General features: G+C 72.4%; 54 protein-coding genes, 1 tRNA gene and 2 pseudogenes (1 of these 57 running past the window's edge). 22 read left to right on the top strand and 35 right to left on the bottom strand.

The genetic code is table 11. The features are described from left to right. A protein-coding gene (locus tag HF519_RS08635; RefSeq protein ID WP_169411949.1) for a hypothetical protein crosses the window boundary here: on the top strand, positions 1-517 show its 3' portion. It extends 71 nt beyond the left edge of the window; the window shows 517 of its 588 coding nt (coding positions 72-588); its start codon lies beyond the left edge, outside the window; its stop codon occupies positions 515-517. On the opposite strand, the gene mobF is transcribed toward HF519_RS08635, so the two are convergent. The 7 genes from mobF to HF519_RS08600 all read right to left on the bottom strand — a co-directional run bounded on the left by mobF (position 514) and on the right by HF519_RS08600 (position 8,808). Next, a complete protein-coding gene (mobF, locus tag HF519_RS08630) occupies positions 514-4,761 on the bottom strand; it encodes a MobF family relaxase (RefSeq protein ID WP_169411947.1) in 4,248 nt (1,415 codons plus the stop codon). The two genes, HF519_RS08635 and mobF, sit on opposite strands and share 4 nt — an antisense overlap. Positions 4,762-4,846: 85 nt before the next feature. Continuing rightward, entirely contained in the window at positions 4,847-5,497 is a 651-nt protein-coding gene (locus HF519_RS08625; protein WP_169411945.1) for a hypothetical protein, read from the bottom strand. Beyond that, positions 5,494-7,323 carry a type IV secretory system conjugative DNA transfer family protein gene (locus HF519_RS08620; protein ID WP_312859992.1) on the bottom strand — a complete coding sequence of 610 codons (1,830 nt, stop codon included), beginning with the start codon at positions 7,321-7,323 and terminating at the stop codon, positions 5,494-5,496. Before HF519_RS08620 ends, HF519_RS08625 begins: the two co-directional genes overlap by 4 nt. Further along, the gene (locus HF519_RS08615; RefSeq protein ID WP_169411943.1) at positions 7,320-7,964 is read right to left on the bottom strand and encodes a DUF2637 domain-containing protein; all 645 of its coding nucleotides are present in this window, start codon (positions 7,962-7,964) and stop codon (positions 7,320-7,322) included. Before HF519_RS08615 ends, HF519_RS08620 begins: the two co-directional genes overlap by 4 nt. An 18-nt stretch (positions 7,965-7,982) precedes the next feature. Next, on the bottom strand, positions 7,983-8,210 hold the full coding sequence (locus HF519_RS08610; RefSeq protein WP_312859991.1) for a hypothetical protein: 228 nt from the start codon (positions 8,208-8,210) through the stop codon (positions 7,983-7,985). Positions 8,211-8,240: 30 nt separating this feature from the next. Then, on the bottom strand, positions 8,241-8,552 hold the full coding sequence (locus HF519_RS08605) for a WhiB family transcriptional regulator (RefSeq protein ID WP_169411941.1): 312 nt from the start codon (positions 8,550-8,552) through the stop codon (positions 8,241-8,243). Further along, positions 8,539-8,808: a helix-turn-helix domain-containing protein gene (locus HF519_RS08600; protein ID WP_312859990.1), complete on the bottom strand. Its 270-nt coding sequence runs from the start codon at positions 8,806-8,808 to the stop codon at positions 8,539-8,541. The genes HF519_RS08605 and HF519_RS08600 overlap by 14 nt, the downstream gene beginning before the upstream one ends. A 145-nt stretch (positions 8,809-8,953) precedes the next feature. Between HF519_RS08600 and HF519_RS08595 the strand changes: the two genes are divergently transcribed. Both HF519_RS08595 and HF519_RS08590 read left to right on the top strand, forming a co-directional pair. Further along, positions 8,954-9,304, top strand: a complete 351-nt coding sequence (locus HF519_RS08595; RefSeq protein WP_169411939.1) for a winged helix-turn-helix domain-containing protein — start codon at positions 8,954-8,956, stop codon at positions 9,302-9,304. Positions 9,305-9,540: 236 nt separating this feature from the next. Continuing rightward, complete coding sequence (locus tag HF519_RS08590) at positions 9,541-10,923, top strand: NsdA family TPR-like regulatory protein (protein ID WP_169411937.1); 1,383 nt, start codon at positions 9,541-9,543, stop codon at positions 10,921-10,923. Here the strand turns inward: HF519_RS08590 and HF519_RS08585 are convergent. Both HF519_RS08585 and HF519_RS08580 read right to left on the bottom strand, forming a co-directional pair. Continuing rightward, entirely contained in the window at positions 10,917-11,807 is an 891-nt protein-coding gene (locus HF519_RS08585; protein WP_169411935.1) for a phosphotransferase family protein, read from the bottom strand. The two genes, HF519_RS08590 and HF519_RS08585, sit on opposite strands and share 7 nt — an antisense overlap. A 91-nt stretch (positions 11,808-11,898) precedes the next feature. Next, on the bottom strand, positions 11,899-12,147 hold the full coding sequence (locus tag HF519_RS08580) for a hypothetical protein (RefSeq protein WP_169411933.1): 249 nt from the start codon (positions 12,145-12,147) through the stop codon (positions 11,899-11,901). An 83-nt stretch (positions 12,148-12,230) separates the two neighbouring features. Here HF519_RS08580 and HF519_RS08575 point away from each other — a divergent pair, with 83 nt between their 5' ends. Then, positions 12,231-12,434, top strand: coding sequence for a MerR family transcriptional regulator (locus tag HF519_RS08575; RefSeq protein ID WP_312859989.1), 204 nt, complete (start codon positions 12,231-12,233; stop codon positions 12,432-12,434). A gap of 16 nt (positions 12,435-12,450) precedes the next feature. Here the strand turns inward: HF519_RS08575 and HF519_RS08570 are convergent, their stop codons facing one another. After that, a complete protein-coding gene (locus HF519_RS08570) occupies positions 12,451-12,681 on the bottom strand; it encodes a hypothetical protein (RefSeq protein ID WP_169411931.1) in 231 nt (76 codons plus the stop codon). 901 nt (positions 12,682-13,582) lie between these two features. Further along, positions 13,583-14,065, bottom strand: a complete 483-nt coding sequence (locus tag HF519_RS08565; protein ID WP_211169730.1) for an Rv3235 family protein — start codon at positions 14,063-14,065, stop codon at positions 13,583-13,585. 546 nt (positions 14,066-14,611) lie between these two features. On the opposite strand from HF519_RS08565, the gene HF519_RS08560 reads away from it, so the two are divergent. Together HF519_RS08560 and HF519_RS08555 are read left to right on the top strand one after the other, a co-directional pair. After that, a complete protein-coding gene (locus tag HF519_RS08560; RefSeq protein ID WP_169411927.1) occupies positions 14,612-15,589 on the top strand; it encodes a putative endonuclease domain-containing protein in 978 nt (325 codons plus the stop codon). Positions 15,590-15,869: 280 nt separating this feature from the next. Further along, positions 15,870-16,241 (top strand): hypothetical protein, encoded by a 372-nt coding sequence (locus HF519_RS08555; RefSeq protein ID WP_169411925.1) that lies wholly within the window; start codon positions 15,870-15,872, stop codon positions 16,239-16,241. Positions 16,242-16,401: 160 nt separating this feature from the next. On the opposite strand, the gene HF519_RS08550 is transcribed toward HF519_RS08555, so the two are convergent. The 6 genes from HF519_RS08550 to HF519_RS08525 all read right to left on the bottom strand — a co-directional run bounded on the left by HF519_RS08550 (position 16,402) and on the right by HF519_RS08525 (position 20,154). Next, complete coding sequence (locus HF519_RS08550; protein ID WP_169411923.1) at positions 16,402-16,584, bottom strand: hypothetical protein; 183 nt, start codon at positions 16,582-16,584, stop codon at positions 16,402-16,404. Positions 16,585-16,652: 68 nt separating this feature from the next. Continuing rightward, positions 16,653-16,934 carry a hypothetical protein gene (locus tag HF519_RS08545; RefSeq protein WP_169411921.1) on the bottom strand — a complete coding sequence of 94 codons (282 nt, stop codon included), beginning with the start codon at positions 16,932-16,934 and terminating at the stop codon, positions 16,653-16,655. A gap of 119 nt (positions 16,935-17,053) precedes the next feature. Next, entirely contained in the window at positions 17,054-18,877 is a 1,824-nt protein-coding gene (locus HF519_RS08540; RefSeq protein WP_169411919.1) for a tyrosine-type recombinase/integrase, read from the bottom strand. 93 nt (positions 18,878-18,970) lie between these two features. Next, positions 18,971-19,042, bottom strand: a tRNA-Val gene (locus tag HF519_RS08535). Between the two features lie 37 nt (positions 19,043-19,079). Further along, positions 19,080-19,544, bottom strand: coding sequence for a peroxiredoxin (locus HF519_RS08530; protein WP_169411917.1), 465 nt, complete (start codon positions 19,542-19,544; stop codon positions 19,080-19,082). 175 nt (positions 19,545-19,719) lie between these two features. Continuing rightward, the gene (locus tag HF519_RS08525; protein ID WP_169411916.1) at positions 19,720-20,154 is read right to left on the bottom strand and encodes a DUF3052 domain-containing protein; all 435 of its coding nucleotides are present in this window, start codon (positions 20,152-20,154) and stop codon (positions 19,720-19,722) included. A 189-nt stretch (positions 20,155-20,343) separates the two neighbouring features. Here HF519_RS08525 and aceE point away from each other — a divergent pair, with 189 nt between their 5' ends. Further along, the gene (gene aceE / locus HF519_RS08520; protein ID WP_169411915.1) at positions 20,344-23,136 is read left to right on the top strand and encodes a pyruvate dehydrogenase (acetyl-transferring), homodimeric type; all 2,793 of its coding nucleotides are present in this window, start codon (positions 20,344-20,346) and stop codon (positions 23,134-23,136) included. Positions 23,137-23,423: 287 nt separating this feature from the next. Next, positions 23,424-23,630: a cold-shock protein gene (locus HF519_RS08515; RefSeq protein WP_075941971.1), complete on the top strand. Its 207-nt coding sequence runs from the start codon at positions 23,424-23,426 to the stop codon at positions 23,628-23,630. A gap of 203 nt (positions 23,631-23,833) precedes the next feature. On the opposite strand, the gene HF519_RS08510 is transcribed toward HF519_RS08515, so the two are convergent. Then, complete coding sequence (locus HF519_RS08510) at positions 23,834-24,616, bottom strand: pirin family protein (protein ID WP_169411914.1); 783 nt, start codon at positions 24,614-24,616, stop codon at positions 23,834-23,836. A 101-nt stretch (positions 24,617-24,717) separates the two neighbouring features. Here HF519_RS08510 and HF519_RS08505 point away from each other — a divergent pair, with 101 nt between their 5' ends. The 6 genes from HF519_RS08505 (at position 24,718) to HF519_RS08480 (ending at position 31,178) form a co-directional block, all read left to right on the top strand. Next, entirely contained in the window at positions 24,718-25,989 is a 1,272-nt protein-coding gene (locus HF519_RS08505; protein WP_312859988.1) for a PucR family transcriptional regulator, read from the top strand. Positions 25,990-26,172: 183 nt separating this feature from the next. After that, a complete protein-coding gene (locus HF519_RS08500) occupies positions 26,173-27,105 on the top strand; it encodes an ACP S-malonyltransferase (RefSeq protein WP_169411912.1) in 933 nt (310 codons plus the stop codon). Next, positions 27,102-28,091 carry a beta-ketoacyl-ACP synthase III gene (locus HF519_RS08495; protein WP_169411910.1) on the top strand — a complete coding sequence of 330 codons (990 nt, stop codon included), beginning with the start codon at positions 27,102-27,104 and terminating at the stop codon, positions 28,089-28,091. The genes HF519_RS08500 and HF519_RS08495 overlap by 4 nt, the downstream gene beginning before the upstream one ends. Positions 28,092-28,141: 50 nt before the next feature. Beyond that, complete coding sequence (locus HF519_RS08490) at positions 28,142-28,384, top strand: acyl carrier protein (RefSeq protein WP_169411907.1); 243 nt, start codon at positions 28,142-28,144, stop codon at positions 28,382-28,384. A 34-nt stretch (positions 28,385-28,418) separates the two neighbouring features. After that, entirely contained in the window at positions 28,419-29,657 is a 1,239-nt protein-coding gene (locus tag HF519_RS08485) for a beta-ketoacyl-[acyl-carrier-protein] synthase family protein (protein WP_169411906.1), read from the top strand. A gap of 84 nt (positions 29,658-29,741) precedes the next feature. Next, complete coding sequence (locus tag HF519_RS08480; protein ID WP_169411904.1) at positions 29,742-31,178, top strand: acyl-CoA carboxylase subunit beta; 1,437 nt, start codon at positions 29,742-29,744, stop codon at positions 31,176-31,178. A 262-nt stretch (positions 31,179-31,440) separates the two neighbouring features. Here HF519_RS08480 and HF519_RS08475 read toward each other — a convergent pair whose 3' ends face one another. Continuing rightward, on the bottom strand, positions 31,441-32,001 hold the full coding sequence (locus tag HF519_RS08475; protein ID WP_169411902.1) for a hypothetical protein: 561 nt from the start codon (positions 31,999-32,001) through the stop codon (positions 31,441-31,443). A 94-nt stretch (positions 32,002-32,095) separates the two neighbouring features. Between HF519_RS08475 and HF519_RS08470 the strand changes: the two genes are divergently transcribed. Beyond that, positions 32,096-33,634 (top strand): protoporphyrinogen/coproporphyrinogen oxidase, encoded by a 1,539-nt coding sequence (locus HF519_RS08470; RefSeq protein ID WP_169411900.1) that lies wholly within the window; start codon positions 32,096-32,098, stop codon positions 33,632-33,634. 133 nt (positions 33,635-33,767) lie between these two features. Here the strand turns inward: HF519_RS08470 and HF519_RS32755 are convergent, their stop codons facing one another. Then, the gene (locus HF519_RS32755) at positions 33,768-35,489 is read right to left on the bottom strand and encodes a lysylphosphatidylglycerol synthase domain-containing protein (protein WP_169411898.1); all 1,722 of its coding nucleotides are present in this window, start codon (positions 35,487-35,489) and stop codon (positions 33,768-33,770) included. A 53-nt stretch (positions 35,490-35,542) separates the two neighbouring features. On the opposite strand from HF519_RS32755, the gene HF519_RS08460 reads away from it, so the two are divergent. Together HF519_RS08460 and HF519_RS08455 are read left to right on the top strand one after the other, a co-directional pair. Continuing rightward, positions 35,543-36,523 carry an NAD-dependent epimerase/dehydratase family protein gene (locus HF519_RS08460; protein ID WP_169411896.1) on the top strand — a complete coding sequence of 327 codons (981 nt, stop codon included), beginning with the start codon at positions 35,543-35,545 and terminating at the stop codon, positions 36,521-36,523. Between the two features lie 4 nt (positions 36,524-36,527). Beyond that, complete coding sequence (locus HF519_RS08455) at positions 36,528-37,952, top strand: hypothetical protein (protein ID WP_169411894.1); 1,425 nt, start codon at positions 36,528-36,530, stop codon at positions 37,950-37,952. Here HF519_RS08455 and HF519_RS08450 read toward each other — a convergent pair. The 4 genes from HF519_RS08450 to HF519_RS08435 all read right to left on the bottom strand — a co-directional run bounded on the left by HF519_RS08450 (position 37,949) and on the right by HF519_RS08435 (position 41,533). Beyond that, positions 37,949-38,437, bottom strand: a complete 489-nt coding sequence (locus HF519_RS08450; protein ID WP_169411892.1) for a DUF3145 domain-containing protein — start codon at positions 38,435-38,437, stop codon at positions 37,949-37,951. The two genes, HF519_RS08455 and HF519_RS08450, sit on opposite strands and share 4 nt — an antisense overlap. Before the next feature lie 260 nt (positions 38,438-38,697). Continuing rightward, positions 38,698-39,618, bottom strand: a complete 921-nt coding sequence (locus HF519_RS08445) for a right-handed parallel beta-helix repeat-containing protein (protein WP_169411890.1) — start codon at positions 39,616-39,618, stop codon at positions 38,698-38,700. A gap of 75 nt (positions 39,619-39,693) precedes the next feature. Beyond that, positions 39,694-40,758: an MBL fold metallo-hydrolase gene (locus HF519_RS08440; protein WP_312859987.1), complete on the bottom strand. Its 1,065-nt coding sequence runs from the start codon at positions 40,756-40,758 to the stop codon at positions 39,694-39,696. A 49-nt stretch (positions 40,759-40,807) separates the two neighbouring features. Further along, a complete protein-coding gene (locus HF519_RS08435) occupies positions 40,808-41,533 on the bottom strand; it encodes a transglutaminase-like domain-containing protein (RefSeq protein ID WP_169411888.1) in 726 nt (241 codons plus the stop codon). 247 nt (positions 41,534-41,780) lie between these two features. Between HF519_RS08435 and HF519_RS08430 the strand changes: the two genes are divergently transcribed. After that, a complete protein-coding gene (locus HF519_RS08430) occupies positions 41,781-41,993 on the top strand; it encodes a helix-turn-helix domain-containing protein (protein WP_169411886.1) in 213 nt (70 codons plus the stop codon). A gap of 13 nt (positions 41,994-42,006) precedes the next feature. Here the strand turns inward: HF519_RS08430 and HF519_RS08425 are convergent, their stop codons facing one another. Then, positions 42,007-42,990: a pirin family protein gene (locus tag HF519_RS08425; RefSeq protein WP_169411885.1), complete on the bottom strand. Its 984-nt coding sequence runs from the start codon at positions 42,988-42,990 to the stop codon at positions 42,007-42,009. A gap of 161 nt (positions 42,991-43,151) precedes the next feature. Beyond that, entirely contained in the window at positions 43,152-43,607 is a 456-nt protein-coding gene (locus HF519_RS08420) for an NUDIX hydrolase (RefSeq protein ID WP_312859986.1), read from the bottom strand. A gap of 217 nt (positions 43,608-43,824) precedes the next feature. Between HF519_RS08420 and HF519_RS08415 the strand changes: the two genes are divergently transcribed. Both HF519_RS08415 and HF519_RS33235 read left to right on the top strand, forming a co-directional pair. Beyond that, positions 43,825-44,484 carry an HD domain-containing protein gene (locus tag HF519_RS08415; RefSeq protein ID WP_312859985.1) on the top strand — a complete coding sequence of 220 codons (660 nt, stop codon included), beginning with the start codon at positions 43,825-43,827 and terminating at the stop codon, positions 44,482-44,484. A gap of 91 nt (positions 44,485-44,575) precedes the next feature. Beyond that, positions 44,576-44,746: pseudogene (locus HF519_RS33235) on the top strand (PAS domain-containing protein); the annotation flags it as partial. 195 nt (positions 44,747-44,941) lie between these two features. On the opposite strand, the gene HF519_RS08405 reads toward HF519_RS33235, so the two are convergent. The 4 genes from HF519_RS08405 to HF519_RS32245 form a co-directional block, all read right to left on the bottom strand. Further along, positions 44,942-47,791: a vitamin B12-dependent ribonucleotide reductase gene (locus HF519_RS08405; RefSeq protein WP_169411881.1), complete on the bottom strand. Its 2,850-nt coding sequence runs from the start codon at positions 47,789-47,791 to the stop codon at positions 44,942-44,944. Between the two features lie 81 nt (positions 47,792-47,872). Continuing rightward, entirely contained in the window at positions 47,873-48,361 is a 489-nt protein-coding gene (gene nrdR / locus HF519_RS08400; RefSeq protein WP_169411952.1) for a transcriptional regulator NrdR, read from the bottom strand. 101 nt (positions 48,362-48,462) lie between these two features. After that, entirely contained in the window at positions 48,463-48,792 is a 330-nt protein-coding gene (locus HF519_RS08395) for a hypothetical protein (RefSeq protein WP_169411879.1), read from the bottom strand. A gap of 587 nt (positions 48,793-49,379) precedes the next feature. Next, the gene (locus tag HF519_RS32245) at positions 49,380-49,664 is read right to left on the bottom strand and encodes a LysM peptidoglycan-binding domain-containing protein (RefSeq protein ID WP_169411877.1); all 285 of its coding nucleotides are present in this window, start codon (positions 49,662-49,664) and stop codon (positions 49,380-49,382) included. A 540-nt stretch (positions 49,665-50,204) separates the two neighbouring features. Between HF519_RS32245 and lexA the strand changes: the two genes are divergently transcribed. After that, positions 50,205-50,966 (top strand): transcriptional repressor LexA, encoded by a 762-nt coding sequence (lexA, locus tag HF519_RS08385; protein ID WP_169411875.1) that lies wholly within the window; start codon positions 50,205-50,207, stop codon positions 50,964-50,966. A 59-nt stretch (positions 50,967-51,025) separates the two neighbouring features. Here lexA and HF519_RS08380 read toward each other — a convergent pair whose 3' ends face one another. The 5 genes from HF519_RS08380 to HF519_RS30335 all read right to left on the bottom strand — a co-directional run bounded on the left by HF519_RS08380 (position 51,026) and on the right by HF519_RS30335 (position 56,258). Next, positions 51,026-52,006 (bottom strand): hypothetical protein, encoded by a 981-nt coding sequence (locus tag HF519_RS08380; RefSeq protein ID WP_312859984.1) that lies wholly within the window; start codon positions 52,004-52,006, stop codon positions 51,026-51,028. 50 nt (positions 52,007-52,056) lie between these two features. Continuing rightward, positions 52,057-53,592, bottom strand: a complete 1,536-nt coding sequence (gene hflX / locus HF519_RS08375) for a GTPase HflX (RefSeq protein WP_169411871.1) — start codon at positions 53,590-53,592, stop codon at positions 52,057-52,059. A gap of 81 nt (positions 53,593-53,673) precedes the next feature. Then, the gene (dapF, locus tag HF519_RS08370) at positions 53,674-54,573 is read right to left on the bottom strand and encodes a diaminopimelate epimerase (RefSeq protein ID WP_169411869.1); all 900 of its coding nucleotides are present in this window, start codon (positions 54,571-54,573) and stop codon (positions 53,674-53,676) included. A gap of 9 nt (positions 54,574-54,582) precedes the next feature. Continuing rightward, complete coding sequence (gene miaA / locus HF519_RS30340; protein ID WP_312859983.1) at positions 54,583-55,524, bottom strand: tRNA (adenosine(37)-N6)-dimethylallyltransferase MiaA; 942 nt, start codon at positions 55,522-55,524, stop codon at positions 54,583-54,585. Further along, positions 55,506-56,258: a class III extradiol ring-cleavage dioxygenase family protein gene (locus HF519_RS30335; protein ID WP_312859982.1), complete on the bottom strand. Its 753-nt coding sequence runs from the start codon at positions 56,256-56,258 to the stop codon at positions 55,506-55,508. The genes miaA and HF519_RS30335 overlap by 19 nt, the downstream gene beginning before the upstream one ends. A 322-nt stretch (positions 56,259-56,580) precedes the next feature. On the opposite strand from HF519_RS30335, the pseudogene HF519_RS30330 reads away from it, so the two are divergent. Then, positions 56,581-56,873, top strand: a pseudogene (locus tag HF519_RS30330) (hypothetical protein); the annotation flags it as partial.

Raw genomic sequence — 56,873 nt, 5'->3', positions numbered from 1 at the left:
GGCGTACGCCGACGCCACCGAGTCGACCTCGCGAATCGCGGCCGGTGTCGTCGCAGCGGTGGCCTGGGCACGCGGCGGTCAGCAGGCTCCGGTCAGTGGTCGGACCGACCAGCCGGTCACCCGCGCTCTGGCGGAGATGGAGCTGTGGGGCGCCCGCGCGGCTACGTCGCCGGACTCCCCCATCCCGATCGACGCCCTGCGCGACGACCTCGGCGTCGACTACTGCCCGCCACGAGAACTCGATCCGCAGCGGGCTGCTGGAACTGTCGCAGCGCTGAGTTGGCTGCTGGGAAAAACCACTTCTCCCCCGATGCCCCTGCCTGCCCGACGGCCGGACGGCCAACTGCTCGAGACGCAGGAGCTGGTCGACGCGGCGATGGCGGCCGAGCCGTACAAGACCTGGGGCCCGGAGGAACGTCATGCGGCGCGGAACGACGCGAGGGCGACGGTCGAGCGGTCGCGGCGGTTGATCGCACGGATCGCGTCGGTTCAGGAGCGGGTGCGGCGCAGTGGTTAGCGCTCGGAGACGGCGTCCCATTCGAAGGTCTCCTCTCGTGTGTTCTGCCAGGTGTGGGGCTGCCGCGCTGCTTCGTCCTCGGCCTCGCGCTCGGCATCGGCTGCTTCGCGTGCGGCGATCTCGGCAAGGGCGAGCTGTGCGCGGGCCACGGCGGCGGTCGTCTCGTCGAGGGTCGGAACCCGATCGGCAGGAAGATCCACGGTCTCGCTGCGGTCGGCCTCGCTCACCTCGCGGAGGTCCGGCAGGTCGGTCTCCGGACCGTGCGCGACCTCGTCGAGAACAAGGGAGTCATCCACGACGTCGAGTTCGGTGATCTCCCGGTGCCGGTCCTCGTCGCGCTCCTCGGCGAGGTGCAGGGCGAGCCACTCCTCGGCGGTGACCTGATCCGTGGGGTGGGCGAGGTCGACACCACGAGCGCCGAGCTCGACGCGGGCCCGCTCGGCCCGGTCGCGCGTCATTGCGGTGTGGGCGTACCAGGTCGCGCGTGCCTGGTCGGCGATCTCCAGCTGAGCGGCTTGCTCGGCCAGAGACTCGGCCTCGGCGCGGGCCTGCGCAGCAGCGGCCCGAAGCTGCTCCTGCTCGGCCTCGTCGGTGACAGCGTTCGCGTGCGCGTCCCAGATCTCCGCGTCCGCCTTGGCCTTCGCGGCCTGCTGGTGGGTCTGGTCGAGTTCGTCGCCGACCCAGCGGGGCGCCCACGCGGTCTCGCGTTCGTGGGCGCGAACGCGCATGCGCAGCTGCCCGTCCGTGAGGTCTGCTTCCTCGGCTCCGGCATCGGGGAGGTCCAGCGCGTTGTGCGCGGCGCGGAACAGCACCGCGGCTTCGGCCATGCCGGCGGCGGGTGCCGGACCAAGCGGGTCGTGCTCGTCGGTCTGCCCAGCGAACTCGCGGTAGGCCGCGGCCCACCCGGCTCGGCGTTCCCACTCGGCCCGTCCGACGACGTCGTCGGGTACCGGTCCGAGGGCCGTCCTCGCCCAGGCCGGTGGTTCCTGCGCAATCTCGGCACCCAACTCGTGGCGTCGGAGATCGACGGCGTCGGCCCGGTCGCGCAGCCACGCGGCCCAGCTCCCCGTTGCGTCGCGAGGCACGAGGTCCACCGCCGACCCGATCTCGGGAGTCAGGCGGCCATGGAAGGTGGTCGTGATTCGGTGGTACAGGACCTGGGCAGGTGAGCGGGCGTCGTCGAGGCTGCGCCCGTCTATCGCGCCGGCGAGCACCGCGGCGGGGTCGTGGCCGGCGAGCTCGGCGGTGCGAAGCAGACGTTCCAGGGAACCGAGGGCTCCGTCGGCCGCGAGCCGCTCGCGAAGCTTCGGTCCGAGCATGCCCTCCGCGGCGAGCTGGTCGAGGGTGGTGGCGGTCCGACCCGCGGTCACGTGCGAGACGCCCTCGACCAGCTGCCCGGCGTGGGTCAGCGCCGACCGGGCCGTGATCTCGGCCTGCTCGCGTTCGGCGAGTGCGGTCTGGTCGCTCTCTGCTGCGGCGAGGACGTCGGCCAGCACGGCGCGGGCGGTGCGCGATTCGGTGTCGAGCGCCTCGGCCGGCATCGCGTCGGGTGCGGTCGAGCGGGTCACGGTCCAGGCGGTGTTGCGCTCCCGTCCTCGGGTCAGGGCGACGTAGAGCGAGGACGCCTTCGCGCCCGGTGCGAGCACGGCGTGGCAGGTGTCGACAGTCCGGCCCTGCGCGGCATGCACCGTGCTGGCATAGGCCAGGGCCAGATGCGAACGGACGTAGTCCGCCGGCAGATGCATCGCGTCGCCGCCGGCCACCGGCGCGACGGTGAGCCCGCCGTCCTCGCGTAGGGCCGTGACGCGGTAGGTGCTCCGGTTGATCGGCGCTTGCTTGTTGCCGGCGAAGCCGATCAGGTTCCAACCGTTGCGGCGGGCCTGCACGAGATCCCCGACTCCGGCGACGGTGCCCTGCATTTCCAGCTCGACCCCGACCGCCTCAACCCGACCGAGGTCGACCAGCTGCGCGCGCAGCGCGGCGCTCACCCGCGCCGCAGCATCGTTGCTCCCGACGATGAGGATCGAGTCCCGCCCGCCGAGGGTGTCGGCCATCCATGCCCGCGCGGCTGCGGTCTCGGCCTGGTCGACGGTGCCGGCGTCGATGAGCCGGCCGTGCCGCTGGTACGCCTCCAACGCTCCGGGATTCCGCTCACGCAGTCGAAGCGACGCACCACGTTCCCAGTCGGCCGAGAATCGGCGGACTTCGCCCAGCTGATGGGTGAGGCCGCGCTCGGCGACGTCGGACAACGCCCCGCCCGGACCGACCGCGCCGAGCTGGGCTGGGTCGCCGACGAGTAGAAGCTTGGCGCCTGCGGCATCGCAGCGCGCCACGATCTCGGCCAGGTCCCCGGTGGACGCCATCCCGGCCTCGTCGACGACTACCAGGTCCCCGTCCCGCAGCACCATGTCGCCGGGAACGTCGCGAAGCCAACGCGCGATGTTCGTCGCGCGCAGGCCCTCCTCGCTCAGAAGGTCGGCCGCGACCTGCGAGGGCGCCAGGCCGATCACCCGCCGTCCAGCTTCGGTCCAGGCCTCGGTCAAGGTGCCGACGGTGAAGGTCTTGCCCGTTCCCGCGGCGGCGGCCAGCACCTCGACCCGGGCGCCCGACGTCAGGACACCACGCAGGGCAGCCGCCTGGTCGGCGCCGAGCTCGTGCCCGGACTCTGAGAACCGAGTCACCACGGTGTCCGCCTCCTCCGTGGAGAAGGTCGGAGCGCCGCGTAGGACCGCGCTGCGCCGTAGCGTTCGCTCGGCGGCGAGCTGACCAGGCGCGCTGTAGCGGTCGGCGCCGGGCCGCTGGAACATCGACTGACCGTCGGCGCGGCGCAGCTCGGCGGGCAGCTCGTCGAGTACGGGCGGCGGCGTGATCGGGACCGCCTGCTCGAGTGCCGTGTCGGTGAGCCGCTCGAGCAGAGGCCGCACCTGATCCGGGCGCAGGCCGAGATGTCCCGGCAGCTCGTCGGACACCGCCCGCATCAGATCTGACCGCGACCAGGACGCGCGCGTGGTGCTCACGTTGGCCAGGGCCCGATCGACGACGTCCTGAACCGACCACTCCCCCGGCGCGCTCGGACGCTGGCTGCGGCCAATCACGTCGTGCGCCACCTGGTTCAGCCCACCGACCACGGCTCGGCGGGCCTCAGCCTCCCACCGGTCGAGCCGCTCTCCTAGTGACTCCCCGCCGGGCGACTTCGCCGCCCGGGTGGCGAGGGTCGCTTGCTGAGCCAGCCGGGTGCGCTCGAGCGGGGACGGGTCGCGCCCGAACCGGGCGGAGAAGGCGTCCATCAGCTCCCGGGTGTGAGCGGTGATGGCGTGCCGGCGGGAGGAGAACAGCCCCAGCAGCTCCGAATCGACGCCGACGACCTCCCGCGCCCGCCCGTCCGGACGGGTGGCCAACTCCACCCCGAGCGTCCGCGCGAGGTGAGCCTCCATCACCCGCTCAGCGATCGCGCCCGCCGCACCCCGGTGCGCATGGATGGTGCGGGAGTCCAGCGCCCGCCACTTCCCGTCGGCAGCCTGGACCCGGTTGAGGATGGCGTTGTGCACGTGCAGCTGCGGGTCGCGATCGCGGGAGTCGTGCTGCAGGAACTGGGCAACGACGAACTCGTGGGCGTCGATCCACCGTCCGCCCCCACCACCGTGGTGACCAGCGCGGGCGTACCCAGCGGAGTCCTGGAGGAAGTCCAGCCCGGCCCGGGCACCGACGAGCACCGCGTCCTCCACCGCCCGCTGATGCGCCGCCCACGCCGCAGCCGCCCGCTCGTCCCCCGCCGCCCGGGCGTCGTTGGCGGCCCGCTCGAACGCCACCCCGAGCACCGTCACGCTCTTCGGCGCGGAGAAGGTCGCGTCGATGAACGCCACGGCCTGCCGCGACGACACCTCGGCTTGCGTGCGCAGCTCGGCCCGCCGCTCCGGTCCCGCCTGCGGCTCGGCAGCCACCAGCTCGGCGTGGATCTGCTCGGGCGAGCGGAACCTCTTGTGAGGCGCGGCCAGTGGCGCCGCCTGCCCCCACGTCGACCGCGACGCTGTCGCCGGATCGCGGGGATCGAGCAGGTGCGTGTACACGGCCTCCATCAGCTCGGCGTCGACCTGCCCGGCCAGCCCGAGCCGTTCCGCGCCGGCGCCGAACCAGAGGCCGGCAGGCTCGCCCGTGGCGACCGCACCGGTGTAGTAGCCCTCCCGTCCACCGGCGACCGGTCCGGTCAGGTAGCCGACGTCGTGCCCGATCGCCAGGCTCAGCACGACCGCCCTCGCAGTCCCATCGGATCGTGATGCCTAGGTGTGTACGGGCTTTTGATCTTGAACAATTGATCTTGTTGTCGCAGGGTCATCGGTTGGCCTTCCGGTGCTGTGCGCGGTCGTGCTGCTCGGCGGCGGCGAGTTGGGGGTCGCTCGGCTCGGGCAGTAGGCGGCGGGTCGTCCAGGCGTCGGCGACGTTGGCAGCAGCGTCGGCGAGCGGGGCGAGCGACGGCGCTCCGGCCTGCTCGCCTCCCGGTGCGTGGAGGACGAGCTCGCAGCCGCCGACGGCGGCGCGCAGCCGCTTGACGACCCCGGGGCGGAAGCGGTCGTGCCAGTCCCCGATCCGCTGCCAGGAGCCGGCGCTGTCCTCGTAGGCCGCGGCGTGGGCGCCGCGCAGCCACCACAGCTCCTCGACGACCGCGGGGTGCCAGAGCCAGCAGGAGGGCAGCTCGGCGTCGGGGTAGCGCAAATAGACGGCTTCGACCCACTCGACAAGGTCGGCCATCCCTGTCAGGGCCGCCTCCCGGTCCTCGGCGAGCAGCCACCCGCCGCCCGCTGGTTCGCGACCGTCGTCTCCCGCTCCGGTCAAGGCGTCGCCCGGCGCCGGGCGCGAGCGGGAGAGGCTGGTGACGTCGGCAGCCAGCTGGCGAACCAACGTCTCCAACTCGCCCAGCCGCCGATGGCTCCGCTCCAGCGAGCGGGCGAGGGCGGTCACCACGGTGTCGCGCTCGTCGGTCATGGCCGCCTCCCCGGCAGCGGCACGACGTTGTCCGGAGCCTCGATCTCGGCCACCGGGGCGTCACGACGACCGGAGCTCGCGTCGTGCACCCGCCGCGCCAACGGCCCGAACCGATCGGGCCAGTGAACGGCCAGGGCGTCGAGCACGGCGGCCGTCGCGTTCGCGGTCCACATGCGGACGTGGGCGGTAAGTTCCTGTCGGCGTTCGGCTCGGGCGTACGCGCGGACGTCGCGCCGTCGCCAGGCCATTCGAACCTGGCCGATGACGGGCGGAATGCCGCGGCGGAAGACCACCACCTGGCCGGCCGGCAGGTTCGCGATCTGCGCCGGCGCGAGAACCGGGACCCGACGGACGGTTCGGGACGCGAGCCGGCCGTGGTCGTCGGTCGTCATCACCGGCTCGTCGCGCTCGCCGGCCAGCGTCGACCAGTACGACAGGTCGTCGCGGTCGCGCGTCCCGCCGAACACCATCACCGCGGCGGTGTTGTTCAGGATGATCGCCGCGCCGGTTTCGCCCCACCTTGCGACGACCTGGGCCCGCGACTGGAACGCCCCGATGATCGAGACACCGCGTCCGCCCATGTCCGCCGTCCACGACTGCAGCGGCACCGGCGAGATCAGAGCCGCCTCGTCGAGGGCGAGCGTGAGCGGCGGATCGAGCCGCCCGCCTGGCCGGACCGCGGCGAGCCGCCGGGCCTCACGCGCGATAAAGCCGGTCAGCGCACAGACCAGCGGCGCCGCCTGGGTCTCCTCGGCACCGAGCAGATACACAGTGGCACGGGTGTCGAGGAGATCGGCGACGTCGAACGGGTACGCGCCGCTCGCCGCGCTCGACGCCGCGGGCGAGGTCAACCACCCGAGCGCCGGCATGATCGTCGAGGTGATCGACGTCCGGGTGCGGTCGTTGGTCGTGACGAACTGGGTCGCGTCCTGCACGTACTCCGGAGCCGGCGACTTCCGCAGCAACGACGTCACCTCCCGGTGCGCGCCGTCGGGATCCGCGACCCAACCGAGGACCTCGCGCATGCTTAGCTCGCCCAGGGCGGCAGCGTGCATCAGCGCCGCCAGCACCCGACGTCCCTGCGTGTCCCAGAACTCGCGGTCGCCCCCGGCCGCCGAGCCGGCGGCAAGAAGGTCCGTTGCGCGCTCGGCCGCCGTCACCGGGTCCGCGCAGCCTGTGAGCGGGTCGAACGTGATCGTCGACGGGTGACCGCCCAGCCCGACGGCGTTGAACACGTACACCGGCCCTCGGCGTCGCCGGAGCGGCGAGGTCAGCTCGAGGAGGTCGGTGCGCGTCGACGTGACGACGGCCGCGCCGGGTGCGTCGAGAACCCGTCCGGCCAGCCAGCCGGTCTTGCCCGTCCGCGGCCCGCCGAAGATCAGCGTCACGTCCTCGATAGACGACCACACTCGCTGCAGCCCGACCCGGCACAGGGCCACGCCGACGTCGTCGGTCCGGATCCGGCCGCGCTCGGTCCTCGGCATCGCCGCCAGGACGGGGCGCACCGACGCTGCCTTGCGCCGGACCGCGGAGCCCGACGCGACCCGCGCAATGTCCAGTGACGAGGCCACACCCGACTTCCGCCGGGACCGCGCGCCCCAGCGCGTCACCTTTGCTGCCGTCCGGCTCCACCGTTGCCAGAAGAGTGCGAGCAACACGGGGCCCGCGACCGCGAGGACCCACCACGGGAGCTGCCGCCCCAGCCCCCAGCCCATCAGAAGCGCGGCGAGCGCCAACGTGGCCGCGGCCGGCCGCGAGCGCCGCGTCCACGCGACGACCGCACCAACGGCGAGGAGCACGAACAGCAGTACTGATGAGACGGTCACGACGCGTCCTCCTCGATGCGGTCGCCGCTGTCGGTGTGGCGGGAGGCCTCGAGCAACTGGCGTGCTTCGTGCTCGGTGACACCGAGCTCCTTGGCGAGCCGGCGTCGCCCGAGACCTCCGGCGATCAAGACCTGGGCGCGGTCCGTCAGGGTGGGTTCCGAGACCGGCTGCGCGGTTTCCCACCACCGGGACAACCCGTTCTCATCGAGGTCGACGACGTCGTTGTGCGACTCCTCGACCTCCGGCAGGTCCACGGGTCGGCGCCCTACCAGGACCGCGAGGTGCACGACCGCGCCCAGCACGGCCGGCGCGACCGCCGACACCACGACAACCACCCACCAGGGCGGCGCCAGCCCGTACGCCTCCAGGCCGTGGCCGAGCGCGTTGGCGGCGACCGACAGCGTCAGCAGCCCGAGCGCGAGGGCCCGGGCGAAGCGCCGGGCGGGCTCGGCGGCCCAGCCGCCGAGCCACACCAACGACCCTGCTGCCGCGCCGGCGTCGACCACGACCGGGAGCAACCAGGCCGGCCAGGCCGCGAAGCCACACACCAGCGCGAGATCGCGCAGCGCGGCGAAGGAGAGCACGGCCGCGGCGGCCGCCACGATCAGGAGCAGGGCGCAGAGCCCACTTCGCGCGGTCACCGCGAACCGCCCTCACGATCAGCGGGATGCACCGGAGCCCTCCTGGTTGAGCACCGGTGTCGCGGCGTCGTCGACGGTCGAGAAGAAGCCCGCGACGGCGTCGGGCACACCTTGGCCGACGGGCGTGGCGATGAAGAGAGCCAGCGCAACGACGGTGAAGGCCACGGCACCCGACGGCACGCGAGCCTTCGCGCAGATGAAGGCTCCTGCCAATGCGAAGAAGATCAGTACCCCGACGCCGTCCACCCCAACGGTCCTTTCGTCGTGTGTCTGTGGTCATGCCGCTCGCCTCCGGCGCCGCCAACGCGGGATCTGGAACCCGCCGTCGCGCAGAACGCGGACGAGCCGAAGCCGCTCCCGGTAGGTCATTCCGCCCCAGATCCCGTGCGCCTCCCCGGTCGCGATCGCCGTCGCGAGGCATTCGGGCTGGACGGGGCAGGACCGGCAGACCGCCTTCACCTGCCCCGCCGGCTGGCGGTCCTCCGGGAAGAAGAGATCGGCGTCGATCTCCCGGCAGGTGGCGAACACCCGCCAGTCCGGGTCGACCTCGTGGACGAAGAGGGTGGAGAAGAGCTCAGCCGCGCCCACCGGCCACCTCCTCGGCGGCGGCGAGCGTCCACTCCGCAACGTCGACCGTCCGGTGTCCCGCGACCGCGGCCTCGGTCATCGCCTCGAGCGCCTTGGCCGGCACGACAATCCGGCCGCGAATGCGCAGGGCCGGGAACTCCCCTGCCTGGATCGCGCGGTAGACCGTCATCTCCGACGCACCGAGCATCCGCGCCGTCGCAGCCACGCTGTAGAAGGCCGGCACGACCGAGTTCTCGCTGTGCTGCTGCTTCCTCACTTGTCCTCCCCAGGACGACCGAGCTCAACTATATGCACATGGTGCACTTGATGCAGTAGGTGTGGTGACACGCCTGTGGATGGGCGTGTCGTGGAAGGTGGGAGCGCCGCCCGGCAAGATGCCGGGGACGAGGCGAGGAGGGTCGGTGGCGAGGCGCCCCAAGTACCAGCAGATTGCGGACGACCTGCGCGGCAAGATCCTGGACGGGACCTACGCCGTCGGGGACCTGCTGCCCTCCACGTCGACTTTGATGGCGACCTACGAGGTCTCCGTGACCGTCGCACGCGCCGCGATCAAGCAGCTGCAGACGGACGGCCTGGCCGAGGGCCAGCCGGGCAAGGGCGTCTACGTCTCGGGCGAGCCGCAGCCGACGACCCCCTCACCGGAATTCGTCGAGATCAGTCAGCGGATCGACGAGCTCCGGGAGGCTCTCGACTCGGCGATGGCCCGGCTCGACGCTCGGGTGACCGAGCTCGAGAAGACGATCCGTCGCTGACGGCCCGCCCCAGGTCGTCGATCCGCGCGGCGAGCAGCTCCGCCCACTGCCGGACCTCGACTCCGAGCCGAGCGAGCTCCTCGCGCAGCGCAACCTTCTCCGGCGGGCTCAACGGTCCCCCGCCGATCATCTCTTGCCGTCCCTCATCCACGTGATCCACTCTGACTTTCGCGAACGGCCCACGGCAGGGCGCAGAAGGGGGCACACTCGGACGCCCGGGGCGCAGAGGGAGGTCCATGGCCGCGAACGAGCAGCTCAGCGCTCTGCTGCGCGAGGCCGGCTTCCTCAATCGCGACGGCGCAGTGGGGCGCAAGCGTTTCGCGCGTGCGGTCACGGCGATGGCGTCGCGACGAGGTCTGACCCGCGAGTACACGCACACGTACGTCAGCCGCTGGATCAACGGCACGGTCCCGCGTGACGAGGAGACGAGGGCCTGCATCCTCCAGGCGCTCGGCGAACGCCTCGGCCGCGAGGTCCACCCCGACGAGGTCGGCTTCGTCGGCGCGAGCCTCTCCCCCGACGTCGGCCTGACCTACCCGGACGAGGTCGCCGAGTCGGCGTCGACACTTGCCGCCCTGCTGCAGGCGGACCTCGACCAGACCGGGTCGGTCGTCGCCTCGCCCGTGAGCCCGGCGGCGTGGAGCGACGCCTCCCTGTCATGGCTCGTCGGGGCACGAGCCGTCACGCACGATGGGCCGAGCGCGGTCGGCGCGAGCGACGTCGAGCGCATCCGACAGACGCGGCTCACCTTCGCGATGCTCGACAACCGCTTCGGCGGCGGCCACACGCGACGGGCCCTCATCTCCTATCTCCGCGACGACCTGCCGAGGACACTCCGCGCCACTGCCTCCTCCTCCGTGCGGCAGGACCTGTTCGCGGCCAGTGCCGAGATCACGCAGCTCGCCGCGTGGAGCTCCTACGACGTCGGGCACCACGGGCTAGCCCAGCGGTACTTCATCCAGGCACTCGCCCTCGCGGACGCCGCCGACGATCGCAGCCTGGCCGCGAGCATTCTCGACGCGATGAGTCACCAGGCGACCTACCTGGGCAGGTTCCGCGAGGCGGCCAATCTCGCTCGAGCGGCGCACCTCGGAACGGCCTCGCTCGGCATCCCCGTGCTGAGCGCGCACTTCCGCGTCATGGAGGCCCGTGCACTCGCCAGGCTCGGCGACGCGACCGGATGCGACGCAGCGCTGAGCGAGGCCACGGCGCAGTTCGAGCGGCACTCCACGGGCGACGGTCCGGAGTGGATCCAGTATTTCGACGAGACCGAGTTCGCCGCGGAGCTCGGTCACTGCCACCGTGATCTCGGCCGGCCGTCGGACGCCATCCGGTGGGCGACGCGCGCCGTTGACGGTGCCACGGGCGAGTACGTGCGCAGCGACTTCTTCGCGACGATGGTCCTCGCTCAGGCACAACTCGACGCCGGCGAGGTCGAAGTCTGCTGCGAGACCGCCCTCCGCGCGCTGGACCTCGGCGAGGAGTTGCAGTCGACCCGTTGCGCGAGCTACGTCGGCGAGCTGCGACAGCGTCTTCCACGCTTCCGCGGCAGCCGGGTGCTCGCCGAGTTCGCTGAGCAGGCCCGTAGCCGCAGGCTCTGGGGGCAGACGGATCAGTAGGCCGACCAGTCCCGCCGGCTGGCTCCGGTTCGGATCGCCACGATGCGCTTGGCCGCCTCCGCGGCCGACCTCTCGGACTCTGCGGCCTGCCGGCTGAGCCACGCCGTCATCGCGATCTCGCGGATGTCGGCGAGCTGCTCATAGCCCTCCCAAAGCAGCAGATCGTAGCCGTAGACCTCGACGAAGGCCTCGTACTCCTCGCGCGTGTGCCAACCGAGCCGGTTGTAGAAGAGCGCCGTCTGAATCAGGTCCCACTCGCGCGGTCCGACGGCGAAGCTGTCCAGGTCGATCAGCACCGGCCGCCGGTCGCGGTCCAGGATGACGTTGCCGACGTTGGCGTCCCCGTGGATCACACCGCGCGGCAGGGCGAACGGGAGCTCCTCAAACGCCTCCCGCGCCCAGCGGTAGCGCTCCTGCAGGAAGGCAGCGTCGTCCTCGTCGAGTCCGGGGAAGGACGGCAGCGGAGCCTCGGGCGAACCGAAGGGCCGCAGCCTCGGTAGTTCGATGGAGGCCGGCGGATCGAGCTCGTGCAGCCGCCAGATTAGCGCAGCCACGTCAGCGAGGCCGGCGTAGGCCTCGTCGTCGGACACCGACTTCCAGAACGTCACGAGACGGTCGCCCACGACGACGGGTTGCTCGACGTCAACGACCTGCGTCGCGGGGTAGTCGAGCTCCTCGAGCCATCGCGCGACGGCGACCTGGCGCTCGACACTTCCTGCCTGGGCTCCAGGCCGGGAGACGCGGGCGATCACGCGGTTCGGCAGCCGGAAGACGGCGTTGGAGCCGTAGCGGATCAGCTCGGCAGGTTCGTCCTGGAGCTGGACCTTCTGCGCCGCAGCGTGCAACAGGGCACCCGAGTCGTCCTGATCGATCTGGTTCGTCATGCCCGCGTCGCTGATCGCGCACCTCAATCTCTCGTCGTGGAACCCGTCCGCGGCGCTGCCGATCCGAGCCTACGGCTGCTCGACGCGCGCGTCAGTCCGTCGGATACAGCCGGCGAGTGAACGAACGAGGCTGCTCATCGCCTTCGACGAACCACGCGACCGACTGTCTCGTCCCTAGCCTGCCGACGCGGAAGCTGGTCACGGACGTCGAGAGCACCCGGTCGTCGAGCGACCGCGACCGGGCATACTCACGCGCCTCGGCCTCGGACCCGAAGATGACCTCGACCGTCCCGACGTCATCCGGCCTCGTCGCGTGGACTGAGTAGACCGTGTCCGCCACACCGCCTCCCCTAACTACGTCAATCTACGACATAGTACGACGAGCAGTGCCGCCAACCTGATCAGCTACATACTCTGCGTGTCGTGGCACGGTTGGTGACGAGCGGGCAGCTCGCCGAGGAGCTGGGCCTCAGCCTGCGGACGATCCAGCGTTACATCGCCAGTGGCGCGATTACGCCCGAGCTACGCACGCTGGGCGGGCATACGCGGTGGGATCCGGAGAAGGTACGCAGTCAGCTACGCACGGGAAGCGACAATCAGGACAGCCGAACCGCCCGTCCTGATTGAGCAGATAGAGATACCATCAATTGATTGCCGCAAAAATCAGATTCGCCAGAGCGACGGGCGCAAAGATAAACAGCCACCATCTAATTGCCTTCCAGGCGGCACCTCGAATCCAGCCCTCGTCTCGCTGATATATTCCCACCGATACCGGAGCCCAGGCAACCACGAAGAAGAACGTAGCAATCCATTGCAGAACGGCCTGCGCCGCGTCATTCAGGATGATGGCGACCAGGGTGGCGACGATCGCCAAGCGAAGGTTGCAAGAGCGAACCTGGTTGCCCTGACTACGTCAGTAAGCCCCCGAGCTAACGAGTCTCGCATTTCGACGATCTCGCCGATCTCCCGCTCTCTTACCGGCGCATGCAATCGGGCAGACCGGAGACGCATGACTGCGGCTCGAACGAAGTCAGGCGCGATCTTGAGCACGTCGGAAGGGCGTCGCGCATACCCGTTCTCGTAGAGCAGAGTCCTTCCAGCAGGACGGGTCCTGACTACACCGACGCCGATGGCCGGAAGATCAACCAGCTCTCCCTTCTTGTTCACTTGCTGCCAGCGCCGAATGCGGGTGTCCACGGTATGGCCGAACTTGTAGGTTTTCTGTTCATTATGATACCGGCATCGACGCCATTCACCGGCGACCCAGTTGTCGCATGGCCTTCGCTTACTGGTCTTCGGATAAGCGCACCTAACAGGCCATACGTTCCCCCGAAGGATCCAGAGCAGGAGCGTCAGCACCGCTACGTAGATGGGAAACAGTAGGCCAAGCCATAGCGGCCACGGAATGCTCGAGACTCGCTGGAGCGAGTTCGCCAACCACTGGAACGTTGATGGCAGTAACGACAGATAGTCGTACACTCAGCCCCCTCGCGCATCGTCACCTAAGACAAGTAATGCACGTGCAGCCGCTCGACTACCGCCGATCAGGTGCTTACGCTCGTGTAGTTCGAAAAAGGTCCGGCAGGTTCAAGTAGCGCACGCACTGCACCGCTTTCCCGTCTTCGGGTGAACGACGGCTCAATGACACGCTGAGCAACTTGGAGTCAGGGTCGGCCCCTAGGAAGGGAAGTTCACCACCGTCGACAGCCCTCCAACCTCACCCTGATTCGCGCCTGTCCGGCCGGGCGAGGAGTTCTCGCCCGGCCGCTGATGGCCTAGAGGATGCGGATGGTCGAGCAAAGCAACCGGTCCAGGTCGACGAGTGTGAAGGACGCGGCGAGCGCCCGGCGCCGTCCCCGGAGCCGAATCGACCCAGCGACCTCCACCGCGCCCTCGTGCGGCTGCGAGGGGTGGAAGCTCAGCAACCGGGCCCCACCCCGCAGCCCGCTGGCCTCGACCGGCACCGCCCGCAGATAGCGCAGCACCCGCGGGGCCACCAGATCGGTGAGCTGGATGGCCGGGCGGCGCTGGTCAAGCACCTCCACTAACATCACCACGGTCCGCTGCGCCTGCCCGATCGCAGCACGGTCGAGCGGGACGTCGGTGACCGGGTCACCCGGCGGAAGCTCGGCCGGAGCGGCGACCGGGGCGCGGTGCCCGCAGGTGGGGCACGGGTCGAGGAAGTCCTCGCCGTCGAACACCACCATGCGGACCGGGCGCCGCCCGAGCACCCGCCGAAGAGTGTTCTCGCTAGGCATCTCCTGGCAATCGAGGATCTGGGACATGGCCGCCTCCCGACGAGTTCGGCAACCAGCCCGAGCAGCAGGTCGGTTCTTGTCGTTGTGGTGGGCTGGCTGCGGGGCGCGGTGCGGAGCGCCCGCCCTTGCCCTCCGCGCCCAACTCCGCCCGGCGAGGCTCGCGGGCACGGGCGACCGCCAGGTCGTCGGCGAAGCCGATGCGCAGCACCCTTGCCTGTGAGACCGGGCGGAGTAAGCGGCCCACCACCGATGTCACAGTCCGGCCAGAGGTCGGTCGACTGCAGCGCGAAGCTGCAGCCATACCGGGGTCAGGTCACGCCCGCTGGCGTGGTCGTGACGGCTGGCGCGCGATCTTCGGTTCGGTTTAGCGGTGGGGAACCAGCACGTCGGCTCGCGCCTGGTCGAGGTGCTCCCGGCGGCTGGAGAAGCTCGGCGCGGCGGCGCTCGCGCGGCGGCTGGTCGAGGGCTCGCATGCTTGAGGTGCTCCACAAGTGGATGCACGACGGGCCACCCGGGCCTGTGAAGGTCGGTCGATAGGTTCCCCTGATGCTCGAGCGCCAGCCGGAGAGTCCCCGGTCGACGGGGCTCGCAGCGAGCCGTGCTGATCTTCGCGACGCCATCGCGGAGGTACTGTGGGCGCGAGAGAGCGCCAACGACCTGGCCGCAGTCTGTGTCAACCTTCTCGGCCTCGATCCGCCCCAGGACGACAACGACAGCCCGATGGCGAGCAAGCGTCGATACGTGAGGCAGCGCCTCATGTCGAAGTCGATCCCCGAGATGATCGATGTCGCGCGCAAGGTCGTCGAGGAGTACGGCGACACCGACCTTGCGGCGGTCGTTAGCCGGTTCGGCACGAACGGCGTCGACGGCGACCTCAAGAACCTGATCTTCGCCGCAGACGGCCCGAAGCCGCGGATCGTGCTGAGAGACGCGATCAACAACGTCATCGAGGTCGTCGAGAACCGCGAGTACTGCCTCGTCTACGGCCGCCCCCTTGGTGGGAACGGCTTGACATGGCGCGACCTGGTCGACTGGTGGACCGAGACGGCGTCGCCCGCCGGCGACGAGCGCGCCCGGGGTCGCGACCTATACGACCGACTTCTGCGGTCGCTCGACAACGACGCCGAGAAGCTAATCTTCCGGACCTACTGCGAGCGCTACGGAAGAGTCGGCTTCGAAGTTCCCGCCCTGATCCCGCAGGTCTACCTGCACTACGACCCCTACACCCGCCGCCAGCTCGGCGAGCGCCCCGGTGCGCTCGTGCGGCAGCGGATGGACTTCCTACTCCTGTTCCCTAGGAACGTCCGGGTGGTCATCGAGCTCGACGGCGTGCAGCACTACGCGGACGGCGCCGGCCGGGCGGATCCCGCCCAGTACGCGCGCATGGTCCAAGAGGATCGTCGGCTCCGGCTCGCTGGCTACGAGGTCTACCGCATCGGCGGGTACGAGCTAATCGACAAGGTTGCTAGCGCCGGCATGCTCAACGAGTTCTTCGACGCGCTGCTCGAGCGGCATCGCTCCTGACGCCGCGCCATTTGTCCGTTCGGCGACCAACGAGCGGCACACCGGTTAGTGCGCCGTCCAGTCACGGCGCGTTGCGCCAGTCCGGCGGCCGATCACGGACCTGGCGAAAGGGCTCGAGCTGGCGGCCAGGCCCGCCGGGCTCACCGCCTTCGCGAACTCCCTAGCGGCCCTGCAGGCGCCCTCGCCGGCACTGAAGGTCGCGATCGAGCCGCTCGCCTTTCCGAGGCCGTCCCTCACCACGGCCTTCGTCGAGGCTCTGTCGCGCGTCGAGATCCCCGACGTGGGCAACCCGCTCACAGACGAAGAACTCAGCCGTCTCGAGGAGCTCGAGGAGTCGCTCGCGGACATCGTGCAGCACCCCGACATCCGCCAGGTCGTCGAGCGGCTCGGGGAGCTGGACGAGGACGAGCTCGTCATCGAGGACAACGAGCTTGCCGATATGCTGCGGCCACCGATGGCGCCGGGCGCCGCTGAGACCGCAGCGCAGGCGCAGCGCGACACCAACGCCGAGGCTCGGCGGCTGCTGCTGATCAGCACGCTGCTCGTCGGCCCCCTACTCGCCGCCAACGCGCCAGCCCTGCTGGGCAGCGCCGCCGACCTCATCGCGCTCATCCTCGCTGTGCAATGCATCAAGCTCCCCGGGGACGAGTAGCCGCTCAGCGAAGCATCCGGCAACACGCCTCGCCGGCCCCGACGCGCAGCGCGCGCACTCCTGGTGCTGATCTGGCGAGGGTCGGACAGCACCAGGAGACCGCCTCCCGCGTCGTGGGAGCACCCGCCCGCAGCCCAGCCCGCGGCGGAAGCAGACGGAGTTAGGATCCGCCGAAGACAATCCTTGTTCCCGGCGGGGCCGGTGTGTCGAGGTCCTCGACGACCATCCCGTCGAGCTTGATCACCTTTCGCTCGAGGTGCGCGGCGATTCGCTCTTCCGACAGCATCGCCTCGAGGCGGGTCCGGACCGTCGGGATCTCCTCAGCCTGCTCCGCGTCGCTCACGTCAGGATCAACTTTCTCCGTACAGCGGCGGATGCCGTCGGCTGACTCACCTCTTTGGGGCTCATCGCTTAGCTCCGGTACGTCTGGCCGTTGTAGCGGCGGAGCTTCAACGCCTCGGCCGGGACGAGCTGGTCCACGAGAGTCAGGCCCGACGAGGGGTTCCGCGACGCCCACATGATGGGGAACGAGACAAGCCCGTACCAGCGCGCGTCGAGCCCGCGGAACCACGAGTGGAGCTCGCCGTTCACGACGCCGGCGACGTCGAGCACCCCGGGCTTGCTGAGGTCGATGTTCCGTCGCTCCTGGGGGCCGTAGACGCACCACAGGTCGACGTAGACGGGCTTGGCCATCCTGCGCATGGGCACCGCCTCATACTCGAACGCATGTTCGAGATCGTACGGCGCCGCGTTGCACCTGTCGTCGCCAGCCGCGGCATGTCACTCTTCGGCCGCACAAGGTCGAGCGAGCCTCAGGAAGCCGTGCTCGGCGCAACAAAGGTGCGGAGGCGCTCCTTCAGCTCGGGGTCGGCGACCTCCATGGTGAAGTCGCCGAGGTCGCTCGGGTCACGGCCGTCGCGGCGAACGGCGTCGATCAGAAGCTGGCGCAATTGCGAGGCGTTGTTCGGGTCGGCCTCGGCGGAGAAGTCGGCTATTACGTAGCCGCGGCGCCTGACGACGAAGTCAAGAAGCCGCACGGCGCTCGCCAACGACGAAGCAGGAGGGGCGGGCACGCCTTCCGTCTCCGATGACGGCTTCTCGACGGAGGTCTCTGGCTGGTCGTCGATCTCCGCGGTCTCGAGGACGATCGGGCGGCCTCCGCTCTTCAGCAGGACCAGGCCCCACTCCTCGAGGAGCTGCAGCGCTCTGTACACGGTGCCGACGCCCACCCCGTGCTGCTTCGCCAGCGCGTTCACGGCAAGCAGCTGATCACCGGGTACGAGCTCACCGGTCAGGATCTGCAGGCGGATCGAGGAGGCAACCTTCTCGAACGGAAGCCGCGGCGCCGTCTTCGCCCGCTCGCTCGCCGACGCAGCCGGTCGGGGCCGGTCCGGCAGACGGGCGGCGATGCCCGCCGCCGCGCGCTGGTCGGCCTCGGCCAGCCAGGCGCTGTAGACCCGAAGCGTGGTGATGCCACCGCCACAGTGCCCGAGCCGGCCGGCGACGGTCCGGACGTCCATGCCTGCGGCGATCAGTTCGGTCGCCGAGTAGTGCCGCAGCGCGTGGAAGTGCGTCTCGATCCCGAGCCGCTTGGCCATCCGTGTGTAGCGCTGCCCCACCGACGACGGCACCAACGGCTCGCTGCTGTCCGGCGCCTGCGAGAACACGAACGCCTGCCCAGTGAGCAGCTTGCCGACCTGCGCCGCCGCCTCCTCTGCACGGGCCCGATGCTCGGTCAGGACCGCTTGTGTCTCGGCGTCGATCGTGACGCGGCGCTGCTGGTGGGTCTTCGTATCCTTCTCCACCAGGTTGCTGCGGCCGTCAGTGGCGAGAGCCCGGCGGATCTCGACCAGGCTCTGCTCGAGGTCCACGTTGCGCCACCGCAGCGCGCAGACCTCGCCTCGCCGCGCACCCGTCGTCATGGTGAACCAGACCAGCGCGCCCCAGTCCGGATCCAACGACGCCTCCTCGATCAGCTTCGCCGCCTCCGCCGGCGTCGGCGGCCGCGGATCCGGCGGCTTCGGCGGCGGCGCTTCGGCCTGCGTCACCGGACTGGTCGCGATCCAGCGCCAGCGGACGGCCTTCTTGAAGGCGGCGTTCAGGATGTGGTGGACATGTCTGATCGTCGTGTTCGACAGCGGCTTGCACACGTGCGGCCCACACCGCTCGTCGCACTCGTGCGCCTGCGGGGTGCGATGGTCGACCTGCCGACTCTTCGGCCGGCAGTGGATCCGGCAGCGGCGGAGCTCGGCGTACAGGGAGTCGAGGACGTCGGGACCGACGGCGCCGGCCTTCACGCCGCCGATGAACGGGCGAACGTGGTTCTCGAGGTACCGCGTGTACATGAGGTGCGTGCTGGCGCTGACGTCGATCATCTCGAGGTAGCGGTCGAGGAGCTGGTCGACCGTGGCCGAGGTCCGCGGGCTCCGGCGCTCGTCGACCTCGTTGAGCATCCGGGTGCGCGCCGCCTCGGCCTGGGCGCGGGCTCGAGGGCCGGGCTTGATGATCTCCGTCAGGTAGTGGCGGCGCCCCGTGACGGTGTCCCAGCCCGCGTACACGCGCACGCGGAGACCGCCGCTGGGCAGCTCGTCGATGCTCCCGCGGGCCCGCGTCCGACCGGCCTTCTTGGTCGCCATGGAAGCGACGCTAAGAGCGTTGATGTCATGTTTGATGTCACGACACGCCCGGGCTGAGCGGGTCGCGCAGGCGTCTGACCTGGTCGGAGAGGGTGGGCGCGGCAGGGATCGAACCTGCGACCGCTCGGGTGTAAGCCGAGTGCTCTCCCGCTGAGCTACGCGCCCGTGCGCCCGGGCCGGAACAGGCCCGGGCGTAGGATGATCAGGCCGCGAGCTCGGACACGGCCTTCTTCCAGCCCTCCTGCTCACGCGCCTCGCCGGGGCCGTTGACCTCGGCGAACCGCACGATGCCGTCCTTGTCGACCAGGAAGGTGCCGCGCAGCGCGAAGCCCTTCTCGGAGTTGAAGACCCCGTACTTCTCGGCGACGGAGCCGTGCGGCCAGAAGTCGGCGAGCAGCGGGAACTCGTAGCCCTGGTCCTCGGACCACGCCTTCAGCGTGAAGGGGTGGTCGACCGAGACGGCGAGGATCTGCACGTCGTCGTTCTGGTAGCTGGACAGGTCGTCCCGGACCGCGCACAGCTCGCCGGTACAGATGCCCGAGAAGGCGAACGGGTAGAACACGACCAGGACGGCACGCTCGCCCCGGAAGGACGACAGCGTGACCTCCTGGTTGTTCTGGTCCTTGAGCGTGAAGTCGGGAGCTTCGGTTCCCACCGCGGGCGCCATGGTCAGATCTCTCCTCGGCATGCCTACTCTTCCGCCGGACCCGGACGGGCGGCGGCAACATCGACGAGCCTAGGCCACCGCGGTCCGCCGCCCCACAGGTCCGGGGTGTTCACCACGGGCGGGGCGGCGAGGACACCCCGAGAGCACCCTCGGCAGCCGGATGGCGGCGCGGCCCTCAGCGCTTGGACTTGCCCGTCTTCGGCGCTGCCAGCCGGGCGCCGGCCCAGTCCTCGCTCACGCTCACGTTGGAGGTCTGCGCGAGCCCTGCGGTCGGCGCAGCCTCGGCGATCTCGCTGGGCTCGAGGTGTCCCGGGCGGCCGGTCTTGGGCGTCAGCACCCAGACCACACCGCTGTCGGCGAGCGAGCCGCGGGCATCGACCAGGGCGTCGACGAGATCGCCGTCGCCCTCCCGGAACCACAGCAGCACGACGTCGATGACGTCGACCGCATCCTCGTCGAGCAGCTCGTCCCCGCTACGTTCCTCGACGGCGTCACGCACCGCCTCGTCGACGTCGGAGTCCCAACCGAGTTCCTGGACGACCATGCCCGGCTCGATGCCGAGCTTGCCCGCGATGTCGGACGTGCGTCCGGCATCTTCCGCGGCGACCACGCGTGTACCCCTTTTCGCTCTCGAGTTCCCTCGGACCAGGCGCGCTGACCGAGTTCGGATGCGGAATCCGAACACGCCGACACAGCCCCGCGCAACCGCCGTTTCGAGATCACGCGGCAGAGGGGCACGATAGGGGGCACACCCGCAAGAACAGAACCGACCTCGAACAACGCCACGCAGGGAGATCCCTTGACCGGGCCGACCACCAACAGCGACACCCCTCGCCGGGTGCACGTCATCCGGGACGGGCTCGCAGCCCACCTCCCGGACATCGATCCCGAGGAGACGGCCGAGTGGCTGGACTCCTTCGACGCGGTCCTCGACGCCGCCGGGCAGCAGCGCGCCCGCTACCTGATGCTCCGCATGCTGCAGCGCGCCCGTGAGCGCCACGTCGGCGTCCCGTCGCTGACCAGCACGGACTATGTGAACACCATCCCCACCGACCGCGAGCCGTGGTTCCCCGGCGACGAGGAAGCCGAACGCGCGTACCGCCGCTGGATCCGGTGGAACGCGGCGATGACGGTGCACCGCGCACAACGGCCGGGCATCAGCGTCGGCGGGCACATCTCGAGCTACGCCTCGTCCGCGACGCTCTACGAGGTCGGGTTCAACCACTTCTTCCGGGGCAAAGATCACCCGAGCGGTGGAGACCAGATCTACATCCAGGGCCACGCCTCCCCCGGCGTCTACGCCCGCGCCTACCTCGAGGGCCGGCTGACCTCGGACCGCCTCGACGGGTTCCGCCAGGAGCTCAGCCACGGCGGCCCCGGCCACGGCCTGCCCTCCTACCCGCACCCGCGGCTGATGCCCGACTTCTGGGAGTTCCCCACCGTCTCGATGGGGCTCGGCCCGATGAACGCGATCATGCAGGCCCGGTTCAACCGGTACCTGGGCGCGCGCGGCTTCAGCGACACCAGCGACCAGCACGTGTGGGCATTCCTCGGCGACGGCGAGATGGACGAGCCGGAGTCCCGCGGGCTCATCCACGTCGCGGCGACCGAGGGCCTGGACAACCTCACCTTCGTGGTGAACTGCAACCTGCAGCGCCTCGACGGCCCGGTCCGCGGCAACGGCAAGATCATCCAGGAGCTGGAGTCGTTCTTCCGGGGCGCCGGCTGGAACGTGATCAAGGTGATCTGGGGTCGGGAGTGGGACGCCCTGCTGCACGCCGACCGTGACGGCGCCCTGATCAACCTCATGAACACCACGCCCGACGGCGACTACCAGACCTACAAGGCCAACGACGGCGCCTTCGTCCGCGAGCACTTCTTCGGCCGCGACCCGCGGACCAAGGAGCTGGTCAAGCCGCTCTCGGACGACCAGATCTGGGGGCTCAAGCGTGGCGGGCACGACTACCGCAAGGTCTACGCCGCCTACGCCGCCGCGCTGGAGCACCACGGCCAGCCGACGGTGATCCTGGCCAAGACGATCAAGGGGTACGGCCTGGGCTCGCACTTCGCCGGTCGCAACGCCACGCACCAGATGAAGAAGCTCTCGCTGGACGACCTCAAGCAGTTCCGCGACGAGCAGCGCATCCCGATCCCCGACTCCGAACTCGAGCGTGACCCGTACCTGCCGCCGTACTACCACCCCGGCGAGGACGCCCCGGAGATCCAGTACATGCTCGAGCGCCGCCGCGCGCTCGGCGGCCCGGTGCCGCAGCGCCGGGTCCGCTCCAAGCCGTTGGTGCTGCCCGGGGACAAGATCTACGACGTGGTCCGCCGCGGCTCGGGCAAGCAGGAGGTGGCCACCACCATGGCCTTCGTCCGGCTGCTGCGCGAGCTGGTCAAGGACCCGGAGATCGGCGGCCGGTTCGTGCCGATCATCCCGGACGAGGCGCGCACGTTCGGGATGGACTCGATGTTCCCGACCCAGAAGATCTACAACCCGCACGGGCAGCAGTACACGTCCGTGGACGCGTCGCTGATGCTGGCCTACAAGGAGTCCGAGCAGGGCCAGCTACTGCACGAGGGCATCAACGAGGCCGGCTCGGTGGGCTCGTTCACCGCGGCGGGCACGTCCTACGCCACGCACGGCGAGCCGATGATCCCGGTCTACGTCTTCTACTCGATGTTCGGCTTCCAGCGCACCGGTGACTCGATCTGGGCAGCGGCCGACCAGATGGCCCGCGGCTTCCTGGTCGGGGCCACCGCGGGGCGGACCACGCTGACCGGTGAGGGCCTGCAGCACAACGACGGGCACTCGCTGGTGCTGGCCAGCACCAACCCGGCGGTGGTCGCCTACGACCCGGCGTTCTCCTTCGAGGTGGCGCACATCGTGCGCGACGGCCTGCGCCGGATGTACGGCGAGTCGGGCCCGGACGGAGCCGGCGAGAACGTCATGTACTACCTGACGGTCTACAACGAGCCGTACGTGCAGCCCGCCGAGCCGGAGAACCTCGACGTCGAGGGCCTGCTGAAGGGCATCTACCGCTACGTGGGCACGAATCGCGAGCAGGGCCCGCAGGTCCGGCTGCTCGCCTCCGGCGTCGCCCTGCCGTGGGCGCTCCGGGCGCGCGACATGCTCGCCGAGCAGTGGGGCGTCGGTGCCGAGGTGTGGTCGGTGACGTCGTGGGGCGAGCTGCGCCGCGACGGCGTCGAGGCCGAGCACCACAACCTGGTGCACCCCGAGGCCGAGCCGAAGGTGCCCTACATCCAGCAGAAGCTGGGCGGGGGCGACAACGCGGACGCTCCTGTCGTCGCGGTGTCGGACTGGATGCGGGCGGTGCCCGACCTGGTCCGGCAATGGGTGCCGGCGCCGTTCAGCACACTCGGCACCGACGGGTTCGGGCTGTCCGACACCCGCCCGGCCGTCCGCCGGCACTTCGCCGTGGACGCCGAGTCGATCACCGTCGCGGCGCTGGGCACGCTCGCCGCGCGCGGCGAGGTGGACCGAGCCGTCGTCGCGGAGGCCGCGGCGAAGTACCGCATCGACGACCCGCAGGCCGCCGGCCCGCAGACGAGCGATTCCGGCGACGCCTGAGGTCACCGTCCGCGACCGTCCCGGAGACCGTTCGGTCCCGGGACGGTCGCGCGTGGTCGTCGTGCCGACGCGTCAACGTGCAATGACACACCGTGAGAGCGGTACAGACCCGACATAAATCCACAGGTTGATGACTCTCGGCAGAAGCGGAAACACACGGTACGCTCCGCCCGACGCCGACCTCGCGTGATCGCGGAAAGGCGTCCCGACTTGGACGCGGACCGTAGCGACCAGGCGGCGCGATGCCGGGGGCGAGTGCCCCGGCACCAGGTACGAGGAGAGCAAGAATGGCAGAGGGCACCGTCAAGTGGTTCAACAGCGAGAAGGGCTACGGCTTCCTCGCTCCCGACGGTGGCGGAGCGGATGTGTTCGTCCACTACTCCGCGATCCAGACCAACGGTTACAAGAGCCTCGATGAGGGTCAGCGCGTTTCGTTCGACATCGAGCAGGGCCAGAAGGGCCCGCAGGCCACCAAGGTCACGCCCCTCGGCTGAGCGGGCGCGTACACGGCGCGCACCCGCTCTCCGTCGCCCACCCGGCCGCCCGGCGGCGCGAGGTCGGGCGGCGACGAGTCACCCGGTCGCCCGGGCGGCCGCCCACCGGTAGCCGCTCGGGTGATCATGGGATTACTGTGCCCCTCGCCCCGGTGGCGTTACGGGGCCGAGCCCTTCTGTACCTCGGCCCGTGAGCTCCGGGGTCATGCGATCGTGGAGTGCATCTCCCAGACGAGCACCTCGGCGCCATCGGCTCCCGCGGTGATCCGCTGTCCATCGCTCACGGTCACGCGTGCGGCGTCCCCGGTGTGCAGGGAACCTGCCCCCTCGAGGTCGACCGAGCCGCGGGCCACGAACAGGTGCACGAGCGGCGCGTTCGGCAGTGCCGTGGCCCCGGCCGGGCGCAGCCTCGCGGCGTACAGGGCCGCGTGCTGCTGCCGGATCGAGATGGCCCGGTCATCGGCGTGCCTCGGCATGCCCGAGGCGACGACGACGAGATCTCCGGAGTCCAGCGGGCCGGAGATGTCGAGTTGCTCGTAACCCGGGGTGATCCCCTCGGTGTCGGGCACCACCCACATCTGCACGAAGTGCACGTCGTCGTCGTGCCGGGGCGCGGCGCCGTCGAGGCGCCAGGAGTCGTTCTTCTCCGAGTGCAGGATCCCCGAGCCGGCACTCATCCGCTGGGCCAGGCCCGGGTAGATCAGTCCGGAACGGCCGGTCGAATCCTGGTGCACGAGCGATCCTTCGAGCACCCAGGTGACGATCTCCATGTCGCGGTGCGGATGGGTCTCGAATCCGGTGCCGGCGCGGACCACGTCGTCGTTGCTGACGAGCAGCAGCCCGAAGTGGGTGTTCGCCGGGTCGTAATGGTGGCCGAAGGAGAAGCTGTGCCGCGAGTCCAGCCAGCCGATCCCGGTGTGCGCCCGGTCGCCGGCCCGCCGGATGTCCGTCGAGGGGACCAACGTGGTCGAACGTTGCTGCGTCATCGGATGACCTCCCGTACGTGAACCGCGGTCGTTGCACCCGCAACAACCTGGTCCGGCCCGTTGTTCCCCCCGGGCCCTACCCGCGTGCCATGCTGCCGGACGTGAGTCACGCAGAGGTCGGCGCAACCCCGGTCCGGCCCGTGCCGACCGGCGTGTCGACCGCGACCCTGCGCCGCCTCGAACTCGCCGCAGGCGGCCTGGCCAGCGCGTGCCTCGCGGCGATGGAGGAGCGCCAGCCGTGGTTCGAGCGGCTGCCGGCGGACCAGCGCGCCGGCGTCCTGCTCGTGACCCAGACCGGGGTGAGCAACTTCGTCGCCTGGCTGGGCGAGCCGTCGGAGACGATCCGCCTCACCGCCGAGGCGTTCCGCATCGCCCCGCGTGACCTGGCCCGGCGGCTCAGCCTGCGCCAGACCGTCGACCTGGTGCGCATCGCCACCGAGGTCTTCGAGCAGCGGCTGCCCCCGCTCGCCGCCGACGAGGCGGAGTACCGGGTGCTCGCCGAGGCGGTGCTGCGCTTCGGCCGCGAGATCGCCTTCGCCGCCGCCACGGTCTACGCGAGCGCGGCCGAGTCCAGGGGGGCCTGGGACGCCCGCCTGGAGGCCCTCGTCGTCGACGGGGTGGTGCGCGGCGATGCCGACGACGCACTGGTCTCCCGGGCCGCGGCGCTGGGCTGGGACCCGGCGGCGGCCGTCCGGGTCCTGGTCGGCAGTGCACCGGTCGACAACCCGCCGGAACGCCTCGGGGAGCTGCGCCGCCACGCCGCCCGGATCGGGCGATCGGTGCTGGTCGGCGTGCAGGGCAGCCGGCTGGTGGTGCTGCTGTCCGAGCCGCGTCCGGGCGGGGAGCGGCCGCCGGGCCGGCCCGAGGCCGCTCCGCACTCCGCGCCGCAGCCCATCGGACGGCTGGCGGAGGACTTCGGGCCCGGGCCCGTGGTGATGGGGCCGGTGACCGCGAACCTGGCCGGGGCGCACGCCAGCGCCCGGGACGCGCTCGCCGCGCTGCGGGCCGCTCCGGGCTGGCCGGAGGCGCCCCGTCCGGTCGACGCCGAGGATCTGCTGCCGGAGCGTGCGATGTCGGGCGACCCGGAGGCGCACCGTCAGCTCGTGGAGTCCGTCGTCGTCCCGCTCGAGGACGCCGGTGGCGAGCTGCTGCGCACGCTGGCCGCCTATCTGGAGGGCGGCAGTGCCCTGGAGTCGTGCGCCCGGGCGTTGTTCGTGCACCCCAACACCGTGCGTTACCGGCTGCGGCGCGTGAGTGATCTCACGGGCCGCACACCCACCGATCCGCGCGACGCGCTGGTGCTCCGGACGGCGCTCGTCGCCGGCCGGCTCCAGGCCGCGGCCCGGTCCGGCGAGCAACCGACAACGCTCTGAGCTGCGACGAAGCCGCGACTCAGCCCCACCGTCACCTGTTCGACCCTACAAAGGCACCTGCGTGTGACCCGGCTGAAGCTCAGCCCAGAGCTCAGGAATTGGAGGAAACCTCCAAAGCCGCGCGGTCGAGTTGGTACGTGGCGGTATGCCGCCCACGGGCCGGACCGGTGTTTGCTCGCGGACGTGATCGCGTTCCTCGCGCCCGGTCAGGGTTCCCAGACCCCCGGCATGCTCTCCCCCTGGTTGGACGATCCCGCCGCTGAGCGCACGCTCGACGCGTGGGCCGAGGCCACGGGGATGGACCTGCGCCGGCTCGGCACCACCGCCGACGCGGACGAGATCAAGGACACGGCCGTGACCCAGCCGCTGGTCGTCGCGACCGCGCTGCTGGCGGCCCAGCGGCTCGCCGCCAAGATCGATCTGCCGGCGGGAGCCCCCACCGCAGGTCACTCCGTGGGTGAGCTCGCCGCGGCCGCCGTCGCCGGGGTCCTCTCCCCCGACGCCGCGGTCGCCCTGGCCGCCGTCCGCGGCCGGGAGATGGCCGCCGCGTGTGCGCTGGAGTCCACCGGGATGAGCGCGGTGCTCGGCGGCAAGGCCGACGAGGTCGTCGCGCGGCTGGACGAACTCGGGCTCGACCCGGCCAACCGCAACGGCGCCGGCCAGATCGTCGCCGCCGGGCCGACCGGGGCGCTGGCCGCGCTGGCCGAGGACCCGCCGGAGCGGGCCCGCGTGATCGGGCTGCCCGTGGCCGGGGCGTTCCACACCCGATTCATGGCCCCGGCCGAGGAGGCCCTGCGCGCACACGCGGAATCGATCGACCCGGCCGATCCGCACCGGCCCCTGCTGTCGAACGCGGACGGCACGGTCGTCACGACGGGAACCGACGCGCTGAGCCGGCTGGTCGCCCAGGTGACCCGTCCGGTCCGTTGGGACGAGTGCATGGCCACGTTGCGCGAGCTGGGGGTGACCGCGGTCATCGAACTGCCGCCGGCGGGAACGCTGGTGGGGCTGGTGAAGCGCGAGCTCAAGGGCACCGCGACGCTCGCCCTCAAGACCCCCGACGACCTCGACGCCGCCGTCGAGCTCATCGCCGAGCACACCGGGGGCCGGTCATGAGCCCGGCGTTCCGGCTCGCCCCGGGCGCCCCCGGCGCCCGCATCCTGGGCCTCGGCAGCTTCCAGCCCGAGAACGTGGTGACCAACGACGACCTGGCGGAGCGGGTCGAGACCAGCGACCAGTGGATCCGCGAGCGCGTCGGGATCGCCGAACGTCGCATCGCCCCCGCCGATCTGAGCCTCGTCGACATGGCGTCGGAGGCCGGCGCCCGTGCCATCAAGGACTCCGGGCTCACCGCGTCCGACGTGGACACGGTGATCGTCGCGACCTGCACGATGCCGAACCCGATCCCCAACGCCGCCGCCCAGACCGCCGCCCGGATCGGCGCCACCGCCCCGGGCGCGTTCGACCTCAACGCCGCGTGCGCGGGCTTCTGCTACGCCCTCGGCACCGCGTCGGACCTCGTGCGCGCGGGCTCGGCGCAGAACGTGCTGGTCATCGGCGCCGAGAAGCTGTCCGACTGGCTCGACTGGGACGACCGCTCGACCTGCATCATCTTCGCCGACGGCGCCGGCGCCGCGGTGGTCGGCGCGGCATCGAACACCGAGCAGGTCGGCATCGGGCCCGTCGCCTGGGGCAGCGCGGGCGACATGAGCGACGCCATCCGCGTGCTGCCGGAGAACAACGCCCTGCACCAGGAGGGCCAGGCCGTCTTCCGGTGGGCCACCACGAAGATCGCCCCGGTGGCGCTGCGCGCGATCGAGCAGGCCGGCCTCACCCCCGCCGACATCGACGTGCTCGTGCCGCACCAGGCCAACCTGCGCATCGTCGAGGCGGTGGCCAAGCGGCTGCGCGCCAAGGGCGCGCGCGAGGACATGCGGGTGGCCGACGACATCGTGTACTCGGGCAACACGTCCTCGGCCTCCATCCCGCTCGCACTGGATCACATGCGCGCAGAGGGCCGGGTGCGTAAGGGCGAGACCGTCCTGCTCGTAGGCTTCGGGGCAGGCCTGTCCTACGCGGGACAGGTCGTCGTCTGCCCCTGAGCCGACGACTGTCACCGGACCCCAGGATTTCCACCAGAAGGAGAAGCACCGTGGCTGACAACACCGAGATCCTCGCCGGCCTCGCCGAGATCGTCGAGGAGGTCGCCGGCATCGACACCGCCGACGTGACCGCCGAGAAGTCGTTCGTCGACGACCTCGACATCGACTCGCTGTCGATGGTCGAGATCGCCGTGCAGGCGGAGGACAAGTTCGGTGTGAAGATCCCCGACGACCAGCTCGCCGAGCTCAAGACGGTGGGCGACGCGGTGGACTACATCGCGAAGAACCAGTGATGGCGGCACGACACCTGCTCGTCAGGGTGGCGTCGTGAGCACTGACGTCGTCGTCACCGGGCTCGGCGCGACGACCCCGCTCGGCGGGGACGTCGCGTCGACCTGGGACGCGCTCCTCGAAGGCCGTTCCGGGGTGCGGCGCATCGACGCCGAATGGGTCGAGCGCCACCAGCTCCCGGTGCAGATCGCCGCGCCGCTGGCCGTCGACCCGTCCGAGGTGCTGCCGCGGGTGCAGGCCCGCCGGATGGACCGCTGCGAGCAGGTCGCGCTGATCGCGGCCAAGGAGGCCTGGGCGCACGCCGGGCTGGGCAGCGGCGAGGACATGCAGGTCGAGCCCGAGCGGCTCGCCGTCGTCATCGGAACCGGCATCGGCGGCGCGGTCACCCTGCTCAACCAGGACGACCTGCTGGAGAACGACGGTCTGCGCAAGGTCTCGCCGCTGACCGTGCCGATGCTCATGCCCAACGGCCCGGCGGCCTACGTCGGCCTCGAGCTCGGCGCCCAGGGTGGGGTGCACGCCCCGGTGTCGGCGTGCGCGTCCGGGGCCGAGGCCCTGGCCTGGGCCCTGCGGCTGCTGCGCGCCGGCGAGGTCGACGTGGTGGTGGCCGGGGGCGCCGAGGCGTGCATCACCGGCATCACGGTGGCCGGCTTCGTGCAGGCCCGGACGCTGAGCCAGCGCAACGACGACCCGCAGCGGGCCTCCCGGCCCTTCGACGTCAACCGCGACGGCTTCGTGCTCGGTGAGGGCGCCGGGATCATGGTCCTGGAGCGCGCCGAGTTCGCCGCCGCCCGCGGCGCCACGGTGCACGGCCGGCTGGCCGGCGCCGGGATCACCGCCGACGCCTACCACATCACCGGCCCGGAGCCGGAGGGAATCGGGCAGTCCCGGGCCATCGCGGCCGCGGTCCGCAACGCTGGCCTCGAACCGGCCGACATCGGGCACGTGAACTGCCACGCCACCTCCACGGTGGCGGGAGACGTGGGCGAGACGCGTGCGGTCCGCAAGGCGCTCGGCGACCACCCGGTGCTCACGGCGCCGAAGTCGGCGCTGGGTCACCTCGTCGGTGCGGCCGGGTCGGTCGAGTCCATCATCACGCTGCTGTCGATCCGCGACGGCGTCATCCCGGCCACGCTGAACCTCGAGGAGCTCGACCCCGGCGTCGAGCTGGACGTGGTCGCCGGGGAGCCCCGCAAGATGGAGCTGACCGCGGCGGTGAGCGACTCGTTCGGCTTCGGCGGTCACAACGTCGCCGTGGCGTTCACGAAGGTCTGACGCATCCACCTGCACGGCGCAGTGCTGACCCGCAGCTGAGCACGTTCCGAACCGCAGAGCACCTCCCATCCACGAGGAGTTCGGATGACCGCCCTGGCCACCCACCCCAGCGTCGATCCAGCCGTCACGGAGCAGCGACCGCGTGACCCGCGTGACCCGCTCGCCCGGCTGGGGGCACTGTTCGACGAGGACACGCTCAGCCCGATGCGGGCACCGGATTCCTCCGGGGTGCTCGCCGCGCACGGCCGCATCGACGGCGCCAAGGTGATCGCGTTCTGCACCGACGCGACGGTCATGGGCGGGGCGATGGGCTCGGAGGGTTGCCGGCACATCGTCGAGGCGATCGACACCGCGGTACGCCTGCGCGTGCCGGTGATCGGGCTCTGGCACTCCGGTGGGGCGCGGCTGGCGGAGGGCGTCGAGGCGCTCGACGCGGTCGGCCAGGTGTTCGCCGCGATGGTCCGGGCCTCCGGGCGGGTGCCGCAGCTGTCGGTGGTGCTCGGCGCGGCCGCCGGCGGCGCGGCGTACGGGCCGGCACTGACCGACATCGTGATCATGGCGCCGGAGGGCCGGGTGTTCGTCACCGGCCCGGACGTCGTGCGCAGCGTGACGGGCGAGCAGATCGACCAGGAATCCCTGGGCGGTCCCGTAGCCCACGGCAAGCGCTCCGGCGTCGTGCACGTGGTCGCCGACTCCGAGGACGACGCGCTGAGACGCGCCCGGACCCTCACCGGCATCTTCGCCCGGCCGGGGATCTACGACACCCGGGCGGTCGCCGCCCCGGTCGACCTGAAGGCCCTGCTCCCCGAGCGCAAGCAGCGCGCCTACGACGTCCGGCCGCTCGTGCGCGGCATCCTCGACCAGGACGCCTTCAGCGAGCTGCAGGCCAAGTGGGCGCCCAACATCGTGATCGGCTTCGGGCGCCTGGGGGGCCGCTCGATCGGCGTGATCGCGAACAACCCGCTGCGGCTCGGCGGGTGCCTCGACTCCCCGTCGGCGGAGAAGGCCTCGCGGTTCGTCCGGCTCTGCGACGCGTTCGGCGTGCCGTTGCTGGTCCTGGTGGACGTCCCGGGTTACCTGCCGGGCGTCGGCCAGGAGTGGGACGGTGTGGTGCGCCGCGGTGCGAAGCTGCTGCACGCGTTCGCCGAGGCCGTGGTGCCGCGGGTGACGCTCGTGACCCGCAAGGCGTTCGGCGGCGCGTACATCGCGATGAACTCGCGTTCGCTCGGCGCCACGGCGGTGTTCGCGTGGCCGGACGCCGAGGTGGCCGTCATGGGGGCCAAGGCCGCGGTGGGGATCCTGCACCGGCGCAAGCTCGCCGCCGCTCCCGAGGAGGAGCGCGACGCCCTGCACACTCGGCTCGCGGAGGAGCACGAGCGCATCGCGGGCGGGGTGAACCGGGCGATGGCGATCGGCGTCGTCGACGCCGTCATCGACCCCACCGAGACACGGCTGCGGCTGCTCGAGGCGCTGGCCGCCGCCCCGGCCGGCCGCGGAGCGCACGGCAACATCCCGCTGTAGCGCGCCCGGCGCGGGACCGGGAATCCGCCCCGGTGGGTGGGCCGGTGCTACGGACCGCTCGGGCGGGCGATCTCCCCGGGCTCGCCCGTCTCGTGGCCGCGGGCATCGCGACGTACCGCAGCTTCGCCCCGGTGCCACTGTCCCGACGGCCACGGCGTGGGCCGGTCGGCCTACGCGATCGGCGGCGGAGCCGGAGCCTGCCTGTCGCTGCGCGACGCGCGGCGTCGCCCGGCCCGGCCACGGCGCACTGGACCGGAACGCGTCAGCAGGCCTCGCTGAGCAGGCTGCCCGCGCGACCGGTCTCCAGCCGGGGAGGGTCGCCGCTCATCGGCAGCGCGCCGCGCCAGCAGATCCGCGGGGCCTGCAGGTCGGCGGGCGCGTCGGCCGGGTCCTGCGTGCTCACGAACCGGACCAGCACCAGCACCCGGCCACCGTCCAGGTCGGCGATGCGGTCGATGCGGATCGTGCCGTCGGTGGTGGTCTCCAGGCCCGCCCGCCACTGCGGCTCGGGCTGCTGCTCGACCCGCTGGGGCATCACCGTGGTGGTCCACGACGCGTAGTCGCGGGCGTTGATGGCATCGAAGTAGCGCTGCAACTGGGCACGTACGGCCGCACCCGCAGGGTGCGCACCCGCGTCGGCGCTGAGCTCGACGGTGGCCGAGCCCGCGCCGTGCTCAGGCACCGACGGCGCCGCACCGGCCGGGGCGACGCCGTCGAAGACCCGGCTGCCCAGCAGCCACGCCGCAACACCACCGGCCAGCAGCAGCGCAGCCAGCCCGACGGCCAGCGCGAGCGTCCCGCGCGGACCGGCTCCAGTCCTCACTGGACCAGTTTCCCCCAGACCCGGCATTCCGGTGCGCCACCGCGCCGGACCCCGGCACGATCACCCGGCCGGAGCGCCACCTACCGTCTCGTCCATGACCGACCCCGGCGCCGATCCGACCGCTCCTGGCGCGCGTCCCAGTACCGATCACGCGGCCGATCACGGAATCGACCGCGCCGCCGGCCACGGCACGGACCGCCCTGCCGACCCCGGCACCGGCCCCGGTGGTGATCTCGGCGCGGATCTGGTCGTCCTCGGCGCGGGGCCGGCCGGTCTGGCGGCGGCCTGGCGGGCCGCGCGGGCCGGGCGCAGCGTGGTGCTGCTGGAACGGGGCGACGCGGTCGGCGGGATGGCCGCGAGCTTCGACGTCGCCGGGATCCGCGTCGACCACGGCAGCCACCGGCTGCATCCGAGCATCGACCCGGGCGTGCTCGCCGACCTGGCCGGCCTGCTCGGCGACGATCTCCAGTTGCGGCCGCGCAACGGCCGGCTGCAGGTCGGCGGGGCGTGGGTCGGGTTCCCACTGCGTCCGGCCGAGCTGGTCCGACGGCTACCGCGCGGCCTGGTCGCCCGGATCGCGGCCGACACCGCGGCGGCGCCGCTTCGCCGCCGCTCCGCTCCCCCTGCCAGCTACGCCGACGCGCTGCGCCGCAGCCTCGGTCCCGGGCTGTACGGCGCGCTGTACGCGCCGTTCGCGGAGAAGCTGTGGGGCCGTTCCGGCGAGGAGATCGACGCCGAGCAGGCCCGTCGCCGGGTCACCGCCGACACCCCGTGGAAGATCGCCGCGCGGATGCTGCACGGTGCCCGTGACGGGCAGGGCCGGATGTTCCGCTATCCCCGGCGCGGCTTCGGCCAGCTCACCGATGCCGTGGCGGCGGCCGCCACCGACGCAGGCGCGCGGATCGAGTTGCGCACCGAGGCCGTGAGCCTGTCCCCGGGGGCGGACGGGGTCACGGTGCGGACCAACGGCGGCGCCGCGATCTCGGCCGGGCACGTGTTCTCCACGGTTCCTCTCACCGCGCTCGCCCGGATCGTCGACCCGGGGCCGCCCGCGGACGTTCTCGCCGACGCGGCGGACCTGAAGTTCCGGGCGATGGTGCTGGTCTACCTCGTCCTGGAGGGGCGCCGGCCGTGGACGACCTACGACGCGCACTACCTGCCGGGCGCCGGCACGCCGGTCACCCGGGTCTCCGAGCCGGCGAACTACCGCGACAGCGCCGACGACCCGGCGGACCGGACCGTGTTGTGCGCGGAGATACCGTGCGCTCCCGACGACGCGATCTGGAACGCCACCGACGACGATCTCGCCGCCCGGGTGGCCGATGATCTCGTCCGTGCCGGGCTCCCGCCGGTCCGCCCCGCCGCCGTGGTCACCCGCCGGCTGCGGCACGTCTACCCGGTGTACGAGACCGGCTTCGGTGCCCGGCTCGCCGGACTCGACGCGTGGGCGAGCTCGTTGCCCGGGATGACGACGTTCGGGCGGCTGGGCCTCTTCGCGCACGACAACACCCACCACGCGTTCGTGATGGCCTACGACGCTGTGGACGCGCTGACCGGCCCGAGCTCCGGCTTCGACGAACAGGCGTGGGCCACGGCGCGCAAACGCTTCGCCACGCACGTCGTCGAGGACTGACCCGGCCGAGGCACCGCTACCTTGTCGTGACGAAGGTGGCCCCGAGGACATCCGACGTTCCCAGGGCCACCTTCGTGACGCGGGTTCGGGCTGGGGGTGGGCCGGCGCGATGACGGCCGGCTGGGCGGGAGGCTCAGCTCGCGGCCGACTGCGCTGGTGCTTCCGCCGGGGCCGGGACCGGGGACGGGGTCCAGGCCGGAACGCGGCCGGGATTGAGCTCCCGGTACACGGCCGGCAGCACCTTGCGCAGGTAGCGGCCCAGCTTGATGAACGAGGTCCCGGTGGTGCGGAAGCGGTAGCGGATCGGCACCTCGGCGTAGCGAAAGCCCTTGCCGAGCAGATCGAGGGTGAGGACCTGGGCGTAGTTGTAGTCGTGCACGATCTCGGCCGCCGCGGCGGCGCCCGGGGAGAAGGCCCGGTAGCCGCTCTGGCCGTCGGTCAGGTCGCGCCGCCGCGCGGCCCAGCGCAGCCCGGCCGTGAGCACCTGGTTACCCAGCCGCCGCCGGGCCAGCATCCGCTCGATCTCACCGGTGAACCGGGAGCCGATCACGTAGTCGGCCGTACCGGCGAGCACCGGAGCGGCCAGGGCGGCGAGGTCCTCCGGGAAGTACTCCCCGTCGGCGTCGAGGTAGACCACGACCGCCGGCCGTTCCGCCACCGCCTCGGCGAGCCCGCGGCGGACCGCCGCACCCAGTCCCTGGTTCGGCCGCAACGACACCACGCGGGCGCCCGCGGCGGCCGCGCGTTCGGCCGTTGCGTCGGTGGAGCCGTCGTCGACCACGATCGTCACCACCCGCCGGCCCGCGACCCGTTCCGGGATCCGGGCCACCACCTCGGCGACGGCCTCCTCCTCGTCGTGCGCCGGGAGGAACGCGACCACCGGGGCGTCGTCGGGGGGCAGCATCGGGGCGGGTCTCGGCGGGAGCCGCCGCGGCAGCCGAAACCGGCCGAGGTAGCCCGGGCCGGGCACCGCCAGCGCGACCCCGCCGACGACGAGCGCGTAGACCGTCTTGACCCCGTGCGTCGTGAGGGCGATCGCGAACGCCGGGCCGGCCGGCACGCCGAGGGCCACCAGTGCCGCGGTGGCCGCTGCCTCGTAGCTGCCGAACCCGCCGGGGGTCACCGCCACCGCCTGCACCGCGATCGTCACCGCCGTGATCGCGACGGCCTCGCCCAGCCCCAGCGGATGGCCCGCGATACGGGCGATCTCGAACACGACGGCCGCCTCGAGCACCCAGGCCAGCACGACGGCGATCAGTACGGCCGGGCCGGGCAGCCGCAGCGCCGCCCCCGCCGGCTTCGCCGACGCGCCCGACATCGCCGACGCGGCCGCTCCCATGCCGGCTCGCCGCAGCCGCCCCAGCCACGCCATCCCGAGAGCGCCGACGAGCACCAGGCCACCGGCCGCGGCCGCCAGCACCCAGGCCGGCGCGAGCGCGGCCAGCATCGTCGGCGCAGCGAGCGCAGCCAGGCCGAGCACCGCGATCAGATCGGCCGCCCGCAGCGTGACCGCCGACGCGATCACCGGGGCGGCCCGCAGCGGGGTGCGACGCAACACGCTGGTCACCCGGAGCACCTCACCGAGCCGCAGCGGGAGCACGTGGTTTCCGAGCAGGCTCACGTGCAGACCCGCCCACGAGTGGCCCGCCCCCAGACCGGGCAGTACCCGGCACCACGCCACCGTGCGCAGACCGAACGCAGCCGCGTAGCAGCCCAGCGCGAGCGCGAGCCCGCCCGGGTCGGCGAGCAGCGCGACGAGCACGTCACCCAGGGCTGCACCGTCGATGACACGTACGAGGTAGATCACGGCGACGACGGTGATACCGAGGCCCACCACGTGGCGGAGGCGTTTCACGGTGTGTAGCGTAAGTTCACCGTCAAGTAGCCTTACCTATCTCTAGGTGAGCCATGGTTGCAGGAGGCCGTGTGGTCGCGGTGGTCACCGGCTCAGCCGGTTTCGTGGGCCGGATGCTCGTCTCGACACTCGCCCAGGACGGTCCCGTCATCGGCATCGACCGCCGCCGGCAGGCTCCCACACCTGGGGTCACGACGATCACCGCCGACCTGCTCGACCACACTCCCGAGGTGCGCGAGGCCCTCGCCGGGGCCACCGTCGTGCACCACCTGGCGGGGAGCCCTGACGTGCGCGACGCCCGGCCCGACGCCGCGCAGTGGCGTTACCGGGACAACGTGCTCGCCACCGGAGCGGTGCTGGCCGCGGTGCCGATGAGCACCCCGCTGCTGGTGGCGTCGTCCTCGTCGGTCTACGGCGGCAGCCGCGGCGGCCGTCCCAGCGCCGAGGACGACCGGCTGCGGCCCCGCGGTGGCTACGCCCGCAGCAAGGTCGTCGTCGAGCAGCTGTGCACCGCCCGCGCGCAAGCCGGTGGTCGGGTCGCGGTGATCAGGCCGTTCACGGTCGCCGGTGAGGGTCAGCGGCCGGGGATGGCCCTGTCCCGCTGGATCGCCGCGGCGCAGGCGGGCGAGCCGCTGCGGGTGTTCGGCTCCCTGCGGCGCAGCCGAGACATCACCGACGTCGGCCACGCCGTCCGCGCGCTCGTCGAGCTCGGCGCCCTCGCTGTGCAGGGCTGCGATATCGGCACCGTCAACCTCGGCACCGGCACGCCGCTGCGGCTCGGCGAGATCGTCGCCGCGCTCGGTCGCGTGCTCGACATCGACGTGCGCACCGTCGTCGAACCGGCCGAGCTGGTCGAGGTGCCGCACACGCTCGCCGACACGACCCGGCTCCGCGGGCTCCTCGGCTGGGCCCCGCAAACCGACATCGACGGGTTGATCGCCCGCCAGGTGGCGTGCGCGGCGGCCGGCCGGACCGAGGTCACGAGCGGGGTCGAGAGGGCCGCCGCGCCGGAGCCCGTGCTGCAGGCGGGCTGAGCCGGTGGCGCCGGCACCGACGGCCAGGCCCGTCCGCACCTACCCGTCCGACACCGGCCTGCGCCGGGCGATGCTGCTCGTCGCGCTCGTCGCGGCCGTGGCCGCGGCACTCGGCATCGGCGTGCGGGCGCTCGAGACCGCCCATGTCGCCGTCGACGAGGAGCAGTACTACCTCTCCGCGCTCTCGCTCGCCGAGGACGGAGATCTCGACATCACCGACGAGATGGCCGAGCAGCGCTGGCGCGAGTTCGCCGACGTCGTGCCCCACGTCGAGACCGTCGTCCAACCGGACGGCAGCCAGATCAGCCCGCACGACCCGCTGCTGCCGATCATCCTGGCCGTCCCGGCCGGGCTGGGTGGCTGGGTGGCCGCGAAGGCGACACTGGCCGGCCTGGCGGGGGCGCTCGCCGCGCTGACGCTCTGGCTGGCGACGCGCCGGTTCGGGGTGGGCCCGCGCGTCGGGGCCGTCGGTGTCGCGGTCGCGGGGGCGTCGCTGCCGCTGGCGGCCTACGGTCAACAGCTCTACCCCGAGCTCCCGGCCGCGCTGGTCGCCGGGGCGGGTGTGGCCGCGGTGACGGGCCCGCTGCGCCGTCGCGAGCTGGTGCTGCTGGGCGCGGTGGTCACGGCGCTGCCCTGGCTGTCGGTGAAGTACGGGCTGGTGGCCTTCACACTGGCCGGGCTCGGCGCGGTGCGCTGGTGGCGGGGCGGGCAGCGGCGCGAGGTCGGGATACTGAGCGCTGCGCTGGCGGCCTCGGGCGTGCTCTATCTGGTCGTGCACCGGGTCGTCTGGGGCGGCTGGACGGTCTACGCCAGCGGCGACCATTTCGCCGAGACCGGTGAGTTCGCGGTGATCGGGGTGGACCCCGACTACGTCGAGCGCAGCCTGCGTCTGGCCGGCCTGCTGCTGGACCACGAGTTCGGCCTGGTCCCGTGGCAACCGGCGTGGCTGCTCGCCGTCCCCGCGGTCGCGGCGCTGGCGGCACGGCGGCCCCCCGGCTGGTCGGCGCTCGCCGTCCCGCTCGCCGCCGGCTGGTTCGTGGCGACGTTCGTCGCCCTGACCATGCACGGATACTGGTCCCCCGGACGGCAGTTGGTGGTCGTGCTACCGCTGGCGGTGATCGCGACGCTGTACTGGCTCGATCACGGCCCGCGGTGGGCCCGGGTGAGCGGCCTCGTGCTCGGCCTGGCGGGGGTCCTGGGCTACGTGGTGTTCCTCGTGCAGGGCTACCTGCGCCAGGTGACGTGGGTCGTGCACTTCATCGACGCCGACGCGCCGGTCTACCGGCTGCTGCGCCCCGTGCTCACGGACTGGCGCGGCGACTACCGGACGGCCCATCTCGCCGGCTTCGCGCTCCTCGCGGGGCTGGCTGCGCTCGGGTGGCGGCACGGCCGCCGCTCCCGCCGCCGGAACGCCTCGTCGGCGAGCTAGCCGACCTGGTGCAGCCAGGTCACCGGCGCACCGTCCCCGGCCAGCCGGAAGGGCTCGAGGGCGTCGTCCCAGGCAGATCCCAGCAGATCCCGCACCCGGCCCGGGACCTGCCCGGAGGGCACGTCGGTGAGCAGCGCACGAAGCTGGTCCTCGCCGACGACGATGTCGCCGTTGGCACTGGTCCGGCCACTCCACAGACCCAGCGACGGGACATGGCAGAACCGCTGGCCGTCCACGCCGGGGCTCGGCTCCTCGGTCACCTCGAAGCGCAGCATCGGCCACGCGCGCAGGGCGCCCGCCAACGCACCGCCACTGCCGGACGGGCCGTACCAGGTGCACTCGGCGCGCAGCTGCCCGGGGACGGCCGGCTGCGGCGTCCATTGCAGCGCGACCCGGGTTCCGAGTACGCCTGAGATCGCCCACTCGACATGCGGGCAGACCGCAGTCGGCGACGAGTGGACGAAAACCACCCCGCGTGTGCTCACTGCAGACCTCCGCTTCAAGACGAGGAACGTCTTCCCCTACGTCCTCGCGTCGCGGTGGAATGCCGTGCTGGCAGGGAGTGTAAGCCGGGTCCCCCGGCCCGGATACGGGAGTTGATGTCGCTGGCTGGCGGTCACTCTGCCCGATTCCAGTGCCTGCTGCCAGTACTGGGTGGTCCGCTCGGCGTGTCGCGCTCGGCCTGTCGGACGATGCAGCGCGTCCTGACCTTCGGCAAATCACACGGGTGGGCGAGAGGCTCCGATCACCCCCGTCCGCTGACGGCACCGCCGTCGACGAAGACGTTGTCGGCGAGCAGCGACGTCGCCGGAACCTGCAGCGGGCCGGCCAGCGCATCGCGACGGAACTGGTTGCCGGTGATCCGCACATCGGGCACCGCGCCACCCGACACCGGCACCTGGCGCAGCGTGTACTCGCCCCCGCCGAGCAGGTTGCCGCGGATCACGACCGCGCCTTCGCCGGCGGTCTCGCCGCGGCCGCGCTGCGCCGGCGCGAGCAGCACCGCACTGTCGTGCCCGGGACCCCGACCCATCTCGATCCGGTTGTTCTCCACCAGCACGTCGCCGCCGGGCGCGACGAGGCGCAGCGCGGCGGTACTGCGTCCCGCGGCCGGGACGAGGTCGTGCAGCCGGCTGTTGCGCAGCGTGGCACGGGAGCCGAGCCGGGCCCCGTCCCCGGACACGCGGGTGATCTCGACGCGTTCCGCGGTCCAGGCGTCGTCGCCGATACCCGCTTCGGAGAAGGCACCCGTGATCGTCGTGTCCTCGATCCGGACGGAGCCGGCGGAGGTCGTCGAGACGCCGTACGGCGTGGACCCGTTCCCGGTGATGCGGCTGCGCCGCACGACGACACCGGGGGCGTCGACGACGATCCCCCCGGTCACGTCCAGCCCGTCGAGCACGGTGTCGGCGGCGGTGACGGTGACGGAGCCGCTCGGGCACAGTCGCAGGCCGGGCGGAACGCCGACGCTGCCCGGGCCCGGAGGGTGGTAGGCGCCACTCGCCGCGCAGCCGACCGCGGCGGCCGCGGTGACCGTCCGGCCGACCGGATCGGCGTCACCCGGGGCGGTCACGGCGACCAGCACCCCGGTGAGCGCGAGACCCGCCGTCGCGACGGCCAGCCCGAGGCGGCCCACCGCGAGGGCGCGCGACCCCAGCCCTTGCATGGCGGAAGGATATGACCCGCGCCCGGACCGTCCGTGACCGGGGACCGACGCAGCGTGAACCGGCTACGGGCGGTGTCAGCCCGCGTCGTAGTGGACGACGCCGTCCTGCTCGATCGCGGTCAGCAGGCCCCGTTCGACCAGGACGTCGAGGTGCGCCGACGTCTCCAGGGTCGCGAGCATCGCGTTGTAGGGGTCCAGCTCGTCCAGGGTCCGCTCGCGACGCGTCCAGGGCAGTGCTGCGGCGACGTCGGCCCCCGTCGACCGGCCCTCCTTCACCGCGTGCAGGGTCGCGTCGAGCCGGCGGCCGTGGTGGTCGAGCAACTCGTCGACCCGCTCGTGCACCCGGCGTCCGACCGGACCGTGCGCGGGCAGCAGCGCGGCGTCGGGCAGTTCCCGCAGCAGCCGCAGCGAGGTCAGGAAGTCGGCCAGCGGGCTCGGCGGCGGCAACGGCTCGAACCCGATCGACGGCGTGATCGTCGGCAGCACGTGATCACCGGAGAACAGCAGTCCACCCGCGGCGTCGGCGAACACGAGGTGCCCACGGGTGTGCCCCGGCGTCTCCACCGCCTGCAGCCGCCGCTCGGCCCCGGGGGCCCCCAGCGTCACGACCGCGCGGTCGTCGAGCCACTCGTCGGGCATCTCCCACAGCGACCGGTCGGCCATCGGTGGCGGGTTCGCCTCGAAGTGCGCGACCAGCCGGTGCGCCCCCGCCCTGCGCAGCCGATCGCGGTGCACCCGCCCACCGTCGTCGGAGCGGTAGTTGATCTTCTCGAGGCCCGGCCGTTCGCCGCGCCCGAGCAGCACCCGCCCGCCGAACTCCCGGCGCAGCACCACGGCCTGCGTGTAATGGTCACGGTGCAGGTGGGTGACGAGGAACTGCCGGACGTCACCGACGCCGGCGCCCAGGGCCGCGAGCGCGCCGAGGAGCAGGTCCTTCGCCTCGGCCAGCGCCCATCCGGAGTCGATCAGCGTCCAGCCCGCCGCATCGGCCACTGCGTAGACGTTGACCGCACGCAGACCGTCGTTCGGCAGTGGCAACGGGATGCGGTACACGTCCGGAGCACACCGGTAGACCCCGGGCACGGTCCAGTCGCCGTCGGGGTCGTCCTCGGCCACGGCCTGATTCCTGGCACTGATCACGTCTCGCACCCTAGATCGACCGGTGTCCAGGGGCGTGTCCCGACGCGGATCAGCGCTCGGCCGCCGCGGGCGCGGTGAACGCGTCGGCCCCTGCCGGGGCGGACTCGGCCGGGTCGGCGGCGAACATCGCCTCGCCGTAGTACTCCCGGAAGGTCACGAAGATCTCCTCCAGCGGCAGATCGGCGTGCACGCCGCGGTCGTTCACGTACTCCATGTACTGCTCGCCGCCGCCGGCGTACTCGTGCATCAGCGCGTCGGTGCGGCCGTCGAAGGCGATCGGCTCGACGCCGAAACGGGCGCACAGCTCGGCGTTGAACGCCGGCGTCGCCTTGACCCAGCGGCCGTCGAGCAGCAGGTCGGTGTAGCCGTGGTAGACGAACAGGTCCGCCCCGCCCATCCGCTCGCGCAGCCGCGGGGTGTTGAGGTGGTTGCGCACGTCGGCGAAGCCCAGCCGGGCCGGGATCCCGACGGCTCGCGCGGCAGCGGTCAGCAGCACCGCCTTGGGCACGCACCAGTTGCTGCCCCCGGCGGCGACCGCGCTGGCCCGGTAGGCGGCGGGGTCGGTGGTCAGCCCGAACGGGTCGTACCAGATCTCGTCGCGGACGGCCTCGAACAGCCGCACGGCCATCGCGATCGGGTCGGTCTCGTCCCCCACCACCCGCCGGGCGAAGGCCTGCACCTCGGGAGAGTCGGAGTCGACGAAGTGGCCGGGGGCCAGGTAGTCGGTTCCGGTGCCCTGCTGCGGCGACTCCGCCGACGACGCTGGTGACGACACTGTCGGGTTCCCTCCTCAACTCGGGCACCTCCTTCGGCGCCAGTCACGGTCACTCTACGCGCCGGTAGTCTGCACGCAGCGTTGTGACGTTGCGCGGTGATCCTTCCTTGCATTCCACCCTTCCGAGGTCCATCTCGCACCCGGTAGGTGACGGATTGTCGGCTAATGTCCCCACGCCGGACCGAGACGATGACCGTCCGGTATCCCGATCGGGCGGGGCCGGTACGACGCAAGAGGAGACTGGAGAATGGGAACAGGGCTGCCGGACCACCCGGACGTGATCGAGGCGCCGTTTCTCACCGTGGCCGAGGTAGCCGAGCGGATGCGCGTCTCCAAGATGACCGTCTACCGGCTGGTGCACAGCGGCGAACTACCGGCCGTGCGGTTCGGGCGTTCGTTCCGGGTGCAGCGCGCGGCGGTGGAGGACCTGATCCGGGCGGCCCGGTACCAGGTCGGGTAGCCCGCGACGGCCGCTACGGCTTCCGGGCGACGCGCCTGCGTGGCCGCAGCGGGGTCGACGGCAGCTCCGGCGCGGCAAGCGCGGGACCCTCGTACCCGCGCACCCCGCCGAACCTGCCCGCGCCGGTCCCGCCCAGCTCGGCCTGCCACTGCGCCCGGGCCTCGGCGACCTCGGCACCGCTGCGGCCGACGAAGTTCCACCACATCACGATCTCCTCGGCGAACGGCACCCCACCGAGCAGCAACAGCCGGCTGTCGGCCTCCGCGCGCAGCCGCAGCTCCGAGCGCCCGCAGCCGAGGTAGCACAGCGTCCCCGGCGCGAGCTCCCCGTCGAGGTCCGCAGCGCCGGACACGGTCAGCACGGCGTGCTCGAAGTCGCGCTCGAGCGGGATCCGGACGTCGCTGCCCGCCGCGAGCGCGATGTCCGCCCCGACCAGCGGGCTGTACACCCGGCCGGGCGAGAGGGCGCCGGCCAGCTCACCGAGCAGGACGGTGGCGCGCAGGCCACGGTCGCTGACCACCGGCAGCTCGGGGTGGTGTTCGAAGCTCGCGGCCGTCGCGCGGTCGGCGTCGGGCAACGCCACCCACAGCTGGGCGCCGTGCAGCACCGGGGAGTGCGGGTCGGGCGACTGCTCCGAGTGTGCGATCCCCCCGCCCGCCGTCATCAGCGCCAGCTCGCCCGCGCGGATGAGCTGGTCGTTGCCGAGGCTGTCGCGGTGGCGCACCTCGCCGTCGAGCAGCCAGCTGACCGTCTGCAGCCCGATGTGCGGGTGCGGGGCCACCTGCATCCCGGGCTCACGAGCGATGTCGTCGGGGCCGTAGTGGTCCACGAAGCACCACGCGCCGATCATCCGCCGATTCAGGCTGGGCAGCAGCCGACGAACCTCGGTGCCCTCCCCCAGCTGCACCGTCCGCGCGTGCAGCAGCTCACGCACCGGGCCCGCGGTGGCAGCTCCGGCACAGACCTCGATCGCGCTGTCGGTCGCCGTGTTGGTCATGCGATCACCGTACGGTCACCACAGCCGGGCGGGCTCCGTCGTTCGGTTGCGATCATTCCTGCCGTGCGACGCAAGATCCCGATACGGTGACCGGCTGGGTCGGTGAGCGCGGTGGTCGACGAACCACCCGTCGACGACAACCGCGGCCCGGCCGTCCTCGCCTAGAACCCGAACGTCGTCACGGGCGCCGGCCGGCCGTCGCGGAGCTGCTCGAACACCGCCCGCTCGTGCGGCACGACGGGATCGGGCAGCGCGTCGAGGGCGAACCAGCGCAGGTCGGCGGCCTTGTCCGGCTCGATCAGCCGGGGCTCCCCGGTCCATCGGCGGCACTCGAAGAAGAAGTCGACCCGCTCGTCGATCGGTTGTCGGTTGCCGTGGGTACGGTGCATCGCCGTCAGCGGCACGAGGTCGCCCGCCTCGATGGTGACCCCGAGTTCCTCGGCGGCCTCCCGGCAGGCGGCGGCCACGACGGATTCCTCGGCCTCGACATGCCCGGCGGCGGCTGTGGCCCAGTGCCCGTCCCGATAGCCGGTGTTCTGCCGCAACTGCAGGAGGATGTCGTCCCCGCGGCGGAGGACGACGTACGCGGCGGGCACGAGCCGGAAACGATCAGTCACCGGGTCGACTCTAACCCGGGGAGCCGGAGCCGTCGTTCCAAGCCGCAACCCAGCGGCAAACGCAACGGGGACGCCGTCACGACCAGCGGTCCTGCGCCGGCCGACGACCGCACGGCCGTGGTGAGGGGCGGCCGTCCCGCCACGCGCGCCGGCGGCGAGGGGAGCCGTCCCCGCTGTCGTCACATCCGCGTGCCTGCCGTGCCCCGAGCGTGCGACGGTGCCTGTCGTGGATCCCGCCGACAACCCCGCCCTGCTGGCCGAGAGCTGCCCCCTGCCCACCGGCCTGGACCGACGGCTGCGTGAGCAGCTCACCTTCATCGTGGAGATCGACCGGCTCAAGACCGTGCTGCGGGCGTCCCCGCTCGCCGCCGCCGACCGCCGGGAGAACGACGCCGAGCACTCCTGGCACCTGGCGATGATGGTGCTCCTGCTCGCCGAGTACGCCGACCGCCCGATCGACGTCGGACACACCGTCCAACTGGTCCTCGTGCACGACCTCGTCGAGGTCTACGCGGGCGACACCCCGCTCTACGACGCCGCCGCCCGGGTCGGCCAGGAAGCCCGGGAGCAAGCGGCCGCCGACCGGCTGTTCGCGTTGCTCCCCGCCGACCAGGGCGCCCGCCTACGGGCACTGTGGAACGAGTTCGAGGCCCGGACGACGCCGGAGGCGATGTTCGCCAAGGCGCTCGACCGGTTGCAGCCGATGTTGCTGAACTGGATGTCCGACGGCGGCACGTGGCGGACCTACGGCGCCACCGCCGACGAGGTGCTGCACCGCACCGCAGCGATCGGCGAGGCCTCGAGCGCGCTCGGCGACGCGGTGCGCACGATCGTCGGTGAAGCGGAGCAGCGAGGCTGGACCCGCACATCGGCCTGAGCCACCGGCATCCCGACACCCCGATGCACCGTGACGGCACCATGGCTCCACAACCCGCAAAGCGGCGGCCGGGTTCAGCTACGAGGCTGCCCTGGAATGCGCGGACCCCGCCGACCGGCCCGCCGTGGAGCGCGCCGTCCGGCGGAGCCTCGCGAACGGGGAACCCTGCCCCGCCGAACACCGCATCCTGCACCCCGACAAGGGCAGCCGATGGCCGCACTCCGCCGGACGCGGGCTCATGGACGAGAACGCGAACCCGAACAGCTACGCGGGATCCTCATGGACGTCACCGACGGCGCGGGCAAGCGCACCGCAGGCTGAACTCCCTACCCGCGTGCCGACATCAGCCGACTTCCGGACAGCGTTGTGGCTCCACAACGCTGTGGAGGCGGGCACGAAAGCGCGTCAGGGCTCCACAACGCTGTCCGAGAGGCGGCGGGGTGGGCAGAGCTGTCGGTCAGCTGCAGCCGCTGGTCGAGCCGCAGCCCTCGCAGAGGTAGCAGGATCCGGCCGGTCGCATCTTGGTGCCGCAGGTCAGGCACAACGGCGCGTCGGCCGCCTTGCCCAGCCGCAGCTCCAGCAGCTCGGTCGAACTGCCGACCTCCACCGGTGCCGGGGCCGACCCGGCCGGCTTCTCGGCGGGAGCGGCGGGCACCGCCGGGTCGACGGAGACCCCCGTGCGCAGACCCTCCAGGTCGACGTCGGTGTAGCTCTCGGCGACCTGGGCGGTGCGCTCGTCCGCGGAGAAGATGCCGAGCTGCGCCCGCTTCTCGTAGGGCAGGTAGTCGAGCGCGAGGCGACGGAACAGGTAGTCGAGCACGCTGGTCGCGATCCGGACGTCCGGGTCGTCGGTCATTCCGGCCGGCTCGAAGCGCAGGTTGGAGAACTTCGAGACGTAGAACTCCAGCGGGATGCCGTACTGCAGGCCGACGGAGATCGACATCGAGAACGCGTCCATCACGCCCGACAGCGTCGAACCCTGCTTGCCGAGCTTGACGAAGATCTCGCCGAGCCCGTCGTCGGGGTAGGACCCGGCGGTGAGGTAGCCCTCCGCGCCGCCGACGGTGAACGAGACCGTCTCGCTGGGCCGCTTCTTGGGCAGCCGCCGGCGCACCGGGCGGGCCTCCGCGGCCGGGGCAGCCTCGGACCTGGCCTCGGCCTTGGCGGTCTTGCCGGCCGACAGCGGCTGGCCGACCTTGCAGTTGTCGCGGTAGATGGCCAGCGCCTTGAGGCCCAGCCGCCAACCCTCGAGGTAGATCCGCTCGACGTCCTCGACGGTGGCCGCCTCGGGCATGTTGACCGTCTTGGAGATCGCACCGGACAGGAACGGCTGGACCGCCGCCATCATCCGCACGTGGCCCATCGCGGGGATGGACCGCTCGCCCATCGCGCAGTCGAAGACCTCGTAGTGCTCCTGGCGCAGGCCCGGGGCATCGATGACGTGCCCGTGCTCACCGACGAACTCGATGATCGCCTCGGCCTGCTCGGGCTGGTACCCGAGCACCTCCAGCGCCCGCGGCACCGTCTGGTTGACGATCTGCATCGAGCCGCCGCCGACCAGCTTCTTGAACTTGACCAGGGCCAGGTCCGGCTCGATGCCGGTGGTGTCGCAGTCCATCATCAGACCGATGGTGCCGGTCGGGGCCAGCACGGAGGCCTGCGCGTTGCGCCACCCGTTGCGCTCGCCGATGGCGAGGGCGTCCTTCCAGGTCCTCGTGGCCAGCGTGTGCACCGGGATGCTCGCCGGCAGCGTGCGCACCGCGTCGTTCGCGGCCGCGTGCTTGCGCATCACGCGCTGGTGGGCCTCGGCGTTGCGGGCGTAGCCCTCGTAGGGGCCGACGACGCCGGCGAGCTCGGCCGAGCGCTTGTAGGCGGCGCCGGTCATCAGCGAGGTGATCGCCGCGGCGAGCGAGCGGCCGCCCTCGGAGTCGTAGGCATGCCCGGTCGCCATCAGGAGCGCGCCGAGGTTGGCGTAACCGATGCCGAGCTGGCGGAACTTGCGCGTCGTGTCGGCGATCGGGTCGGTCGGGAAGTCGGCGAAGCAGATCGAGATGTCCATCGCGGTGATGACCAGCTCGACGGCCCGGGCGAAGCGCGCCGCGTCGAAGCGGCCGTCGTCACCCAGGAACTTGAGCAGGTTCAGCGACGCGAGGTTGCAGCTGGAGTTGTCCAGGTGCATGTACTCCGAGCACGGGTTCGACGCGGTGATCCGCCCCGACTCGGGGCAGGTGTGCCAGTCGTTGATCGTGTCGTCGTACTGGATGCCCGGGTCGGCGCACTCCCAGGCCGCCTGCGCGATCCCGCGGAACAGCGTGCGGGCGTCGACCTGATCGATGACCTCACCGGTCATCCGGGCGCGCAGCCCGAACTCGGTTCCGTCCTCGACGGCCTGCATGAACTCGTCGGTGACGCGGACGGAGTTGTTCGCGTTCTGGTACTGCACCGAGGTGATGTCGGCGCCGCCCAGGTCCATGTCGAACCCGGCGTCGCGCAGCACCCGGACCTTGGCCTCCTCCTTGGCCTTGGTCTCGACGAACTCCACGATGTCGGGGTGGTCGACGTCGAGGACGACCATCTTCGCCGCACGCCGGGTGGCGCCGCCGGACTTGATGGTCCCCGCGCTGGCGTCCGCACCGCGCATGAACGAGACCGGGCCCGACGCGGTGCCGCCCGAGGACAGCAGCTCCTTCGACGAGCGGATGCGCGAGAGGTTCAGCCCGGCACCGGAGCCGCCCTTGAAGATCAGCCCCTCCTCGCGGTACCAGTTGAGGATCGACTCCATGGTGTCGTCGACGGCGAGGATGAAGCACGCGCTGACCTGCTGCGGCGAGCTGGTGCCGACGTTGAACCAAACCGGCGAGTTGAAGCTGAACACCTGGTGCAGCAGCATCCAGGTGAGCTCGTGGGCGAAGACCTCGGCGTCTTCGGCGGTGGCGAAGTAGCCGTTGTCCACGCCGGCGCGGTGGTAGACCCCGACCACCCGGTCGATGAGCTGTCGCAGGCTGGACTCGCGCTGCGGGCTCCCGGCCGCGCCACGGAAGTACTTGCTGGTGACGATGTTGGTCGCGTTGACCGACCAGAAGTCCGGGAACTCGACACCGCGCTGCTCGAAGTTGACCGTGCCGTCACGCCAGTTCGTCATGACGACGTCGCGGCGCTCCCAGTTCACCTCGTCGTAGGGGTGCACGCCGGGAGTGGTGTAGAGGCGCTCGACGGTCAACCCGACCGGTCGCTTGCGCTTGTCCCCCTGCTTCGCGCCGGACTTGCCCCCGCGTCCCGAGGCTGTTGCCCCGACCGTCTCCGTCATGCTCTCCCTCTTCTGCATCCGAACATGCTCATTACTGCCGTCGGCCCCGGCGGGGGCGACAGCGGACTCCGCTCGGGCTCGTCAACCGGTGGAGCGCCCGGAGCGCGGTTCGGCTGCTTCCCCGGCAGCCGGCCGACGCAGATCGGCGATCTCCTTCTCGAAGTCCTCGATAGAGGAGAACGAGCGATAGACGCTCGCGAAGCGCAGATACGCCACTTCGTCGAGCTCCCGCAGCGGACCCAGGATGGCCAGCCCGACCTCGTGGCTGGGAATCTCAGCGGTCCCCCGGGCCCGGACCGCCTCCTCGACGCGGTGAGCGAGCAGCTGGAGCGCGTCCTCGTCGACCGGTCGCCCCTGACACGCACGCCGTACGCCACGCACGACCTTCTCGCGGCTGAACGGCTCCGTCACCCCACTGCGCTTCACCACCGCCAGCACAGCTTCCTCGACGGTGGTGAACCGCCGACCACACTCCACGCAGGACCGGCGACGCCGGGTGGCCTGACCGTCGTCCACCTCCCGGGAGTCGATCACACGGCAGTCCGGATGACGACAGAACGGGCAACGCACGATGCGACCCCTCCCCGGTGAAACCCAACCTGTAGCCGAGCAAATGGAGTCTAACCACAATATGTAGGGGCCGGCGTACTCAAACACGCCGTGTCATCCGATCAGGACGACCGCTCGGCGCAGCGCCTCGCACGCGCCCCGGACAGCCCGTCGGCCCCGCGGCACACCGACCGCTCGGCCCGGCTCCAGCCACTGTCCCCGACTTCCGTTCCCGCCTCGATCCGGCCCACGACGGCGTCGGCTCCGGCCGCCCCGGCGCGCGGCACCGTCGATCCCGTGAGGTTCTGCGCCGGCTCCTCCGGACGCACCGGGAGCACGGCCCGGGCCGGTGCCCCCTGCTCCGCCGGCCGCGGCCCCCGCGCCCCACCCGCCAGGTCGGCCAGTACGCCGAGTGCGACGACAGCGGCCGCCGCACACACCGCCGCCGTCACCGATGCCAGGGGGCCTCCTACTCTGCCCCGTCCGGCGCTGCCGATCCCGGCCCGGCGGCGCCCGCCCACCCGGAGTCCGCGATCGGCGCCCGCCCGGGCGCCGCCGCCCACACCACGTCGCGGGCCGCGGCCGGCCCCGGCCCGGTACCGGTGAACGGCGCCGGGCGGCGCCGGGTCCGGCCGCACCGCTCTCGCCACGACACATCGCGCCCCAGGGCGCGCTCGATCCGCCCCCTGTGGAGCCCGGCCGATCCGGTCCCCGGCGAGCCCACATCCCGCGCGACGAGCGGACGGCACCCCCGGGCGACCGGGATCCGTCCGGAGCGCGACGTTCGATGCGACTCTCGTCCTCGGCGTTCGGCGCGGCGCCCCCGGCACCCGCCGGCGCCGGCATGCCCCCTGCCGCTCCGGGCCGGCCCCCGGCGGGTCCGTCCGCTCACACGGGCGCACTGCATTCGTACCGAGATCCATGACGGCCTCTCTGTCGCCGCGACGAGCAGGCTCGCACCCCGCCGGCCCGGGCCTGCTCGGCCACGTATGCGATGTCTAGCAGCGGGGCCCGACAGAATCGGGCCGCGGACCAGCCCTCAGCCGGCAGGGACGCGAAGGATCTGGCCGGGGCGCAGAGACACCGTGGACAGGCCGTTGTCGGCGACGATCCGCTCGACCACCGCCGACACATCGACCCCCGGCGCCGAGCGGCGGGCCACGTCCCACATCGTGTCGCCCGTGCGCACGGTGACCTCGGCGGTCGCCGCCGGCACCGCCGACCGCGCTGTTGCGCCACCGGCCGCCTCGGCCACCGACCCGAGTCCGACGACGGCGCCTGCCGACATCATCGCCAGCACCCCGGCGGCTACGACTCGGCGCACGCGATACCGGGGCTCGGACGACCACCGCGGCGCCGCGGACCCGTGCCCCCCCGCCCGGACAGGGACGAACGAGCATCCGCTGCGCAGCCCGGCCGGGTGGGCTCGGCGGGAGCACCGCCGGGCGCCCGGCGACCGGCGCCGCCCGGGGCCGAACCGGCCGCGGGCCCCGGGCCGGCCCGTTGCGGCGCGGCGCACGGCGCACGGCCGGGCGTGGCGCGGCGCCCGCACCGGCGGGTGCGACCTCCACCTCGATCGTCGTGAGCCCCATGGCGACCCCTCCGTCCCACACCCGAGCCGCTTCGCACAGACGTTCGATCGAACGTCTGTGCGATTCATACCATCGAAGCTCCGCGGAATCGAGGATCGAGGGCGTGTCGTTCGAACATGTGTTTGGCGATGCGGGTGATGCGGACTACCGTTCTTGGGACGACGGCGTCCGCGGGCGCGCGAGGGCCGCGCAGCCGGGGCCGACTCAGCGCCCGGCGTCACGAGACGACGGAAGAACATGGACGTCGAAGACGGAACGAGGAGGCAGACCTGATGGCACGGGACGAGTCCGGTACGAGCGCTGACGCTGACCGGGAGCCCGGGCAGGTGCGCGCCTTCCCCGACCCACCGGCCGACCCGGCCGGGCTGACCCCGCGCCAGCGCAAGGTGCTCGAGGTGATCAGGGACTGGGTGGAACGGTTCGGCTATCCGCCGAGCGTGCGCGAGATCGGCGACGCGGTGGGACTCACCTCCACCTCGTCGGTGCACCACCAACTGCGCACCCTCGAACGCAAGGGGTACCTGCGTCGCGACCCCAACCGCACCCGGGCGGTCGACGTCCGGAGTCCGGACGAGATGCCGGCCGATGATGTGATGCCGGGTCAGGTCACCGTCAGCACATCACGCACGCAGACCGACGATGCCCGCTCCGATCACCCCTCGCCGGCCTTCGTCCCGCTGCTGGGCAACATCGCCGCCGGTGGGCCGATCCTGGCCGAGCAGGCGGTGGAGAGCGTGTTCCCGCTCCCCCGCGAGATCGTCGGCGAGGGCACGCTGTTCCTGCTCAACGTGCGCGGCGACTCGATGGTCGACGCGGCCATCACCGATGGCGACTGGGTCGTGGTCCGCCAGCAGCCCGTGGCCGAGAACGGTGAGATCGTCGCCGCGATGATCGACGGCGAGGCGACCGTGAAGACGCTCAAGCGTCGCGACGGGCACATCTGGCTGATGCCGGCCAACCCGGCCTACGAGCCGATCCCCGGCGACGAGGCCACCGTCCTCGGCCGGGTCGTGGCGGTACTCCGCCGGCTCTGAGTCGGCCCGGAGCCGGCTCCGGGCCGCTTCGAGCGGCCCGCCGGTCTCGGCGCCGCGCTTCAGCGTTGCCGGCGCCGGGCTCCGTGCACGGCCATGGCCGCGCCGGCCACCGCCAGCAGCCCCACCGCGGCCGTCCCGCCGACAGCCGCAGGCCACCAGTCGGGCGACTCGTCGGTCGCCGATGAGGGGAGCGAGGGTTCGGTCCGCTCACCGGTGCCGGCCGTTGCCGCCAGGGCGGCCGCCGCCGGTACCGCACGGATCTCGCCGCGCACCCCACCGCGGGTCTCCGAACCCGACAGCAGCGTTCCGTCGGTGTCGAAGGCGATGGCCTCGCCCTGCGGTTCGTCGGGTAGCGGGACCCGCACGGGGGTCCCGGCCAGCGCGGCGACGACGTCGTCGTCGCTCACCGGGTACAGCCATGCATCGGTGTAGCTGCGCAACGCCGCCACCCGGCCGTCCGCGCTCAGCGCCGCCCCGGTGACGAGCCGCGACCCGAGCCCCCCGACCGGCCCGCCTTCGGAGTCGGAGGCCGGCAGCATCACCTCGCCCACCCGGACGAGGGGCGTCGGCCCCGGCTCTGCGAGCGGCCCCGCCGGCCGGTAGATCCCCGCGGCGATGCCCGTCTCCTTCGTGATAACGAGCGGGACCCCGTCCGCCCCGATGAGGAGAGCCTCGCCGTCGTGGGGGCCGTCCGGGTAGGTCAGCCGGTGCAGCCGCGCCTCCCCGCGGGGCGGCAGCGCGACGAGCGCCACCGTCTCCCGCCGACGCCGGTTGTCGCCGGTGTCGGCGACCCACAGCGTGCCGTCCGGGCCGCGCGCCAGGTCCTCGGCGTCGAACGGGTCGATCCGGGCCGTTCGGGACTCGACGACGCGGCAGACCGGGCCGGCGGTGTCCAACCGGTGCACCTCGACCCGTCGCCCACCGTCGCCCATCGCCCAGAGCCCACCGCGGTCGACGACCAGCCCGGACAGTTCGGCCAGGCGCCGGTCCTCGACCGTGCAGCGGGTCTGCGGCGCGGGCGCACCGTCAGCGGCCACCACCGGTACGAGGATCATCGCCGCCGCGACGAGGCCGGCGAGCCCCGGGACGCTCAGCGCCCCGAACCGTCGCCCGGTGCCGCGGCGGCGGACCGGACGAACGGCTCGGCGCCGTTCACCCCGGTCATCGCCGCCCCGTCACCGCCGGCCAACGCGAACGGCAGCACGGCGGTGGCCAGCTCGGCGCCGACCCGGGCATGCAGTCGCGTGCCCTCGGCCGTGTGCTCCTCGGCGAGCACCTCACCCTCGGCGTGCACCCGCGCCGCCAGCGAACCCTGGGTGTAGGGCAACAGCAGCTCGACGTCGAGATCCAGGCGCGGAAGCAGCTCGGCGATCCGCTCGCGCAGCTTCTCCATCCCGTCGCCGCGCCGCGCGGAGACGAACACCGCGTCGGGCAGCAGGTGCCGCAGCCGGGCCAGTTGCAGGTCGCCGGCCGCGTCGGTCTTGTTGACGACCAGCAGCTCCTGGGGCATCCGCCCCTGCTGCTGCTCGCCGACCTCGACCAGCACCTGGCGGACCGCCTTGATCTGGTCCTCGGGCAGCGGGTCGGACCCGTCGACGACGTGGATGAGCAGGTCGGCCTGGGCCGTCTCCTCCAGCGTCGAGCGGAAGGCCTCGACGAGCTGGTGGGGCAGGTGCCGCACGAAGCCGACGGTGTCGGTCAGCGTGTAGGCCCGCCCGTCCGGCGTGGCCGCCTTGCGGGTGGTCGGGTCCAGGGTCGCGAACAGGGCGTTCTCGACCAGTACACCGGCATCGGTCAGGGCGTTGAGCAGGCTCGACTTGCCGGCGTTGGTGTAGCCGACGATGGCCACGCTCGGCACCTCGTTGCGCCGCCGGTTGCCGCGCTGGGTCTCCCGCACGGTCCGCATCGCCGTGATCTCACGGCGCAGCTTGGACATGCGGTTGCGGATCCGGCGCCGGTCGAGCTCGATCTTGGTCTCACCAGGGCCACGACCACCGATACCGACACCGCCCGCGGCGCGGCCACCGACCTGGCGGGACAGCGCCTCACCCCAACCGCGCAGCCGCGGCAGCAGGTAGGACAGCTGGGCCAGCTCGACCTGCGCCTTGCCGTCCCGCGAGCGGGCGTGCTGGGCGAAGATGTCGAGGATCAGGGCGGTCCGGTCGATCACCTTGACCTTGAGCTTCTCCTCCAGCTGGCGCAGCTGGCCGGGCGAGAGCTCGCCGTCGGCGATCACCGTATCGGCGCCGGCGGCCTGCACCGCACCGCGCAGCTCCTCGACCTTGCCGGAGCCGATGAACGTCGACGGGTCGGGGCGGCTACGCCGCTGCACCAGACCGTCGAGTACCTCGGAACCGGCGGTCTCGGCCAGCCGGGCCAGCTCGGCGAGCGAGGCCTCGGCCTGCTCGGCGCTGCCCTCGGTCCAGACCCCGACCAGCACGACCCGTTCCAGGCGGAGCTGCCGGTACTCGACCTCGGTGATGTCGGTGAGTTCGGTCGAGAGACCGGCGACACGCCGCAGCGAGGACCGGTCGGAGAGTTCGAGGTCTCCCACCGTCGGCTCCGGCGAGGCGTCGTTCGCCCGCACGCTGCCGATGTCGGAGACGTCCAGTGGGAATTCAGTCATCGTGGTGTTCATGCTCCCATGTCAACGCCTGCGCTGTCCGCTTTATTGCGTCCAACGTGCCTCGACGGGGGCCTGACCTGATCAGCCCTGGGCGTCCCACCAGGAGCGTTCGAGCTCTCCGTGGCCGACGAGCACGGCCGGGCCGTGAAGTGTGGTCGTCGCGGCGTCCACGGTCACCCGAAGCCGGCCGCCGGGGGCGCGCACCGGCACCGTCCCGGTCTCGACCCCGGCGTGGCGCAGCACCGCGACGACCGCCGCGACGGTCCCGGTGCCGCACGAGCGGGTCTCCCCCACTCCGCGCTCGTGCACCCGCATGGCCACCTCGCCGGTGCCGCCGGTGCCGTCGGTGCCACCGCGCAGGGGCGACACGAACTCGACGTTGACCCCGTGCGGGAACAGCGCGGGATCGTGACCCGGGGGCACCGCCAGGTCCAGGCCCTCCAGCTCCACGTCGGTCACGCAGGCCAGGTGCGGGTTGCCGACGTCCACGGCGACGCCCCGGAACGCGCGGCCGTCCACCGTCGCCGTCGAGGTGTCCCCGATGCGAGCGGGGCCCATGTCCACCGACACCTCGCCGGCCACGCCGTCACCGCCGGCGAAACGCACCGTGCGCACCCCACCCCGGGTCCCCAGCCGCAGCTCCGCGCCGGGGCCGTCGGGCAGCCAGCCGGCGTGCGCGAGGTAGCGCGCGAACACCCGGACCCCGTTGCCACACATCTCCGCGACGCTGCCGTCGGCGTTGCGGTAGTCCATGAACCACTCGACGCCGGGTTCGGGCGCGGGCGCGGAGTCGTCACCCAGCGCCGCCCAGCGGACGACCCTCAGCACACCGTCGGCGCCCAGCCCGCGGCGCCGGTCGCACAGCGCGGCGACCCGCGTCGCGGACAGCTGCAGCGCGCCGTCCGGATCGGGCAACAGCACGAAGTCGTTCTCGGTTCCGTGACCCTTGGCGAACCGCACCCCGCCGTTCCCGCTGCCCATGCCCCGAGCCTACGGGCGGGCCGGGGCGACCCCGCGCAGCACCGCCAGCGCGCGGTCGAGGAGGTGGGGCTCGGCGGCGTCGAGCCAGTGGATGCGGCGGTCGCGCCGGAACCAGGAGCGTTGCCGCCGGACGAAACGCCGGGTCGCGCGGATGGTCTCGGCCGCGGCCGCCGCCATGTCCCCGTCGCCGTCGAGCGCGGCGAGGACCTGCTGGTACCCGAGCGCCCGCGACGCCGTGCGGCCCTCCCGCAACCCGCGGCCGACGAGCTCGCGGGTCTCGCGCACCAGCCCGCCGGCGAACATCCGCTCCACCCGGACGGCGACGCGCTCGTCGAGCTCGGCGGCCGGGCGGTCCACCCCGATCAGCACCGCGTCGTAGCGCGGTGTGCCGTGGGTGGGCAGCCGGGCCGGGAACGGGCGCCCGGTCAGCGCGATGACCTCGAGAGCACGCACGATCCGCCGGCCGTTGCCCGGCAGCACGACCTGGGCCGCCGCCGGGTCGACCGCTGCCAGTCGCTCGTGCATCGCCTGCGCGCCCAGCTCGGCGAGCTCGGCCTCCAACCTGGCCCGCAGCGCGGGATCGGTGCCGGGGAACTCCAGCTCGTCGAGCACCGCCTGCACGTAGAGGCCCGAGCCGCCGACCAGCACCGGTGTCACCCCGGCCGCCCGCAGCCGCTCGACGGTGCCGCGCGCCGACCGCTGGTACGCCGCGACCGACGCGGTCTCGGTGACCTCCAGGACGTCGAGCTGGTGGTGCGGGATGCCCGCGCGTTCGGCGACCGTCAGCTTCGCGGTGCCGATGTCCAGGCCGCGGTAGAGCTGCATCGCGTCCGCGTTGACGACCTCGCCGCCGAGCTCCGCGGCCAGGGCGAGGCCCAGGTCGGACTTGCCGGTCGCCGTCGGCCCGACGACCGCCACCAGCGGCGGCCCGCTCACCGGCCCGGTGTCCACACCGCGACGTGGTAGGCCACGCCGTAGGGCGTCGAGGAGTGCAGCAGCTCGCCGCTCCACGTGGTCGCCGAGGTCGCTGCGGCCGCCGACGCCGCCCCCGCCAGCACCTGCCAGGGCGCGCGGCCCTCCGCCCACAGCTGTGCGGCCAGGTCCGAGTCGAGCGTGGCGAGGGCCGCCGCGTCGGCGGCCGCCAGCGCGGCGGCGACGGCCGCGTCGAACCGGCCGGCGCGCTCGTCGAAGTGACCGGGCGCCTTCTCGGTGTGCATCGCCGAACCGTCGCCGAGGACCAGCAGCCCGACCGGGCCGTCCGCGGCGGCCGCCTCCGCGGCCAGCTTCGCGCCCAGTTCGGCGCAGTCGGCCGGGGCGGTGTCCGGCGACACCAGCTCGCCGCGGATCCGCAGGGCGGCACCGGTCTGGCCGGCCGCCCACCCGGCGATGAGCAGCGGCAGCGGCAGTTCCGGGTCCGGGGGCGCGGCGGGCGCGCCCGGGGTCGTGTCCAACGCGACCGGCAGGTCGACGCCGAATCCGAGGAAGGTCCCGACCGCCTCCGGCCCCACGGTCCGCCGCCCGCCCGGATCCGCGCCGACCGCGATCCAGGTCGGTGCGGCTGCGGCCAGCCGGCTCGCAGCGGACCGGCAGGCGTCGCGCAGCGCGGCCGTCTCGGCCGCGGCGCCGGTCGCCAGCCCGGGGACCAGCAACGGTGGCTGAGGCAGCACGGCGACCGCGGTGAACACGAGTTCGAAGGGTAGCGACGTCGGCCCGGCCCGCCACCGGACGGCCACGATCCGCCTGCATGCCGCGCGACCGGCGTTCACCGGACCGGATGATGCGTGTACAGGTGGTGCGCCGCCCCGGTACGGGCCTCACCATGGCGACTCGCCGATCAGGAGCGGCCGCTGGCTGCGCGAGCCGGGCCCTGGCGGTTCCCGTGGGCCGTCTGAGCTGTTTGAATCCGGTGGGCCCCGGCCATTCCCGACCGGGAGCGCCATGTGCACGGCTTCGCCGGACGGCGGAGCGCCCATCGCGTCAGGATGGGCCGGACGAGGGAGGACCACGGTGTCGGACGAGCAGTCGACGAGCGGGACGGCGGACGGCCGAGGGGCCGCATCGGGCGTCGCAGACCGGCCGGAGATTCCCGGCCAGGGCGGCCAGCAGGGCCCCGCCGCACCGGAAGGCGTCGGCGGCGGTGACCCGCACTCCCCGGCCACCGGGCCCGCGAGCGGGCAGGCGGCCGAGGCGCCCGCCCCGGCACCGTCGCCGGCCTCCATCCCGCGACCCGGAGTGCCCGGGCCGCGGGCCACCGCCCCGGTCCCCGGGCCGGGGGCGGGGCGCGACGCTGAGCCCGCGGG

This window comes from Pseudonocardia bannensis, from assembly GCF_012911875.1.
Classification (GTDB): domain Bacteria; phylum Actinomycetota; class Actinomycetes; order Mycobacteriales; family Pseudonocardiaceae; genus Pseudonocardia; species Pseudonocardia bannensis.
The sequence above is the reverse complement of the archived record's forward strand: the minus strand, read 5'-3'. Positions and strand labels throughout refer to the sequence as shown.

Bases quoted from the DNA above. Each gene is read 5' to 3' on its own strand.
- HF519_RS08590 (WP_169411937.1), top strand. From the start codon at position 9,541: ATGGCCGCGAACGAGCAGCTCAGCGCTCTGCTGCGCGAGGCCGGCTTC.
- HF519_RS08405 (WP_169411881.1), bottom strand. From the start codon at position 47,791: ATGACGGAGACGGTCGGGGCAACAGCCTCGGGACGCGGGGGCAAGTCC.
- HF519_RS08460 (WP_169411896.1), top strand. From the start codon at position 35,543: ATGGTTGCAGGAGGCCGTGTGGTCGCGGTGGTCACCGGCTCAGCCGGT.
- HF519_RS08430 (WP_169411886.1), top strand. From the start codon at position 41,781: ATGGGAACAGGGCTGCCGGACCACCCGGACGTGATCGAGGCGCCGTTT.
- HF519_RS08510 (WP_169411914.1), bottom strand. From the start codon at position 24,616: ATGACGCAGCAACGTTCGACCACGTTGGTCCCCTCGACGGACATCCGG.
- HF519_RS08445 (WP_169411890.1), bottom strand. From the start codon at position 39,618: ATGCAAGGGCTGGGGTCGCGCGCCCTCGCGGTGGGCCGCCTCGGGCTG.
- lexA (WP_169411875.1), top strand. From the start codon at position 50,205: ATGGCACGGGACGAGTCCGGTACGAGCGCTGACGCTGACCGGGAGCCC.
- HF519_RS08495 (WP_169411910.1), top strand. From the start codon at position 27,102: ATGAGCCCGGCGTTCCGGCTCGCCCCGGGCGCCCCCGGCGCCCGCATC.
- dapF (WP_169411869.1), bottom strand. From the start codon at position 54,573: ATGGGCAGCGGGAACGGCGGGGTGCGGTTCGCCAAGGGTCACGGAACC.
- HF519_RS08515 (WP_075941971.1), top strand. From the start codon at position 23,424: ATGGCAGAGGGCACCGTCAAGTGGTTCAACAGCGAGAAGGGCTACGGC.
- hflX (WP_169411871.1), bottom strand. From the start codon at position 53,592: ATGACTGAATTCCCACTGGACGTCTCCGACATCGGCAGCGTGCGGGCG.
- HF519_RS08545 (WP_169411921.1), bottom strand. From the start codon at position 16,934: ATGGCCAAGCCCGTCTACGTCGACCTGTGGTGCGTCTACGGCCCCCAG.
- HF519_RS08560 (WP_169411927.1), top strand. From the start codon at position 14,612: ATGCTCGAGCGCCAGCCGGAGAGTCCCCGGTCGACGGGGCTCGCAGCG.
- HF519_RS08470 (WP_169411900.1), top strand. From the start codon at position 32,096: ATGACCGACCCCGGCGCCGATCCGACCGCTCCTGGCGCGCGTCCCAGT.
- HF519_RS08425 (WP_169411885.1), bottom strand. From the start codon at position 42,990: ATGACCAACACGGCGACCGACAGCGCGATCGAGGTCTGTGCCGGAGCT.
- HF519_RS08625 (WP_169411945.1), bottom strand. From the start codon at position 5,497: ATGACCGACGAGCGCGACACCGTGGTGACCGCCCTCGCCCGCTCGCTG.
- HF519_RS08585 (WP_169411935.1), bottom strand. From the start codon at position 11,807: ATGACGAACCAGATCGATCAGGACGACTCGGGTGCCCTGTTGCACGCT.
- HF519_RS08565 (WP_211169730.1), bottom strand. From the start codon at position 14,065: ATGCCTAGCGAGAACACTCTTCGGCGGGTGCTCGGGCGGCGCCCGGTC.
- HF519_RS08530 (WP_169411917.1), bottom strand. From the start codon at position 19,544: ATGGCGCCCGCGGTGGGAACCGAAGCTCCCGACTTCACGCTCAAGGAC.
- HF519_RS08540 (WP_169411919.1), bottom strand. From the start codon at position 18,877: ATGGCGACCAAGAAGGCCGGTCGGACGCGGGCCCGCGGGAGCATCGAC.
- HF519_RS08480 (WP_169411904.1), top strand. From the start codon at position 29,742: ATGACCGCCCTGGCCACCCACCCCAGCGTCGATCCAGCCGTCACGGAG.